Below are 56583 nucleotides of genomic sequence, written 5' to 3'. Positions count from 1 at the left end.
TCTCCATCACCAGATGCGCCTCGCGGAACGTCGCGCCGCCGGGAACCGTGGTGCCGACTGCCGGTGCGATTGAGGGGTCGAGAAAGTCGACGTCGAGACTGACATGCAGCAGCCCGCCTTCCGCTGAGACACGCGCCAGAAAGGCGCGCAGCAGCGGCGCGATGCCATGCTCGTCGATCGCACGCATGTCGTGCACAGTCACGCCCGCCTGGTTGAGCGCGCTGCGCTCGGCCGGGTCGACGCTGCGCAGGCCCATGGTGCAGATATGCTTGGGATCGACCGCTGCCGGCAGATCTGGAAAATAGCCGCTAAAACCCGGCTGGCCGCTGGCGTAAGCAAGCGGAACACCGTGCAGATTGCCGCTGGCGGTGGTGTCGAGCGTGTGGAAGTCCGGATGCGCGTCAAGCCACAGCACAAACAGCGGACGCCTGGTTTCGGCGGCGCGGCGGGCAAGGCCCGACACTGTCCCGGCCGAGATTGAATGGTCGCCACCGAGAAAGATCGGCATGGCGTCCTTGCTCGCTGCGTAAGCGGCTGCGGCAATAGCGGATGTCCAGGCCGATACCTCGGGCAAGGCCTTCAGCGCCAGGTTGCCGTGCACGACGCGCCTCGCCGGAATTGCCTGGACGGCGCCCATGTCCTCGACAGTGTGCCCAAGGCCTGACAGCACTTCAGCAAGTCCGGCGGTTCTCAGCGCACTCGGCCCCATTTCGCATCCCATTCTGCCAGCGCCGTCCTGCACCGGCGCCCCGACGATTCTGCAACGCATTGTTTTTCCCGCGGCCAAGTTCGAATGCCGCGAGGAGATCATGGCGAGCCGGCGATATGAACAGGCAGAATTGGCAATTCGAGAAGCATTGTTTATCGTAATGGCAGAGAAAATGATCAAAATGGTAACCTCGATGGATGCGCTGGACGAACGGCTCGTGACCTTGCTGCGACATGATGCGCGGCGGAGCGTGTCTGATCTCGCCGTCGATCTCGGCGTCTCGCGCGCCACGGTCAGGGCACGTATGGAGCGGCTGGAACGGTCCGGCGACATCATCGGCTACACGGTGGTGCTGCGCGCCGACGCCGTCGATCAGCGCATCCGCGGTATCATGCTCATTGAGATTGAGGGCCATGCCGCCGACCGGGTGGTCCGGGCACTGGGCGGCTTCCCGGAAGTCTCGACCATCCATACAACCAATGGCCGCTGGGATCTGGTGGTCGAGCTCGGGACGGCATCACTGACTGATTTCGATGCGGTGCTGCGCCGCATCCGACTCATTGCCGGCATAACGGGCAGCGAAACCAGCCTTCTCCTGGCCACGCCGCGTACGACCCGAGCACGACTAGCGTAGCTGCCGACAAACGACGCCCGTCGCTGACATGGACTGCCGACAGTTGGAGTCTCGAAAATCAGTTTGCAGGTGCCCCTCCCGCTTCAGGCGTCGAAGGGCTGCTCAGCGATCGGTGCGGTAATCGGCGGCAACGACGTGCGAATGGGATGGTGCGGGAACGTCTGCGTTTAGGGTAGCCGTGCAGCGAGCGTTTGCACGTCTTTCCCGGATTAGACTAGATGTTCTGGCGGCGGGCAGAACCTCGCACCGGACCGTCGGCGCCGTTCGGTCGCGTCGCGGTGAGGCTGGCTTCAATGGACCTGAGAAGCGCAAGCGCATCGTCGAGCTTGTTCGTATCGCCGCCGGCTGCGGCAGCGATGGCAGCGCCCCATTCCTTGCGCACCAGCGCGTAGTTTTCGGCCCCGCGCCGCGTGCGGTGGACGCTGACACCGCGGCGGTCTTCCGGATCGACATGCCGCTCGATCAGTCCCTTTCCTTCGAGGTCGCGCAGAACCGGAGAAACGTTGGTGCGCTGCAGCCCGGTCGCCGCCGCGATCTGGCTGGGTGTCGCCGAGACGTGTGCAACCAGGTGACGCATGACCATGCCTTCCGACTGCGTGAGGGATAGCGCCCGCTCATCCCGGTATCCCTGGAACTGGATCTCGCGGGCAATGATGAGGATCAGGTCGGCCAGATCCGCCCACCGCACCGCCGGGGGTGGAGTTTTGCGTGCGGACGATTCGCGATCGGTTTCCATAAGAGGAGTTTACAACGCCCAGCCAGGTATGTATATGCTCATAATGATTATGTATACATAACTATCTTCCAATAGTCACATGGAGGCTCGAATGACCCCCACCTATTCACCAAACTCCGCCTGGCACTCTCCTCGTTCCATGGCACGCGCCGGCGGGCTGCACGGGGTCGGCGTCTATGTATTGCTCGCCGGCGCCTTCCTGCCGGTCGCCGATTTCTTCATCGTCAACGTGGCGCTGCCGACGATCTCCAACTCGCTCAAGGCGACACCGGCCGCACTTGAATTGGTGGTTTCCGTCTATGGCGTGGCCTATGCCGCCATGCTCGTTTTGGGCGGCCGGCTTGGCGATCGTTTCGGTCGTCACACGCTGTTTCTGGTCGGGCTTGCGGGCTTCATCCTGGCGTCGCTGGCCTGCGGCCTGGCGCCGACCATCGATGCGCTGATCGCCGCCCGCCTGGTCCAGGGGGCAACAGCGGCCATGCTGGTGCCGCAGGTGCTGGCGACCTTCCAGGCCACCCTGCAGGGCGAACGCAAGACCCGGGCCATCGCGCTTTACGGCGCAACCTCGGGCATCGCCGCGGTCGTCGGTCAACTCGCCGGCGGCCTGCTGGTCAGCGCCAATCTGTTCGGCACCTCCTGGCGGCCGATCTTCCTGATCAACATCCCGCTCGGCATCATCGTGTTCTTCGCCTCGCGGCTTGTCGTGCCGGCCAGCCGCTCGCCGCACCCCACCGGCATCGACCTGCCAGGCACCGTGCTGTTTGCCGCCACGCTGACGGCGCTTTTACTGCCGTTGACCGAAGGCCACTCGCTCGGCTGGCCGGCATGGACATGGGGGACGCTGATCGCTGCCGCTGTGCTGGCCACCCTGACCGTGATCGTCGAACGCGCTGCCGAGGCGCGCGGCGAGGTGCCGTTGCTGCCGCCGTCGCTGCTCAGGCTGCCGTCGATGTCGCGCGGCCTGGCCATGATTACCCTGTTCAGCGTCGGCTTCGGCGCCTTCATGTTCGTCTTCGCACTCACCGTCCAGAACGGACTCGGCGCCAACCCGCTCGAAAGCGGCCTCGCCATCCTGCCGATGGCGGTGATGTTCTTCATCGGCTCCGTGGTCAGCCCGCGCATGATCAACCGCTTCGGCCGCGGCGCCCTGGCAGCGGGCGGCCTCTTGCAGGCGCTTGGACTGGCTTTGTTGATCGGCATCATCGTTTCCGGCTGGCCGAAGGTGAGCCTGATCGAACTGGCGCTGCCCCTGGTGCTGATCGGCGCCGGACAATCGATGCTGTTTTCAGGGTTGTTCCGCGCCGTGCTCGCCGATGTTCCCGCCCACCTCGCCGGCGTCGGCAGCGGCGTTCTCATCACGCTGCAGCAATCCGGCCTGGCGCTCGGCGTCGCAACGCTGGGCACGCTCTATCTGGCGCTGGAGCCAGCGGGCATAGCGCGAGCCTTCGGCGCCGTCATCGCCTGTCAGCTTGCGATCATCATGCTGCTGGTGCTGTGCACGGGGCTGCTGCCGCGCTTCACCAAGCACCAGCCCAGCGCCCATCCGGTGGAAATGTGATACGGCCGAACTCAGCGGGTTGATCGCCAAGAATAAGCGCAATTCCATGGCGCCACCCAAGTCGTACCAAATTTCAACCACCAGCCTACATACCGGTGTTGGGCCTGAATTGGCAGCGGCAAAACGGCCGTTATTCAACGGAATTATGATGCTGCCCTAAACTCTGAATTGGACGGGGTTAGCTGCCTCGGGAACGGTACGCACACAAGAGTCTCGGCCGAGCATGCAAAACTTCGGCAAACGAGGAGCGAGGCAGAAGGACTTACCTCCATCTGCGGTGCTCCGACAGAACGCAAATAGAGGTCCGAAATGGTCGCTCCCCGCAAAACGCTTGATCGCTTGTTCGACGACGCCGAAGGCACTGTCCAGTCCCGGTTGACCAGCGGCGGCGTCATCAATCCCACCCGTCGCAGCCTTTTGGCCGCTGGCTGTTTTTGCCTGGCCAGCTGTTTTGCGACGCCTCTGTTCGCGGATGCGCCCATGGTGAAAAGCCAGGCACCCGGGTTTTATCGCTTGGCGGTGGGCGATTTTGAGATAACGGCGCTATCCGATGGCAGCAATATGCTGCCTGCCACGAAGTTACTGCAGGGCGACCCGGCTCGAATCGAAGAAGCACTGAAACGCAACTATCTCGGCGACCTCATCGAGACCTCCCACAATTCCTTTCTCGTCAATACCGGAGCCAAGCTGGTCTTGATCGACGCTGGCGCAGGCTCACTGTTGGGGGCAACCACAGGTCATCTGTTAAGCAATCTGCGCGCGTCGGGGAGCAGATCGATGAACTTTACCTCACACATCTGCACACGGATCACGTTGGGGGTCTCATGGCCGAGAGCCAGAGAGCTTTTCCCAATGCAATTGTGCGTGTCGAAAAGCGGGACACCGATTACTGGCTAAGCGAGGCAAACATGCGCGCTGCTCCCGCTGAAGCGAAGCGATTCTTTGAGGCCGCCATAGCATCGATCACGCCATACATGCGAGCTGGCAAGCTCGCCGTGTTCGAAGGCAACACCGACCTCGTGCCTGGTGTGCGCGCGCAAACCGCTTATGGGCACACGCCCGGACACACCATGTACGTCGTCGAGAGCAGGGGCGAGAAGATAGTCCTGTGGGGCGATGTCGTGCATGTCGCCGTGGTGCAGTTCAAAGACCCTTCTGTCACAATCCGGTACGATGGGGACGCATCGGAGGCCCAACAGGTGCACGAACTTGCATTCGCAGATGCGGCACAGAATGGCTACATCGTGGGCGGCGCCCACATATCGTTTCCTGGATTGGGCCGCGTGCGACGCGACGCCGATAACGCCTACACCTATGTGCCCGTGGACTACAGTCAGGGATAGGCCTCCATAAGCCAGACTATGCTTGCGTGGCTGGGGCAGCGTCCTCAATCGACGAGCCGTCGCGGGGCGATCCGCAGACATCTCCCACCAGCGAACGAAACCATTGGTGGGCAGGGTGAGTGTGCAATCGTTCGTGCCAGATCAGCTTGTAGAGCAGCTTCTCTGTCTCGAACGGCAAGTCGCGCACCACCAGCTGACGCTCATCTGCAATGGCGCGCCACGGTCCGTTGAAGAAGCCAAGTGGGACGCAGGTAAGAAGGTCGCTCTGTGCGGCAATCCTCAGCGCATCGGCAAAATGATTGACGACGGCAACGATCGTTCTTGTTCGCCCCGTCAGGCTGAGCCAGCCGTCCACAAGCCCCAGTTCCAGACCGGATGGGGTTGCCAAAACGTGCGCCGCAGCGGTGAACTGATCGAGGCTCAGAGACTGCGCCAGTTCGTGCCCGCTGCGCATGACGCAGACATAGCGATCCGTCCGGAGACTTTGCACATGTACTTCTCTCGGCAGCGAGGCAAACATGCCTACCGCGCAGTCGAGTGCGCCACGGTCGATTCCCTCCAGCGAGTCCTCATGGGTATGAACTGCAAAAGAAACGCGGGCACGCGGGGATGCGGCCTGTAACTTCAGCGTGATTGCGCTGACACCTTCCATTGCAAGACTGTCTGTGACCGCAATTCGAAAACTGGTCGTATCCGATCCCGGATCGAAATCGTCGGGCGCGAACGAGGCGCGGATTGCCGTAAGCGAGCGATGAATTTCGGGCCACATCGCGACCATGCGAGACGTCGGTTGGACACCCGTCGCTGTCTTGAGGAAGAGCTGATCTTTCGTCAGCTTGCGAGCGCGACGCAACGCATTGCTCACTGCCGGCTGACTCATCGCCAGGCTCGCGGCCGCACGCGTGACATTCCTTTCCAGCATGATGGCCTCAAGGACTGCGATCAGGTTCAGATCGAGGCGCACGTTATTCACCCAGGAAATGATGCTTGTGTCTAATTCTAAATTGGACGCACTGAACGCGGCAGGCAATCCTGTTTCGAACGAGCAACCGAACACATGCGAGTGAATGCGCGCATCCCGCCATCGGTGATAAAAGCTCCGTACAAAAATAGAGGATACGCCATGAATGATCTCGCTTTCGCGGACGTGCTGCCGAAACTTACTGGCAAGATCAGCCCTGACCGCATTCGATTGATGCGAACACCGCGTCCGCCGAAGGGTCTGATCGACGGGTTCAAGCGGATCGGCGACGCCTCGAGCGTCATTTCGGATATTATGGATGAGCTCGGTATCACCGGGGCGATTGGCGCATCAACTCTGAAGCCGACCCTGCCATCAACGTCGATTGTCGGTCCCGCGCTTACGGTGCGCAACATCCTGCAGCGCGAGCATGTCTACGAAACGGCGCGCGACCACGTCAACCGGATGGCAGAGTTCGAAGCCCACAACCTGGCATTGCCGGGTGATGTGGTGGTCATCGATGGCGTCGCCGGCGTTTCGAACATGGGCGGAATTTCGGCCCAGACAGGAAAAAGACAGGGGGAGGCGGGCGCGATCGTCTCCGGAGGCATTCGCGACCTCGGACATTCGCGACGGGTCGGATATCCCCTGTGGGCCACCGAGATCACACCTGTCACCGGCAAATGGCGGATCGAAACCGTGGAGATCAATGGCGATATCCAGATCGCCGGTGTCAGGGTTGCCCCCGGCGACATTGTTGTCGCGGACGAAACCGGCGTCTGCTTCATCCCGATCGCCCGAGCCGCCGAAGTTCTCGCAAAGGCGCTGAAGAAGTCAGCCTTTGAAGAGGCGAAGTGCGAAGCGATCGAAGCCGGTACCTCGGTGGCGGATCTGCCGGGCAATGCATAGAGCGATAGGTCATCCAGTGAAGAAGCTCCGCGTCGCCATCATCAACGATTACCAGGACGTCGTCCGCACGCTGGACTGCTTTTCCAAACTGGAAGGCCATGACGTTACCATCTGGACCGATATCGTTGAGGACATCGACGTCCTGGCAAATCGTCTGTTCGAGGCAGATGTCCTTGTGCTGATGCGTGAGCGCACCAGGATCGATGAAAGCCTGCTCAGCCGCCTGCCCAACTTGAAGCTCATCAGCCAGAACGGTCACATCCCCCACATCGATCTGGCGGCTTGCGATAGGCATGGCGTCGTCGTTTCGTCCGCTCTCACATCGCGTCCGTCCTATTCGACGGTGGAATTTACCTGGGGGTTGATCCTTGCAGCGATGCGCAACATTCCGTTCGAGAGTGCATCGCTGCGGCAAGGCCATTGGCAGACGACCATCGGGCTGGGCTTGAGGGGGCGTGTTCTGGGTATCTATGGTTTCGGCCGGTTGGGCTCGATGGTCGCGCGGATCGGCATGGCCTTCGGCATGGCTGTGCTGGTGTGGGGCCGCGAGGGCTCACTGGCTCGTGCCAAAGCTGAAGGGTTCAACACTGCTCCGGACAAGGACTCGCTGTTCCGGCTGGCGGATGTCCTCAGTTTGCATCTGCGGCTGAATGCCGAGACCACCGGTGTGATTGGTCCTGATGATCTGGCCTTGATGAAGCCGACTGCTCTGCTTGTGAACACCAGCCGTGCCGAGTTGATTCAGCCAGGGGCTTTGGTGTCGGCGCTTAAGCGCGGCCGACCCGGAAAAGCGGCCGTCGATGTGTTCGAACGCGAGCCGCTCACCAATCCCGACGACGCCTTGCTCAGGCTTCCCAACGCACTGTGCACACCGCATCTCGGCTACGTCGAACGTGACAATTACGAGTTCGCCTACGGCAACGCATTCGATCAGATAGTGGCGTTCGCGACGGGAACCCCGATCAACGTCCACAATGCCCATGGCCCAAAACAGGATCACTGAGATGGATCTCGAACTCGACGGCAAAGTTGTCCTGATTACCGGGGGCAGCAAGGGAATAGGGCTGGCCTGCGCGCACGCCTTCGGCAGGGAAGGGGCCCGCGTGGCGATTGTATCGCGCAGTCAGGAGAACCTGGACAACGCGAAAGCAAGCATGGCTGCCGATGGTCTGTCGGTAGCGACCTTCGCCGCCGACCTGTCGGACGGGCTTGCGGCAAAGGAAATGGTCGCCGCGCTGGAGGATCAGGTGGGTCCGATCTCGTCCTTGATCAATTCGGCCGGCGGCGCAAGGAGAGTTCCTCCGGACGAGTTGACGCCAGACAAGTGGCGTACCGCGATGGACGCGAAATTCTTCACCTACATGAACGTCATGGACTACGTCCTGCCCCTGATGGTGGCACGGCGCGCGGGCACGATCGTCAACATAGTCGGCACCGGCGGTAAGATCGCATCCCCCATGCATTTGCCGGGAGGGGCCGCCAACGCGGCGCTGATGCTCGCCTCGGCGGGACTGGCGGCCGCCTGGGGCCCCGCCGGCATAAGGGTCAACGTCATCAATCCCGCCGCCACCATGACGGAGCGTCTGCAGATGTCGCTTGAAGTCGAATCCAAAATGACGGGCAAGGCGCCGGAGGAACTGCTGCGGCTGAACGAGCAACGCATTCCGCTGCGGCGCTATGCAAAGCCGGAAGAAGTGGCCGACGCCGCACTTTTCCTCGCCAGCGCCAGATCCTCTTACGTGACAGGGGCTTCGCTGACCATGGACGGAGGTCTCACCCCATTGGTCGTTTAGCCGGCCCCACAGCAAAGCAACTACGGGAGGAGAAAATGTTCACTTGGTACAAGCAGTTGACGGAGCGGGAGCGGAACACCTTCTGGGGTTGCTTCGCCGGCTGGGCAGTGGATGCGATGGACGCGCAGCTGTTCAGCTTCGTATTGCCAATTCTCATTGTGGCCTGGGGAATGACGACGGCGCAGGCCGGTTACCTGGCTACGGCGACGCTGCTCTCCGCGGCGGTCGGCGGATGGGCCTGTGGATACCTCGCTGACCGTTTCGGTCGTGCCCGCATCATGCAGTTCACAATCCTGTGGTTCTGCCTCTTCACCTTCCTCGCCGGTTTTGCACAGAACTTCCAGCAGCTGATGTTCTTGCGCATCCTGCAAGGGCTGGGCTTCGGCGGTGAGTGGGCGGCCGGCGCGGTTCTCATGGGCGAGATCATTCGCGCCGAACATCGCGGCAAGGCCGTGGGCACCGTCCAGAGCGGATTCGGCATCGGATGGAGCGCGGCCGCCATCCTGGCAGGCGTGGTTTTGGCGCACCTGCCCGAGGAGTATGGCTGGCGCGTGCTTTTGATGATCGGCGTTCTTCCCGGCCTTCTGGTTCTCTATTTGCGCCGCAAAATCGAGGAGCCTGAGGTTTTTGTCAAAACGCGCGAGCTTGTCGAGAGGAGCGGAACCCGTCCGGGATTGGGGGCGATATTTCAACCGGAAACGTTGCGAATAACGGTGCTCTCCTCGCTGCTTGCATTTGGCGTGATTGGCGTTGGTGGCGCAATCGTCAACTGGCTGCCAACGTTTATGAGGACCGTGCGCGGGCTGCCGCCGAGCACTTCGGGATACTACGTGTTCGTGGTGACCGGTGGCTCGTTTTTCGGATTTCTGGCCAGCGCATACCTGGCCGATTATCTGGGGCGGCGGCGGACATTCCAGCTCTTTCTGGTGTGTTCCTGGCTGGTTACCGTCGCTTACATGTTCTTGCCGCTATCCGGCTGGCTGCTGGTTGTCCTGGGTGCGCCGTTCGGCTTCTTCACAATCGGAAACTATGCGGCGTTGGGACCGTTCTTCACCGAGCTTTTCCCCTCTGCCATTCGCGCGAGCGGCCAGAGTTTTGCTTACAACTCCGGCAAGGCGGCAGGCGCGGCAGCCGTATCTAGTATCGGGATACTGGCGCAATATATCAACCTGGCGGAGGCGATCGGCCTGGTTGCGCTGTTGGGCTACGGCATCGCTTTTGCCGCGACCCTTATGCTGCCCGAGACGCGCGGAATTCAACTGACTTCCGGCTATGAGCCTCCTGCGCCGCGTCCTGATACGGGCGTTTCTTCGCCGCCCGCCCAAGCCTCGGTTTTGCGCGCGAGACGATAGCCGGTCCAGGTGCATTCGTGTGCAACCTGACTCCAACCGTTCGGCACCGGCAATTTACGAATTATCCCACGGATCAGATCTCGCGGAGGATCAACAGAACCATGCGCAAGAGCATTTCGGTGAAAGGACTGAGCCACAGGCATCCAGTTCCCAATGCCTGTCGGATTGGCAACATGGTGTTCTCGGGAGCGGTTCACGGTGTGAGTCCGACCACTCACGAGTTGTCGGTCGAGATGGCGGATCAGTCAGCCAATGTGTTTGCCAATATGCGTGCCATCATCGAGGCCACGGGCGGCAGGGTGGAGGACATTATCAAGGTGGAGATCTATCTCCGTGACAGCGGCGACAGGAATGCCGTGAATGAAGAATGGCTGCGGATGTTCCCGGATCCGGAGTCGCGCCCGGCTCGGCACGTTCGGCCATTGCCGCCGGATAGCCCATCTCTGGTGCAATGCGAATTCATTGCAGTTATCGAGGAATTGCTTGATCTCAGTACCTAGATCACCGTTTCTCCTCCATCGATAACCAGAATCTGGCCCGTCATGTATGAGGACCGGTCGGACACCAGAAACAGCACTGCCTCCGCGATTTCCTCGACGCTTGCCCAACGGCCAAGCGGCACCCTTTCGCGGATGTAGGCTTCGATGGCTTCCCGGCCCCCCATCTGGGCGATGAAAGGAGCATTGAAGGGCGTGTCCACCCAACCGGGGCAAAGCGCGTTGACGCGAATGCCGAAGCGGCCATAGTCGCCCGCCATCTGCCTCGTCATCGCGATCACCGCGTGCTTGGTCGTCGTATAGGCGATCATCTCACGGTCGTAGAGCACGCCGGAGCTCGACGACGTGTTGAGGATGACCCCGCGACCTGCCTCTTTCATAAACGGCATGACGATGCGGGCACCGAGGAAATGAGCCCGCACGTTGAGCGTCCAGGATGTGTCGAAGCCTTTGACACTCACACCGAGCACGTCACCCTCGACCTGTACGCCGGCATGATTGTGGAGGATGTCGATCCTGCCTTGAGTGTCGATGAAATCGTGAAAACTGGCTTCAAGAGCCTTGTCGTCTGTCAGGTCGAACACAAGCGCTTTCGCCCGGCCACCCGCCGCACAGATCTGTTCGACGGTCGCGTTCGCGCCGTCAGCACTGCGATCCGCGACGCCGACCATCGCACCCTCGCGCGCGATGATCAACGCTGCCGCCCTGCCGATGCCTGATCCTGCCCCGGTGACGATCGCCGTCCTGTCCTTCAGGATCATCTTTCACCACCCTTTCTCCGCGGCTCGTAATCCTGCATCATCCGGTGGGTGAGCCTCGCCAGCTTTGTTGCGCGCCGATCAACCTCTGAGGAAAAGACAGGCATGTACGACTTCGGCCCTTTCAAGTTCGAGTCGAAGCAGGATTTTTTCGACAAGGCAATCCGTTTCTGGAATCCCGACAAGACCAGGTTCTGGCAGAAAGCCGGGATCGATCTCGTGGTCGGCAGGCGGGAGGGCTATTTCCTCTACGACATGTCGGGACGCCGCCTGATCGACTTGCACCTGAATGGCGGCACCTACAATCTCGGTCACCGCAATCCGGAGCTGGTAGAGACGCTGAAGAGCGCGCTCGACTATTTCGACATCGGCAATCATTGGTTCCCGTCCGTCGCGCGAACGGCGCTGGCCGAATCCCTCGTCAATGTCTCGCCGGGAATGAAATATGCGATCTTTGCGCCGGGCGGCGCGGAGGCGGTGGACATCGCCATCAAGAGCGCTCGCTATGCCACCAAGCGGCGCAAGATCGTGTCGATCATCAAAGGTTATCACGGACATTCGGGGCTCGCGGTAGCGACCGGCGACGATCGCTTCACCAAGATCTTTCTCTCCGAGCAACCGGAGACGTTCATCCAGGTTCCCTTCAACGATATCGATGCCATGGAGAAGGCGCTCAAGGGCGAGGACGTCGCGGCGTTGATTATCGAGACGATCCCCGCCACATACGGCTTCCCGATGCCGAAAGACGGCTATCTCAACGCCTGCAAAGCGCTGTGCGAAAAGCAGGGCACGATGTACATCGCCGACGAGGTCCAGACCGGCCTGATGCGGACCGGCAGCATGTGGGGCTGGCAGGCCTATGGCGTCCAGCCGGACATCATGGTGACGGCAAAGGGCCTGTCCGGCGGACTCTATCCGATCAGCGCGGCGCTGGTGAACGACAAGGCCGGCGGCTGGCTCAACGAGGATGGGGCGGCCCACATCTCGACCACCGGCGGGGCCGAACTCGGCTGTGTCGTCGGCCACAAGGTCATCGAGATGCTGCAGCGGCCTGAATTGGTGGCCAATGTAGGCACCGTGACCGGGTTCATGGCAAAGGCTATGCGCGAGATGTCGGTTCGTCACGGCGATATCTTCACCGGGGTGCGCCAGAAAGGCGTGATCCTTGGCCTGGAATTCAGCAATCACCCGGAAGGCGCGGTCTTCGTGTCACGTGCACTCTACGAGCAGGGCGTTTGGGCGATTTTCTCGTCACTCGACAAGCGGGTGCTGCAGTGGAAGCCCGGCGTTCTTCTGGATCACGAAACCTGCCAGGACATCATGGATCGTTTCGATGCGGCAATGCCGCGTGCGCGAGAACTGCTGCATCAGGCAGGCAAGGCGAGTTGACATGTCCCGAACCTGGTTGAAACTGCCAGGCGTCCAGTTCGAGCCGGCGGCTGGACTTGCCGGGATCGCGCGGGTTCGGGCAGGGGACATGGGTGCAATGATTGGGCAGGACGGATAGTGACGGATTTCGACGCGCTCACCCACGACCAGCAACTCGGCATCCTGCAGGAGACGGCGGAGACAGCCACTGCCAGCTACGATCTGCCGGCGGACGTTTCCGTCGAGATGATCAACCTGTCGGAGAACGCGACCTACAAGATTGCGGCTCGCGACGGCCGGCGGTGGGCGCTTCGCATCCACCGCGACGGTTACCATTCAAGGACGGCTATCCAATCTGAACTGGCCTGGCTGACCGATCTGCGCCAGACCCGGATCGTCTCTACACCCGTGCCGGTCGCGGGCAAGGACGGCGAGCAAATCCAGCTTGTTGGCCATCCCAGATTGGCGCGACCCCGTCATGTCGTGTTGTCGCAATGGGAGACCGGTTCGGAGCCAGGCATAGGCGAGGCGCTCGCGGAACCATTTGAGGTGCTGGGCGAGGTGACGGCCCGCATGCACATCCACGCCCGGCAGTGGCGGCGCCCTTCCTGGTTCAGCCGCCACGTATGGGATTTCGAGACAAGCCTCGGCGAGGAAAGCCCCCATTGGGGGAGTTGGCGCGACGGCATGGGCGTCGACGCTGCGAAAGCCAAGCACTTTGGCCGGACCGTAGATCTGATCGGCCGCAGGCTCGCCGCCTTCGGCAAAGGCCATGACCGCTTCGGCCTCATTCATTGCGACCTGCGGCTCGCCAACCTGCTGATCGACGGCAAGACAGTGAAGGTCATAGACTTCGACGACTGCGGCTTCGGCTGGTATATGTATGACGCGGCGACGCCCATCTCCTTCTACGAGCACGAGCCGCAAGCAGCCGATCTTATCCAGTCGTGGACGACCGGCTATCGCCGTGTGCTTGACCTGCCCAAGGCGGACGAGGACGAGATCCCGACCTTCGTGATGCTGCGGCGCCTGCTCCTCGTTGCATGGATCGGCTCGCACGCGGAGACGGACCTCGCCAGGTCGATGGGCCTCCCTTACACCGAGGGAACGGTCGGGCTGTGCGAGTCGTATCTGAGCAAGTTTTCCTAGACTAGCTCTGCCCGGCCGCCATTCGACGCGAATGATTGGACGCCATCATCAGGCCAGTGCTTCCAGGCTCTCCGGCAGGATCTGGCCGCCGTCGACGATGATCGTCTGCCCCGTCACATAGCCTGCCTCCTTCGAAGCAAAGTAGATCGCGGCGTGGCCGATGTCCTCCACGGTTCCGAGCCGCTTGAGCGGGATCGAGGCTGCCATGGTCTTCTGGTAGTCCTCGCCCAGGCCGGCAAGGCCCTCGGTCACGATGTTGCCCGGCATGACGGCGTTGACGGTGATGCCGTATTTCGCCAGCTCGATGCAGGCCGTGCGCATAAAGCCGAGCTGTCCCGCCTTGGTGGCGCCGTAGTGCGACCACCCGGGAAAACCGGTGACCGGTCCAGTGATCGACGACGTCAGCACGATGCGACCCTGGTCGGATTTCTTGAGATAGGGAACCGCCGCCTTGACTGCGTGGAAGGTGCCCTTGAGGTTGGTGTCGACAACCTCGTCCCATTGTTCCGAGGTCATGTCCTCGAGCCGCGCCTGCGGGAAAATTCCGGCATTGGCGCACAACACGTCGATGCCAGCGTTTCTTGCGGCTGCCGCCGCAAGTGCGCCCTCAATGCTGGCGAGTGAAGTGACGTCGCCAACCACGCCGAAGGCTCCGTGGCCGATCTCGGCGGCCGCGGCTTCGGCCTGGTCGGCATGGCGCGCAACGATGGCGACCTTGGCACCCGAGAGCGCGAACACCCGCGCTATGCCCTTGCCGATGCCTTTCGATCCGCCTGTAACGACAACGGACCGACCCTTCAAAGACTGGGTCATGATTTGAAGCTCCGAAATGAGACGGGGACAGAGTGATACTCTGTCCCCGTTGCCGAAAGGATTCCAGGGCGATGGACGCCCTAGCCTTCGTTCACCATGTGACCGATGTTCTCGTATGCCTTGGGGTTGGCGGACTTCAACACGAAGCCCCAGATCAGGCCGACGACAAGGATCGCAAGCCCCACGTAGGGGATGCTCCTGGCGAAGCCATTGGTACCGCCCAGGGTCGCGAGATTGGCCACCAGCGTGTAGACGAGGACCAGCTGGACAACGAGCGAGATCAACGGCGCAATGACAGTCGTCAGCACGCCGCCGCCGCCGTTCTTCTTGAACCACATGTAGATCGCCAGCGAGACAACGGCCTGCAGCACCAGCAGCAGTCCGGTGCCAAGCACCGCAAACAGCGTATAGACACCAAGCCAGGCCTGTCCCGACGGATCGTCGAAGCCGTAGGCCAAACCGTAGAGCAGGACCCATATCGCCGCCAGCACCGACTGCAGGGCCGAGGCCTTGTGAGGGCTCTTGTGGTGATCATGCGTCTCCGCGATCGCCTGTGGCAGAACGCCTTCGCGCGCCAGCGAGTACAGGTAGCGGGAAGCGGTGTTGTGGAAGGCCATGCCGCAGGCGAAGGAACTGGTCAGGATGAGGAGCGACATCAGCTGGTAGCCCCAGCCGCCGACAAAACTCTGAACCGGTGTCAGGAAGAAGTTCACCCCGTCGGAGAATGCCTTGGCCACCATGTCGGCCTCGGTGGGATAGGCTGCCACCGCGCACCAGCTGACGAAGGTGTAGAACAGGCCAAGGCCGATGACCGAAATCAGCAGCGATTGCGGAATGATGCGCTTCGGATCGCGGGATTCCTCGGCATAGTTCGGCGCCATCTCGAAGCCGACCCACGACCAGAACGCCATGAAGATGCCGACGGCCGCCGCGCCCGCCGGTATTGCGACGGTTCCGACTGTCTGCTCGGCGACAGGCGTGAACACCTTGAACATATTCAACGAATCGCCGGAAAAGTTCGTCCCGCCATGGGCAAGAAGCACGCCCAGGGAGAAGATCACGAGCATGATCACTTCAAGAATGAGGGCTATCCCGAGCAGCCGTGCCGACACCTTCACGTCGCGATAGGCAAGTGCTGCGATGACCACGATCATGGCCAGGGCAAGGACGATCCACGGCACGTTGATGCCGAAGTGCTGGGAAATCCACAAATTGCCGAAAAACGCGAACAACCCGGTGAGGGAGGCCTCGAACAGCGAATAGCAGGCGAGCGAGCCTATGCCTGCGGACATGCCGACCTCACGGCCGAGCCCTTGGCTGATGAAGGAGTAAAAGCCGCCGACGGACGATACGCGCGATGCCATCGCGGCATAGCCGACCGAGAAGATGGTCAGCACGATCGTCGCCATCAGGAAGGCGGCCGGCGTATATTTGCCGATGCCGTAGCCTGCCGCGAACGGGACATTGCCCAGCATTGCCGACATTGGTGCAGCGCCGGTGACGGCCAGAAAGAGCACTCCCGCGAGCCCCACGGCCTTCGAGTGCAAAAGGTTGATGCTGTTACTCTTCGAAACGTCGATCGTTCCGCTTGCAGTTTCGATGGCCATGAAGCCCCTCCATTCGTGACAGCTGTATTTGTTCCCCGCACATGGCGGCCGATGTGTCCCAGCCTGCGAGTGCTGCAATGACACTACGGACGTAGCGTCACTTTGCCAAGGCCATGATTTTGCAAAGCTCGAAACTCGACATGACGTGGCAGTAGATCATATTGATGATTTCGAGCTCCTTGCGATGAAGCTCGTCGGTCGCCGCCGCGCGGCAATCCTCGATCACGATGACGGCATAGCTTTCATCCGCCAGGCTGCGCACCGTCGATGACACGCACTGGTCCGTGAAGATGCCGCAACAGATGACATTCCTGATGCCAAGATTGTGCAGGATCAGACGAAGATTTGTTCCCGTCAGCGCGGAGTCGGTGGTCTTGGTTACGACGATTTCGTCGCCGACCGGCTGAAGCTCGGCAACGAGCTGCGACGGCGCGTCGTTCTTGGGCAGAAGTAAATTGTTCCACCCCGGCATTTTCTGGGAGAGCGAACGGTCGCGCCCGTCCTTGGTGTGGCAAGCGATACGGGCAAAGAGGCATTCGATGCCATTTGCCCGTGCCAGCTCCAGCAATCTTGCCGTGTTCGGTATGACCGTGCCGTGCATGCGCTGGTGGAACGGCGTCCACAGATCGTAGCGGTGCTGCTCTTGCGGTGAAAGCGACGCGCGATCCGGCCGTTCCAGGTACGTATTTTGAACATCGATGACCAGGATGGCGGTTTGCGCCGGCACCAGCATCGGATCATCTGGCTCGGGTGCGCCAACGTAGTAGAGCGAACGGAATCCGGTTTTCCAGCTCATGCGGTCCTTCAGAAGCGGAATGTGAAAAGGCCTCGCGCCGCATAAGTCTCGGCGGCTTCTTCGATGAAACGGGCGATGCGTTCGGCCTGGTAGGTATCGCGCATCGTCGCAGCGGCCTCTAGCAATTCTTCCTTGGACTTGGCGCGGCCGGGGCGCAGCAATTCATATACCTGCATGATGAAATCCTGGGGCACCTCGACAAGCTCCGCCCCCCGCTCGAAGTTGAGGGCCAGTGTCGGCCGTCCGACATCGCGCGCCACATCGGCCTGAGCCTGCAGCGCTTGCGGTGTGATGCGAAGGTCTTCCATCGTCACGTCGCCGGCAAGCACCGAATCCAGCGTTATCTCAGGAAGCGACTTGCCGCGCTTGCCCGTCACGGCGCCGGGCTGTGTTTCGGCGAGCGGATAGTCGGCACGCGTGCGGGTCATGATTTCGCCCCCGTCAGCGTGACTTCAACCTCTTCGGGAGCCGCACCAGCCTCTGTCAGTCCGGTTTCGATCGCGTAGATGAGGGCGACACGGGCGTGGTAGCGCGAACCCATGGCCTCGCCCCGCTGCGGCACCACGATGGGCTCCGGCATTTCGCCCAGCGCATACGCGGCCGCATTGGCACCCAGCGCGCGATAGTGCTCGAGCCTGGTGATCGGCGCATTGGAAAACAGCTCCAGGTTGTTGTGCGGCTGGCGGTCACGCTGGTGAATGACGGCCGTGCCCTTGGCCTGGATGCCGATGCCGATGCCGCTACCGGCAAGCCGGGCGGCGGACAGACCGAGGAAGGACGTATCCGCTGTGTGACGGAATCGAACGACGCGCGCCTTCAGCCCGCGCGCTTGGATTGCATCGAGCATGGCGCCAAGGACTTCGGAAAGCCGATGTCCGGCCGTCGTTCGGTAAAGCTTCAGCCCGAAGGCCGGGCTGATGCCGATCACCACGTCATCGTTTGCCGATCCGTTGGCCGCCGGCCCAAGGTTGCGGTAGCGGATGTGCCTTGCTTCGTCCTTCTCGTGCAGGGCTTCGGAGCGCAGCACTTCCTTCTGATCCAGAACATCGCGGATATCGTTGAGCTGCAGGCGGCGTTCTTCGGAGACGCGATAGCCGGAGCCGGGACCGAGATAGTCGTTCGGATCGTTCACCGCGCTGACGATCCGCCCATTGCGGATCATGGCCGAGGTCTGGAGATAGTCGCCGGAAAGGCGCAGCTTCACCACGTTCAGGAGGTTCTCGGCCTCTTCGCGGAAACCGCGGTTGGCCAGCGCCTTGACCACGTCGATCACGGTGATGCCGCGCTCCTTGATGGCCTCGCTGATGAAGCTCACGTCGCGCGGCATCAGGCTGCGCGTATCGTCGGAGCCGGAGGCATAAACCACACTGGTCTTCATGTCCTCGGTCGGCGTCGAAAGGCCGAGTTCCTCGAACACGGCGGCGATCGCCTCCACCGCCCGCTCGCGCAACTCGATCGCGCGTGACTCGGGCAGCGGCGTCAAACCGCCATCGGCCTCGAAATCCCGCTGCAGCACGAGATAGTCTTCCAGTTCCTCGCCGTTGATCAGCGACGGGTTGAACGAGTTGTCGTATTTCAGGATCGATCCCATTCCGGAGCAAATCAGGTCGGAGCCGGCAATCAGGTAGGGAAGGATCTTGGCGCCGACGCGAATTTCCGATTCGGTGGAGCGCGCGTCATTGCCTGATGCGCATTCGAGATCGAGCCAGACGGCGATGAGGTTCTCGGCCATCAACTCGCGAACACCACCAGGAATGGTGGCGGTCAATGGGGCCCCGTCGATGCCACCATTTTGCGTGCCCTGCACCCCCATGCCGCGCTGCAGGCAGAGGCAGCGCGCCTCCAGGTAGAGCAGCGATTTTGCCTCATGGAAGCCCATCAGCAACTCAGAGCCGGCACCCGATGTGCAGCGCATCTTGACGCCGCGCGAGGCATAGGCGGCGGCGAGGAATGCCTTGGACCATGGCGTGTCGTCGCCATCGGTGAACGATTTTTCGGTGCCGTAGACGGAAACAGTTTCGGCGTAGGATGTGAAGCCGGCCATGGCGATGCGCAACTCCTCCGCTTCCTCGCTGGAGCATTGGAACAGCGTTCCCCAGCGGCCTACCGCGCCGCCTACCGCACACGCCACCGCGTTGGACCAGGCATTGCGCGACACGCGCATCGTTGTCTCGATCTCGTCGAAGCCAAAGGCGACGGCTGTTGCGGCATCCGCGGCGAGCTGGAGCGGGTCGTCCTTGGCGTTGGTTACATGCGCCTGATTGCCCGGCGTCTTGCGTGCCCTCATCTTCGAGTAGGCGAAGGCGATCTCCAGCGCATTGAGCTGCGATACGACCTCGGCGAGTTTCGCAGGTGTCATGCCATGGGCGAGCCGCACGAGCTTTTCGCGGGGCACGTTCATGTCGACAAGCCAGCGTGCGACGGTCGCTGAGTCCAGCGCCATCGCTTCAGGCGCCACTTCCGGATCGATGTGATGGCGGGCAATGAAGCGGTCGATCATGTCGTAGTCGTGTTCGAGTACGCCATCGAGGGACACGACGCGCCCGCCCTTGATGGCGATGCCTGGTTTGGGATCGGCCGGACTCGAGAAGGCGGAGAAGCCGTTGGCAGGGTCTTCGGCTGCAAACTTGTCCAGGCGCAAAGGCCGTTCGTCCCAGTCGGCGAAGCGCTTCCAGCGGTTCAGTTTCGGTATCATGCGTGCGTTTCCCGGCCTAACGGAAAGACTAGTGAATGCCTGCTCGTCATACAATGGCCTGGATCGGACGTAGCCGAAGGGCCTGCACGCCGGTACTTACTCCGAAACCCAACTCCAGATTCCATGGAGTGCAATGATATCGAAATCCGGCAGATCTGCTCGTGCCGCAAATTCCTGGAATGAAACTAAGCGCTTTGCACGAAAATCCTGCCGAGCCAGTCGATGAACACGCGTACGCGTGGCGAGAGTTGGCGGTTGCGCGGATAGAGGACCGAAACGGGCGTGCTGGACGGTGGGAACCCCGCAAGCACCTCGACCACTTCGCCAGCTCTTAGGGCGTGTTCGGCGTGGTAGCGTGGGATCTGGATCAGGCCCAGTCCTTGTTTCGCCGCCGCCAGATAACTCTCCGCCGCATTGACCGAGACGGTGGCGGGTAGAGTCACGTCGTGAACATCGCCGTCGACCGAGAACTCCAGCGGGAGCAAGCCCCCGGTTGCCGATGAGCGAAAGCCGATCATGTGATGCCCATCCAGCGAGTGCGGGTGTTTCGGCATCCCATAGGCGGCGATATAGGATGGTGACGCCAGCGTGACCTCATCGAGCAGCGCAACTTTCCGCGCTATCATATCGCTATCCTGCGGGGTGCCCACGCGCAGCACGCAATCAATGCCTTCACGGACGAGGTCAACCAGCCGGTCGCCCTCGCTCATGTAGAACTGGATCTCGGGATAAGTCGCGAGGAAATCCGGCAGGTTCGGCAGGACAAAATGCCGGGCCAACGTACCATGGACATCAACGCGCAGTAGCCCCTTCGGCTTTGCGCCGGCAAAAGCGCCCTCGGCATCTTCGATATCGGCGAGGATCGTCAGGCAACGCTGGTAATAGGCCTCGCCGTCGAGTGTAGGGCTGACTGTGCGCGTCGTGCGCTGGAGCAGGCGCACGCCGAGGCGCGCCTCGAGCCGCTTGACCGCGTCGGTCACGGTCGAGCGCGGCAGCCCCAGATCCTCGGCGGCCAGGGTGAAGCTGCGGCGCTCCACGATGCGGGTGAAGACGCGCATGGCGTCAAATCGATCCATGTCTATTATTCGCGATTGTCGGAAAGTGATGCCAGATATTGGATAATTATCCGCATGAAGGCCACATGTAAACCACCCTTATCCCGACGCACTGATGCGTCGTTTTTCAAAGGAGAAGGCAATGTCCGAACAAAATAACAAAGTCGCCATCGTCACCGGCGCCTCGCGCGGCATCGGCGCCGCGATCGCCGAGCGTCTCGGCAAGGATGGCTTCACCGTCATCGTCAACTATGCCGGCAGCGCGGCTGCGGCTGAAGAGGTGGTCCGCAAGATCGAGCAGGCTGGCGGCAAAGCTATTACCGCCCAGGCCGATGTGGCCGATGCCGATGCCGTGCGCCGCATGTTCGACAGCGCGGAGACCGCCTTTGGCGGCATCGACGTTCTGGTCAACAATGCCGGCATCATGATGTTGTCTGCGCTCGCCAGTGCCGACGATGTCAATTTCGACCGCCAGGTCAACGTCAACCTGAAGGGCACCTTCAACACCCTGCGCGAAGCAGCCAAGCGCCTGCGCAACGGTGGTCGTGTCATCAACTTCTCGACTACAGTCGTTGGCCTAAAGCTTGAAACCTACGGCGTCTATGCCGCCACCAAGGCTGCCGTCGAGACGCTGACGGCGATCATGGCCAAGGAGATGCGTGGCCGCAGCATCACCGTCAATGCGGTGGCGCCCGGACCAACTGGGACCGACCTCTTCCTCAACGGCAAGTCGGACGAACTGGTCGAGCGTATGGCCAAGATGAATCCGCTGGAACGTCTGGGCACGCCAGCCGACATCGCCGCCGTCGTCGCCTTCCTCGCAGGCCCGGATGGCGCCTGGATCAATGGCCAGACGCTGCGCGCGAACGGCGGCGTGATCTGATTTGAAGAAGCGGCGATGGCGAGAGCCATCGCCCTCAAACTTAAAACCCCAAAGAACAACTGAAAGGAACACAATGATGAGCAAGCACGTCATCGTCATCACCGGCGCCTCGAGCGGCTTCGGCGCGCTCACCGCCCGCGCTCTCGCCAAGGCCGGCCATACTGTCTATGCCGGCATCCGCGCCACACAGACCCGCAACGCCAAGGCCGTAGCCGACGCGGCTGTCTTCGCCAAGGACAACGGTGTCGACCTCCGTACCGTCGAGCTCGATGTCGCCAACGACGCCTCGGTTGAGGCAGGCATTGCCACGATCATCGCAGACACGGGCCGGCTTGATGTCGTGATCCACAACGCGGGACATATGTCCTTCGGTCCTGCCGAGGCCTTTACGCCGGAGCAGCTCGCCGAACTCTACGACATCAATGTGTTGTCGACCCAGCGTGTGAACCGCGCGGCGTTGCCACACATGCGTAAGGTCGGCACGGGCCTTGTTGTCTGGGTCTCCTCCTCGAGCACACGCGGCGGTACGCCGCCCTATCTGTCGCCCTATTTCGCTGCCAAGGCCGCCATGGATTCGCTTGCCGTCTCTTATGCGGCCGAGCTGACGCGCCGGGGGTATCGAGACTTCGATCATTGTGCCGGGCGCCTTCACCAAGGGAACCAACCACTTCGCCCATTCCGGCTCGCCAGCCGATACGGCGCGGGCAGCCGAATACAATGAAGGCCCCTACAAAGGCGTGCCTGAGCAAGCGTTGCAGGGGCTCGCCTCGCTCGAGCCTGCCGATGCCGATGCCGGCGAGGTTGCCGTCGCCATCATCGACGTCGTCGGCAGGCCCTTCGGCCGGCGGCCCTTCCGCGTCCACGTCGATCCGTCTCAGGACGGCGCCGAGATCGTCAACGGCGTTGCGGACCGCGTCCGCGCCGAGATGTTCCGTCGCATCGGCCTCGAAGATCTCCTGAAGCCCGCCGTTAGATTGTGATGGCGAATCCGCCGTTCGGCTTGATCGTCCCTATGCGCTGATTTCGATGACGGTCTTTCCGAAATGCTGACCGGCCGCCAGATGACTATAGGCGGCCGGTGCCTCATCGAACGGGAAGACACGGTCGATGGTGGGTCTGATGCCGGAAACCTCGACGAAGCGGACAGGCTGCTCCAACATGGCGCGGCTACCGGCAGTGATGCCGACCAACCGTTTGGCTCCGCCGATAAGTGTACCTGGCTCGATGGAAACCGGTCCGCTGCCAGTGACCCGGCCGCGGACGACGGTGGCTCCTCCCGGCGTCGGGCGAGGGCGTGATTTCACCAGCTAAGGGATGACAAGTTCAACAAGGAATGCCTTTCCAACGTGCCGCCTCAACACCGCAGCCTTTCGCCAGATCGATCCAGTGATCGAGCGCGCCCACTGGCAGGGGCGGGCTTAGTCTTCCTCCGTCAGCCCGCCATCCAGCCGCCGTCCACCATCAGGTTGATGCCGGTAACGTAGCTTGCCATGTCGCTGGCGAGGAACAGGGCGGCGCCCGCAACGTCGCTCGGGGCACCAAGCCGTGGCCACGGCGTGCGCCGGCGTGAATAGTCGAGCGCGTCAGGGTCGTTGGCCACGCCCGGCTTGCCGGTGATGATCTTGCCGGGCGCGATAGCGTTGCAGACGATCAGATCGTCGGCGTGGTCGACCGCGATCTGCCGTGTCATCTGCACGATGCCGCCCTTGCTCACCGAATAGGGAAAATCGCCGGGGCAGGCGACCATGCCATGCTGGGAGGAAATGTTGATGATGCGGCCGCGAACCTCGTTGACCGGCGCCTGGGTGAGCATCTGCAGGACGGCGCGTTTGCAGCAGTAGAAGAACCCTGTCAGGTTGACGCCGATCACACGGTTCCATTGCTCCGGCGAGGTCTGCACGAGATTGGTGCTGGTGTAGACGGCTGCGTTGTTGACCATCACATCCAGTCGGCTGAAGCGCGCCACGGTGGTGGCGACCAGCGCATCGACCGAATTCCAGTCCGAAATGTCGGTTGCGACATGCATGGCCGTTCCGCCGGCCTGCTGGATCAGGCTGGCGGTGCTCTCGCCACCCTCGATCGGCAGTTCGACCGTATCGGCGATGACGACGCTGGCGCCTTCCGCCGCGAAGTTGAGCGCGATAGCGCGGCCGATGCCGGAGCTTGCGCCGGTAACGATCGCGACCTTGTCCTTGAGCAGGGGCATCTTGTTTCTTCAGCTTTCTCGACGAACAGGCTTTCCTTGTGCGGGATCGATCAACACCTGATCGCGAACGATTTCTTTCCCGCGCAGAAAGACATTGGTCAGCCGCGCCTTGACGGTCCAGCCATCGAACGGCGTGTAACCCGCGCGCGATACCTGATCGCCGTTGGCGATGGCGCTGGATTTCCGCGGGTCGACGATCAAGATGTCCGCGTCGCAGCCAACAGCGATTCGTCCCTTGCGCTGGCCGAGCCCAAAGCGCTTCGCCGGATTGCGCGCGCACATACGCACCACATCAGCAAGCGTTATCAGTTCCTCGTCGACGAGTTTCAGCATCGCCTGAAGCAGCGTCTGCAGCCCCGGCATGCCGCCCGGGATGTCGGCGAAAGTCGCGTAGGACGCGGCCTTTTCGGCCGGTGCGTGCGGCGCGTGGTCGGTGGCGACGATGTCGATCAGCCCGGCCTTCAGCGCTGCGCGCAGGCAATCGACGTCTTGCCGCGATCGCAAGGGCGGCGAGCCTTTCAGCGCTGCGCCCTGCGTCTCGTAGTCGCCGGCGCTGAACAACAGGTTCTGCGGCGTGGTCTCGACGCTGGCATCGGCCAGATCGCGCAGTCGGCTCCAGATTTTTACGCCCAGTTCCGAGTTGATTTGGCGGACATGGATTCGGGTGTTGGTCGAGGCGGCGGCAAGAACGGCTCGCGCGATACCGCCGGCTTCCGCCAGCGGTGGCCGGCTGTCGAGAAAGGCCGCGATGGTCCCCGCCTTGTGGCGCGCATTGCTGTCGGTCAGCATCGACTGATCGCCCGGCGAAACGCCGATCAGCGTATCGGCATCGCCAAAATTCCTGAGGGCCTCGGTAACCGCGTCCAATGTCTGAAACAGGAAAGCCTCCGGCACATCGGCGGTGAACAGTTCGAACGACACCGGCGCCAACTCGAGCAGGCCAGGGACGAGCGACAGGTCGTGGCTGATCACGGCCTGGAAGCCGACATCGACATGGATACGCCCTTCGGCCATGGCCATCTTGTCGGAAAGTTCTCCGGCGCTGGCCGTCCACGGCTCGTCGGTCGGCATGTCAAGCACCGTCGTCACGCCGCCGAGTGCTGCGGCATGCGTGCCGGAGGAAAAGTCCTCCTTGTGCGTCAGACCCGGCTCGCGCAGATGCGCATGCGCGTCGACCAGGCCGGGCAACAGGAAGCTGCCCGAGGCGTCGACGACGATCCTGGCCGAAGCCGTCTCGCCGGGCGCGACGAGCGCCACGATCCGGCCGCCGGCGATACCCACGTCGCGCCGGTCGAGCCCTTCGGCGTTGACGATGGTGGCTCCCCGGATCAGCGTTTCGAACATGCCGTCAGCCGCGCCGCTCGAAGCCGGCATGGTTCTCCAGCCAGAACCGGGCGATGTCTTCGCGGCGCATGAAAGCGGCGGCCGGTTTCTTCTTCACGTGCTCGATCACTTCGCGCAGTCCGGACGCCCGGTTGGGCTGGCCCATCCAGCGCGCATGGATGCCGATCGTCAGCATGCGGCCCCCGGTCTCGTCCGCTTCGTCGAGCATGTAGTCGATCGCCGAGCGGCAATCCTCGGCGAAGTCGCGCGGATTGCTGTAGCCCGGCGCCACCAGATAGCGGCTGTCGTTGAGGGTCTTGGAATAGGGCACGACAAGCACCTCGGTGCCCTGGTGGTCGAGGAAATAGGGCAGGTCATCGTTACAGGGATCGGAGTGGTAGAGAAAACCGCCCTCGCGCACGAGCAGGTCGCGCGTGTTCACGCTTGGGAACGAGCGGCAGTTCCAGCCGGCCGGGCGCTTGCCCGTCAGCCTTTCGTAAAGGGCGACCGCCTCGTGCAGCTGGCGCTCTTCCTCGCTCCGCTCCATCGTCGCGTAGTCGACCCAGCGCAGGCCATGGCCGAGCAGGTCATGCCCGCGCGCATTCATCCATTCGACCACAGCCGGATTGCGTTCCAGCGCCACGGCGCAGGCCGAGATGGTGATCGGAATGCCGTAGCGGTCGAACAGTCGCGCCAGGCGCCACACACCGGCGCGGCTGCCATATTCGAAATGGGTCTCGGTGCCGAGGTCGCGCACCGGTGGGCTGCTAGCGAGATTGTACTCGCCCCAATTGTCGTTGCGGCCATCTTCCAGCCACGAGTACTCCGATCCTTCCTCATAGTTGAGCACGAGGTTGATGGCGAGCTTGATGCCGCCCGGCCAGGTCATTAAGGGCGGGCGCGGACCGTAACCGACGAAGTCGCGCGGCTGCGCATGCTGGTGATCGGTTGGCATGGTGTCCTCCTCAAACCTCGTTGGCGGCGATCCAGTCCATGTAGTCGTGGAAAGCCTCTCTGGCCGGCGTCGGCCGCCAGTTGGTGTCGCGCTCGATCCGGGCGAGGTCGTATTCGCCCCACATGCCGGTCTTCAGTGCAGCGTTCATGATGATGTTCGCCGTCTCGGGCGGGCTGATCTCGGCGTTCAGGCCGGGGAAGCGCTCGGCGGCCCAGCCGATGAAGTCGCCGACGGTCTGCGTGGCGCCGCTGCCGATGTTGTAGTGACGGTAGCGCAGGCGGTCCGCATCGAGCAGGGCGATGATGGCACGGGCAACATCGCTCGACAGCACGTAGTCGCCGAGCGGCTCCAGGCTGTTCGGCCGGATCGTCTCGCCGGCCAGCGCCATATGCGCGACGCGGTTTGGCAAATGACGGACGTTGCGGCTGCCGGTCACGCGGTCCATCGGGCCGTAGACCGACGATAGCCGCACCGAGATGGCGGAAAGACCGAACAGGTCGGCGTAGCGGTCGGTGACCATTTCGGCCGCGAATTTCGAGATGCCGTAAAGCGTCAGCGGCGCCACATGGCCGTCCTCGGGAAGCGGTTCGCCACTCCAATCCGGCCCATTATGGCGATAGACCGAACCGGAGCTGACATAGACGAAGCGTTTGATGCCGGGACGGTTGCGCGCCCATTCCAGCATGTGCACCGTGCCCATCAGATTGACGTCGACGATGGTGCTGGGGTTCTCGGCCTCGGGCGGTTGTTTCGGGTCGCTCGGGCGCGAATTCGGCGTGACCGTCGCGCCGTGGACAATGGCGCTGATGCCGTATTTATCGAGCGCGGCCGCCCATGCGGACGGCTCGAGTATGTCGGCGGTGAGGACCGTGAGCCGGTCGCGCACCGGCGCGAAGAATTTCTCCGCGATCGCATCGAGCCCCGAGCGGTCGAGAATGACGGCGCGGGCTTGCGGATCGCGGTCCAGCCATTCGCGTGCTACCACGCTCATGACAAAGCCGGTACCGCCGGTGACAAGCAGCGTCATGTGAACTCCTGTGAAAGTGGCCAAGGGATATCGAGGTCAGCGCGTTGCATAGCCGCCGTCCACGAGCATGTCGCTGCCGGTGACGAAGGACGCATCCGACGACAGCAGGAAAGCCGCTGCTGCGGCGATTTCTTCCGGTTCAGCGATCCGGCCAAGCAGATGCGCCGGTCCCAGACCCGCATTGGCCGCCTCGAAGTCTGGAAATCTGCGCAACAGGCGCGTGGTCGCCACCGCACCGGGCGACAGACTGTTGACGCGCACCTTGTCGGCTGCGTGGTCGACCGCCATCGCCTTGGCGAGGTGGATGAGCCCTGCCTTGGCGGCGCAATAGGCAACCGCCTTGGTGGTGGCGACGCGTCCAAATTGCGAGCCGATGAACACCACCGAACCGCCGCCGCTTGCCGCGATCAATGGCACCGCGAACTTGCTCATCAAAAACGCGCCGGTCAGGCTGACGTCGATCTCATGCCGCCAGGAGCTTTCGTCGAGATCGACGACGGTGGCGCCTGTCGATGGCGCGGCGGCGTTGTGCACGAGCCCATCCAATCGGCCGAAGTGCTCTCTCGCGATCTCTACGGCATTTCGGGCGGAGTTGATGTCGGTGACATCGCAACGGCAAGCCACTGCCGAGGAACCGAGCCCGTCGGCAAGTGTCTGCGCCGCCGCGGCATCATGGTCGGCGCAGACCACGCTGGCACCTTCGGCGACGCAGCGCCGGGCAATGGCCGCGCCAATGCCACTTGCTGCGCCCGCGATCAGGATGACGCTGCCTTTCAGGCGGTTCATTGCCGGATTGTCCGTCATCAAACCTGTTCCTCGACAGTTTGCGCGATCGGTGCTGAGGCCGGCCGGCGTAGAAGATTGTAGCAGGCCGCGAGCGTGACCAGCACCGCCCCGCCGCCGAGCAGCAGGAACATTGCCGGCGGCCCGAGATGCACCATCAGCCCTGCGGCAACGCCCGGCGTCGCCACATTGCCAATCGAGTAGAGCAAGAGAAGTGTGCCGGAGGCGGCGACCATGTGCCGGACGGGCAGCTGCGAGGCGGCGAATGCCATCGCCACCGGATAGATCGTCAGCGCGGTCGCGCCATAGAGAAAGAACAACACGAACAGCAGCGGCACGGAAAGAGTGCCGACCCATGCGATCGAGGCGCAGGCCGTCACCGCCAGGAGTCCTTGCACCAGCAGCATCACGCGTCGGTCGAACCGGTCCGACAGCCAGCCCACCGGCGTCTGCGCCAGCATGCCGGCAATGCTCACCGTTGTGACCAACCAGACCGCGGCTGATGCCGACAATCCGATCTGTGTCCCATAGATCGGCGTCAGCACGAAGATGTTCATGTTGGTGATGCCGGCCTGGAAAATGGCGACGACTGTCACCGGCGCCAGTTTGAAAAGCGCCAGTGGCCCGAGCCGTGCGGCCCTTGCTCCGATCGTTGGCGCCGGCTCGGCCGGAACGGAAGGCAGTGCCGGCCAGCGCAGGCCGGCGACTTTGGGCACGAACGCCAAAAGCACCATCACCGCGGCGACGGAAAACAGATGCGGCGACCTCGGACCGACCAGCGCAACCAGGATCTGTCCGAGCAGCACCGCGATGGCCGTCGTCAGCATGTAGATCGAGAACATCGCGCCGCGATTGTGCTGCTCGGCATAGAGATTGATCCAGCTTTCGCAGACAACAAACATCGAGGCCATCGACATGCCGCCGAGCAGCCGAAAGCAGAACCAACTCGGCACGAAGTCGGTGAAGACGAAGCCCGCGGCCGATAGCAACGCGGTTGCCAGGATCAACGCGAAGGTTCGCTCATGACCGTAGCGGGCGACCAGCGGCCGCGTCATCAGGCATCCGACCAGAAAGCCGACTGGATAGGCTGTCAGCACGGTCTGGACGACCTCCGGGGCGATGCCGGGTTTGCCGAGGTAGAATGAGACCGCGGTCGTCAACATGGCGCTGCCGATGCAGGCGAGGCAGATGCTGGCCATGATCGGCAGCAAGGCGCGGGAGCGCTCTGCATTCCGCCAGAAGCGCATTGCGGTTTGAGCGATTGGCCCCATGAATGCCGCCGTCAGCCAGCTAGAGGCATCGGGAATCGCAAACGGGGCCGATAACCGACGCGGGACTTTCATGCATTGCGGCGGCTCCCCTTGGCAGTGCCGCTGATCAGCGGCTGCTGCTCTCCCAGACGAAAGCTACACCTCGCCAATCGTGTCACAAGCGAAGATTGACACGGCTATGGCGTCAATTTTTTTGGCCATCCGAAATGCAGAAAGCAGCATCTTGCCGCTTCCCAGGCTTTACAGTCGTTTTGTCCGCTCCGTACCATAGTCAATCTGCCAGGATCGAAAGCCGCCAAGGAGGAAACTGCATGACGATTGAACGTCTTGAAAACGGCCAACGCTTCTGTCGAGTGCTCCGCTACAACGGCACCGTCTATCTGGCCGGCCTGACCGCTGACGACCTTTCCGGCGACACCACCGCGCAGACGCGCGAGATCCTTGCCAAGATCGATGCTTGTCTGGCCAAGGCCGGCAGCGACAAGACCAGGCTGCTGAGTGCCCAGATCTGGCTGCGCGACATTGCTGATTTCGACATGATGAATTCGGCATGGGATGCCTGGATCGACCGCAGTGCGATGCCGGTACGAGCGACGGTGGAAGCGCGCCTTGCCGGGGACCAGTACCGCGTCGAGATCATGGTGACGGCGGCTGTCGCCTAGGGCGGAATTTTAGGCGGGCAAAACGAGATGCATGAGCTGGCAATCAAAGGCGGACGGGTTGCGATCGACGACGGCTGGGTCGAATGCGACGTCGGCATCGATGACGGCCGCATAGCAGCCATCGGCAACGGCCTGTCCGGCAGGGCGCTGCTGGACGCCAGCGGCCGCTGGGTCATGCCCGGAGGTATCGACGCCCACTGCCATCTCGACCAGCCGGTCTGGGGCGGGGCAGGCAATGCCGACGACTTCGAGTCCGGCACCATTTCGGCGGCATTCGGCGGCACGACCTGCATCATCCCGTTCGGCATGCCGGGTCCTGATATGTCGACGATCGGTGCCGTGGATCGTGCGCTCGACCGCGCCGCGGGACGCGCGGTGATCGACTACGGACTGCACGCCGTGGTGACTATGGGCACCGGCGCCGATGTCGAGGCGCAGCTCTCTCAACTGGCGGGGCGCGGCATCGCCTCGGTCAAGCTGTTCATGACCTATGAGGGCTTCGCCGTCGACGACGATCTCTTCTTCCGGATACTCGATGCCGCACATGGCCTTGGCTGGATCGTCATGGTCCATGCCGAGAATGACGCTGCCATCCGGCGAACGCGCCAGCGCCTGATCGATCTCGGCCGCACCGACATTCGCTACCACGTCGTTGCCCATAGCGAGACCATGGAGCGCGAGGCCACGCATCGCGCTTTGGCCTTCGCCGAAATGACCGGCACGCGCATGACCATCGTCCACGTCTCCTCCTGGCAATCGGCCGAAGAAGTGGCGCGGGCGCGCATGCGAGGGGTGGATGCGATCGCCGAGACCTGCCCGCAATATCTGTTTGTCGGCTCGGCCGATCTCGACCGCCCGGCCATGGACGCGGCGCGTTTCGTCTTCTCGCCGCCGCCGCGCTCGCCGCGTAGCCATGAGCATCTGTGGCAGGCACTGATCGATGGCGGCATCGATCTCTGGTCCTCGGACCATTCGCCATACTGGTTCGCGGACAAGATCGGCAGATCGCAAACGCCTGCCTTCAACACCACGCTGAGCGGCATTCCGGGCATCGAGACGCGTTTGCCGCTGCTGTTTTCGGAAGGGCTGCTGACAGGTCGTCTGACGCTTGGCCGCTATCTCGATCTCACCTCGCGCAATGCCGCATCGATCTATGGACTTGCGCACGCCAAGGGCAGGATCGCCGTTGGGCTCGATGCCGATCTGGCGCTGTGGGACCCGACGGCCCGCTGGACGCTCGGCCATGCCGCCTTGCATTCGCGTGTCGACTTCACCCCTTACGAGGGCCGGACAGTGACCGGTAAACCGACCGACGTTCTGGTGCGCGGGGTGCCGGTAGTCGCTGACGGCGCGCTGCAGGTGCAGCCGGGTTTCGGACGCTTCCTGGCGCGCACCGCCGCCGATCCAGCTCTTTCTGGAAAACCTGTCGAGGAGAAGACGCCATGGTTAGATTCCTGACCATCGCGGTCTGCCAGACCGGGCCTATCCAGCGCAGCGCCTCGCGTGCCGAGACTGTCGATCGCCTCGTCCAGTTGCTGGAGCAGGCGGCTGCTGCCGGGGCCGAGATTGCGGTGTTCCCCGAAATGGCGCTGACCACCTTCTTTCCGCGCTGGCGCATCGATGATACCGTCGAGATCGAGTCTTTCTTCGAAAGCGCGATGCCGGGGCCGAAAACACAGCGCCTCTACGACGCGGCCGCCCGCCTCAAGATCGGCTTCGCGCTCGGCTACTGCGAACTCGCGCACGAAGACGGCCGGATACGCCGCTTCAACACCATGGACCTGATCGGACCGGACGGCGATTTCATCGGCCGCTACCGCAAGATGCATGTGCCGGGGTCGAGCGAGCCGGAAGAGGGCACGACCACCCATCTGGAACGGCGCTATTTCGAACCGGGCAATCTCGGCTTCCCCGTCTTCGACTATCGCGGCGTCCGCGTCGGTCTGGCAATCTGCAACGACCGCCGCTGGCCGGAAACCTACCGGATGCTCTGCCTGAACGGCGCGGAGGTGGTGCTGATCGGCTACAACACGCCGCTGCTGCTCGACGAGGCGCCGGCGCTGGCGCATCTGCGCATGTTCCACAACCATTTGCCGATGCAGGCCGGCGCCTATCAGAACACGCTGTGGGTCGCGGCCGCCGCCAAGGCCGGGCGCGAAGACGGCCAGGCGCTGATCGGCGGTTCCTGCATCATCGCCCCGACCGGCGAGATATCAGCGCAGGCGCTTTCGCTTGACGACGAGGTCATCGTCCATCGTGCCGACCTCGACCTCATCGCCACCTGCCGGAGGGTGAATTTCGACTTCGCGCTCTATCGCCGGCCCGATCAGTACCGTCTCATCAGCGAACCCGTGGCGGCATCGGGTGTCTGAGATGAGCCGCAATCAAGCTCAGGGCTGTGCGGCATGACGGTTCCGCCGGCCGCTCCGCTGTCTCTGAACGACATCGTCGAGAACGGGCTTTGCATCGGTTGTGGGCTCTGCCGTTCGCTCACCGGTCCGAGTGAGATCGAGATGATCATGACGCCGGAAGGACGCGTCCGGCCGGTCGCCCGCAAGGCGCTGGGTCATTCGACCCTGACACAGATCAACGCGGTTTGCCCGGGAACGCGGATTGCAGGCCCGGATCAGGCGCAAGCAAGCGATGCCGCGTTGACGGACCCTGTCTGGGGCCCCGCCGAACGCCTGGCGCTCGGCCATGCCGAGGATCCTGAAGTGCGGTTCCGCGGATCAAGCGGCGGGGTGCTGACGGCGCTTGGCCAGTTCATGCTGAGCTCCGGGCGCGTCAAGTTCATCCTGCACGTATCTGCATTACGATCGGCTCCGATGCGCAGTGAGCAGCGCCTGAGCTTCGATGCCGCATCGGTTCTCGAAGGCGCGGGGTCGCGCTACGGCCCGGTCGCGCCGCTGGCGGATTTCAGCGAAATCCTCGATCGCGGCGAGGCCTTCGCGCTGATTGCCAAGCCTTGCGACATCACCGCCGTGCGCAATCTGGCGCGGCTCGATCCGCGCGTCGATGATCACATGCGCTATACGCTGGCCTTCGTCTGCGGCGGCGCCTCGGACCTGTCGAAGTCGGAACAGGTGCTACAGCGTCTTGGGTTGCGCGAGGATGAGCTCGCTCTGTTCCGTTACCGGGGGCACGGCAACCCCGGCCTCAATCGAATCGAAACCAGGGATGGCCGCGCCTTCGAACTCACCTACCGGCAACTGTGGGAAGACGAGGACAAGTGGATGATCCAGCCGCGTTGCAAGATCTGTCCCGACGCGATCGGCCAGGTGGCCGACATCGTCGCCTCAGATGCCTGGCTGAATGGCGGTCCGGCGGTTGACGATGAAGCGCTCAACGGCATCATCGTGCGCACAAGGCGAGGCCTGGAGCTGTTCGATGCAGCCGTTGCCGCCGGCGCACTGGCGATCAAGCGCGAGACCAGCTTCGCCGAACTCAGCGAATTGCAATCGCATCAGCAGCGCAAACGCCGCGCGGTCTGGGCGCGGCTGAAAGGCATGGAGATTGCAGGCAAGCCGGTGCCGGTGGTGACCGACCTGGCTTTGGAGGATTGTGCCCGTCAGAATTCGCTGGCCGACAATCTCGCCGAGGGTCGCGGCGCCCGCGATCGCGCCCGGCGCGGACGGCTCGGCGAGCCGCGTCCTGTGCCGCGCGGCGGGAGCAAAGCTGCGCAGCCATGTTGAGGGATGGGCTTACATGAGTGCCACCGACGAAACCGAGGTGATCATCATTGGCGGCGGCATAGCCGGCGCCGGCGCTGCCTTCGAGATCTCCCGTTCCGCCAAAGTGGTGCTGCTCGAGCGGGAAAGCCATTGCGGCTACCACACCACCGGTCGCTCGGCGGCGAGTTTCACCGAAAACTACGGCAACGGCGTCATCCGTCGGATCGTGCTGGCGAGCCGTGCATTCCTGACCGAGCCGCCCACCGGCTTCTCGGACTATCCGCTGCTGGCCAAGCGCGGCATGATCACGGTGGCGCGGAGCGACCAGCTCGACCTGTTGCACCAGGAGCTAGAGGCAGCGCGGGCGCTGGTTCCTTCGATCGTTGCAATGACGCCTGCCGAGGCAATTGCGCGCGTGCCGGTGCTGCGCGCTGACTATCTGGCGGGCGCTTACATCGAACCGCATTCGATGGATATCGACGTCAACGGCCTGCACCAGGGCTATCTGCGCGGTGCCCGCTCTCGCGGGGCCAAGATCGTCACCGATGCCGGCGTCGAGGCGATCGACCGGCAAGGCGGCCAATGGAGGGTCGAAACGCCAGCAGGAACGCTCCTTGCACCGAGGCTCGTCAATGCAGCCGGCGCCTGGGGTGACGAGATCGCCGTCATGGCCGGCGTGCGCCCGATCGGACTGCTGCCGAAGCGCCGCACCGCCTTCAACATCCCTGCACCCACCGGGGTCGACATCACCGAGTGGCCGCTGGTCAACGATGTCGGCGCCGAATTCTATTTCAAGCCGGATGCAGGCCAGTTGCTGGTCTCGCCGGCCGATGCGACGCCCTCAGTGCCGATGGACGCCTATCCCGAGGATATCGATGTCGCCATCGGCGCCGAGCGCTTGGGCCAGGCGACCACGATCGAAGTGCAGCGCGTGTCGCGCTCATGGGCCGGCCTCAGAACCTTCGTCGCGGACGGCTCGCCGGTTGTCGGGCCCGATGACGAGGTTCCCGAGTTTATCTGGCTGGTCGGGCAGGGCGGCTATGGTATCAAGACCTCGCCCGCGCTGTCGCGCGTCTGCGCCAGCCTGATCGGCGGCGGCGGCCTTCCGGACGATGTCGCCAGGCAAGGCGTTGCGCTGTCGGATCTCACCCCGCAACGGCTGCGGGGTGCTGGCCTCCATAAGGCTTCCGCGTCATGACAACCGCCAGCCTGACGGCAGGCGGCAGGCTTGCCGGGCGCGTGATGGAAAGACTAGCGGAAGCCACGACCGATGCACCTGGGATAACCAGGGTCGCCTACGGTCCCGGCGAGCGTTTTGCCCACGACCTCGTCCGCAAGGAAGCGGAAAAGCTCGGCGCCACGGCGCGCGTCGATGCGGCCGGCAATCTCTATTTGACGCTGAAAGGCCGCAACCCTGACCTGCCGGCGATCGTCATCGGCTCGCATCTCGACAGCGTACCGCATGGCGGCAATTTCGACGGCGCTGCCGGTGTCGTCGCGGGCCTTGCGGTGATGGCCGAACTGGTCGGCCAGAAGATACAGCCCGCGCGCGATCTGATCCTGATGGTGACGCGGGCCGAGGAGGCGGTTTGGTTTCCTCTGTCCTATCCCGGCAGCCAGGCCGCACTCGGCCTGCTGGAGCCGCAAGCACTCGAGGCAAGGCGATCCGACAGCGGCCGGACCTTGGCCGAACACATGCTGGAGGAAGGCTTCGATCCCGACGCTGTCAGGCGCGGCGTGTCGGGGATCGACACCAGCCGTATCGCGGCTTTCATCGAAGTCCATATCGAGCAGGGCCCGCGGCTGGTCGCCGCCGGCGTGCCGGTCGGCATCGTCACCGGCATCGCCGGCGGCTTTCGCTATGTCGACGCAACCTGCCTCGGCGCCTATGGCCATTCCGGCGCCGAGCCGCGCTTCGCCAGGCATGACAGCGTGCTTGGCTTTGCCGATCTGGTCGCCGGCCTCGAAGCGGAATGGGACGCGCTCGAGCGCGAAGGCCACGAGGCCACCATCACCTTCGGCCGGGTACAATCCGATCCGAGCCAGCATGGCGGCAGCCGCGTGCTTGGCGAACTTCGCTTCACGCTAGATGTACGCAGCGCGGAGGCTGCGGTGCTGGAACGGATCGAGGCGCGGCTTCAAGCGCTCTTCGCCGAAGTCGGTGCCAAACGTGGAGTGGTGTTCGAAGCCGGGCCACGGTTCACCTGGGAGCCCGCGACCATGGCGCCCGCGCTGATCGTCGGGCTCGATCGCGCCGCCCAGGACATGCAGATGCGCGTGCCCCATGTGCCGAGCGGCGCCGGGCATGATGCGGCCACCTTTGCCGGCGCCAGCGTTCCCAGCGCCATGCTGTTCGTGCGCAATGAGAACGGCAGCCACAATCCGCATGAAAGCATGGAAATCGCCGATCTCGATCAGGCGATCCGTCTGCTTTTCCGCTTCGTCACCGACTTCGACCGAGGGCATCCATGAATCTCGCCAAATCAGCTCTGCTCGCCATCGACCTGCAGAACGAATACCGCCCTGGTGCCGCCTGGCCGGTCGTCGGTTACGACGCGGTCCTCGACAATGCTGCCCGCCTGATCGCCGCTACGCGTGCGGCGGGCCTGCCCATCATCCATGCTCAGGCCTGGGTCAAACCGGAAGAGCGCAAGGGCTACGCAAGGCAGGAGGAGATCCTGACCGAGGAATTCCGCTCCGCAGTGGCGGGCAGCGCCGGCGCCGGCATCTGCGCCGAGGTGGCGCCGCTGCCCGGCGACATCGTCATCCACAAGCACTGGCCGAGCGTTTTCCGCAGGACCGATCTTTCGCAGCGCCTCGAAGCACTTGGGATCGAGAACCTGATGGTCGCTGGCGTGCTGACCGACAGCTGTGTGACCGAGAGCGTGTTCGACGCGGTCTATCAGGGGTTTCGGGTCTGGCTGGTCAAGGATGCCTGCGGCAGCATGAGTGAGGCCATGCACCGCACCGGCATGCTCGACATTGCCAACCGTCTCTTTGGCGGCGGCATATTGCGCATGCCCGAGGCGCTGAAGGCGCTGGCCGGCCAGCCCTTTGACGGCTGGCGCTGCACGCGGCCGGTGGAGTTCACCTATACGCTGGAAACCGTCGACCGGCTTTATGAAGCCTTGTGATGGGCGCCACATCCGCCTCCGATGGTTGCTGCTGACGATGGACGCAGCACCGTGCCCGGTAGCGCGCCGGTCGCCTTGCCGTAGCGCCAAACGGATATGCCGTTGACGAAGACATGCTCGATGCCGGCGGCAGGCTGGCGCGGCGCCTCGAAGGTCGCGGTGTCGATCACCGTCTCCGGGTCGAAGATCGTAAGATCGGCGAAATTGCCAACCGCCAGCGTGCCCCGCTGCTGGATGCCGAATTCGCTCGCGGGCAGGCCAGTCATGCGATGCACGGCCTCTTCCAGACTGAACAGGCCGACATCGCGGGCATAGTGGCCGAGCACGCGCGGGAACGTACCCCACAGGCGTGGATGCGGGTGGATGTCATGCGGCAGGCCGTCTGACCCGACCATGCTGCGCGGATGGGCGAGGATGGTGCGCACATCGTTCTCGTCGAGCTGGAAATAGACGGCGCCCGCCGGCAACAGCCGCCGGCCCGCCTCGCGTTCGCTGCAATTCCATTCGCGGGCGATGTCGGCAATTTCGCGATTGGCCATCTCGGGATGCGGCGTGGACCAGGTGATGAGGACCTTCAGTCCGGTGTCGCAGCGCTCCAGCCGCAAAACAGTGGAGCTTGCGGCATAGGGGTAGACATCCATGCCGATGTCCATGGTTTTCCGCGCGCGGTCGATCCGCTTCAGGGAAGGTCCGCTCTTGCCGAAATTGGCGCGGCCGGTGCATTGGTGGTGGGAGATGAACAGCTTGCCGCCGGCATGGCCGGCGATGTCGATGGCCTCTTCGATCGCCTCATCCATCGTCTCGAAGTAATTGCGCGTATGGGTAACATAGGGCCCGCCGAGGCTTGCCGCCGTCGCCGCCAGCGCCTTGACCTCGGCGGTCGAGGACTTGACGGCCGGCGGATAGTCGAGGCCGGTGCTGAGGCCGAACGCGCCCTCGGCCATCGCCTGCGCCACCGCTTGCTGCATTTGCGCCGTTTCCGCTTCATTGGCGGCACGGTCGGTGACCGGCATGACCCGCTGGCGCAAGGTGGTGTGGCCGACAAGCAAGGCCGCGTTGGTGGCGATGCCGTGTTGCCGGAGCTCGGCGACGTAATCGGCGAAGCGATCGAAGCGGAAATTCTCCTGTCCGCCAACCAAGGTGAAAGGCGGCGGCGGTGCGCTGTCCAGTAGCAAGGGAGCCAAGCTTATCCCGCAATTGCCGGCGATCACCGTCGTCACCCCCTGGCTGATCTTCGGGTCCATGCCATGCGGCGCCAGCAGCGCGCCATCGTCATGGGTATGCACGTCGATGAAGCCCGGCGCGACGATCTTGCCCGCGGCGTCGATCTCTTGCGCGCCGCGCGCATCGCCTAACTCGCCGATGGCGGCGATCCTGTCGCCGGCGACGGCGAGATCGGCCTCGAAACGCCTCGAACCGTCGCCTGAAATCAGCGTCGCATGTCGTATGACGAGGTCATAGAGCATCGGGACATTTCCTCTTCTGACTTCGGAAGTGCGGCCACTAACCTTCCGGATTGGCGGCGATCTCTTCGCGACGGCGCGCAACATAGGCGTCGAGCTCTTCGCGGACCGAGGCGTCCATGACCGGCTCTTCGTAGTCATGCAGCGCCTGCTGCCAGAGTTCGGTGGCCCGTTCGAGTGCATCCTTGCCACCAGCCTCCTCCCAGGCGCCATGGTTCTGCCAGTTGGACAGCATCGGTTGGTAGAAGGCGGTCGTGTACCGCGACATGGTGTGCTCGGCGCCGAAGAAATGACCGCCCGCCGGCACCGACTTGATCGCTTCAAAGCCGAGATCGTCCTCCTCGAACGGCAACGGGCGCAAAAACTCCATCATGTTCTGCAGGATCTCGACATCGAGGACGAGCTTTTCATAGGAAGCTGTCAGCCCGCCCTCCAGCCAGCCGGCCGCATGGTAGATCAGGTTGGCGCCGCCGAGCACCGCGCCCCACGTCGCCATTTCCGTCTCATAGGCCGCCTGCAGGTCGACCACGTTCGACGCATTCGCGTTGGAGGTGCGGTAGGGGAGGTTGTAGCGCCGCGCCAACTGGCCGGCGATGATGTTGGCCTTGGCGTTCTCCGGCGTGCCGAAGGCCGGCGCGCCCGACTTCATGTCGACGTTGGAGGTGAAGGCGCCGTACATCACCGGCGTGCCCGGATTGACGAGCTGCGTCAGCGTCACGCCGAACAGCGCTTCGGCGTTCTGCTGGCAGAGTGCCGCCGCGAGCGTCACCGGCGTCATCGCCCCCATCAGCGTGAAGGGGGTGACGGTCACCGGCTGGCCGTGCTCGGCCATCGCGATCAGGCCTTCGGCCATGGCGTCGTCGAACAGGCGCGGCGAGTTGATCGATATGATCGTCGTCACCCCCGGCGAGGCGCGCATCTCCTCGACGCTGATGCCGCGCGCGATCGCCATCATGTTGATCCCGTCCATCGCCCTGGCGCGGCCGATCGCCGTGCAGTGGAAGCTGAGATCGCTCAGCGTCAGGTTGGCATAGTAGGTGTCGAGATGGCGCGAATTGGCCGGCAGCTCCATCGGCGCCACCACCTGGTTGCCGATGACGTGAATGGCGTTGAAATGGTGCGCCAGCCGGATGAAGTTCTGGTAGTCGGGAAGGTTGCCCTGGCGGCGGCCATTGATCCGGTCATGGACATTGGGCGGGCCGGCGACCAGGCCGAACACCAGCGAATTGCCGCCAAGATGGATCTGCTTTGCCGAATTGCGGCTGGTCAACGTGAAGGACGACGGCACAGCGCGCAACGCTTCGCGCACCAGGCTTTCGTCGATCCTGATGGTCTTGTTCTCACGGTCGACGATGGCGCCTGCGGCGGCGAACAGGTCCATCACCCGGTCGCTCATGACGCGGATGCCAAGTTCGGAAAGGATGCGCATCGACGTGTCATGCAGCCGCTCCATCCGCTCCTCATCCAGAAGCTGCATGGGCGGATAGGGGTTCTCCACATGTTGCCAGGGCAGTTGCGCGATGCCGCCGCCGCCACGTTCCAGTCTCGATCTGCGGCCACCGCCGCGCCTGTCCTGGGTCATATGACTGCCTTCCCTCCCGGCCTTAGTAGCCGCGCTCCGGATTCACCACGTTCTCGAGCGGCTCACCGCTGCGATAGCGCGTCAGATTGTCGGCAAACATGCGCACCGACTTGACGTCCCAGCCCTCGTAGACCGCTGCGCAATGCGGCGTGATGGCGACATTGTCGTAGCCCCACAAAGCATGATCGGCCGGCAGCGGCTCAGTCGCAAAGACATCCAGCGCGGCACCCTTGATACGCTTGCCGTCAAGGGCTTCGAGCAGTGCGGCCTCGTCGACCACGCCGCCGCGCGAGATGTCGATGAGCACGGCGGAAAGCTTCATCGCGGCGAAGGCCGCTTTGCCGAGCAGGCCGCGCGTGCTGGGCAGCAGCGGTACGCAGCAGACGATGAAATCGGCGCGCCCAAGCAGCGTCAGCAGCGCATCCGGTCCATGCACCTCGTCGAGGCAAGGCATTGATCTTGGCCGTGCGCGTATGCCAAGCGCGCGCATGCCCATGGCCTGTGCGCGGCTTGCGACGGCCGTGCCCGTCTTGCCGAGGCCGATGATAAGAACCGTCTTGCCCTCGATCGGCTCGACACGACCTCCGCCCCAAAGACGTGCCTGCTGGCGACGCTCAAAGCCGCGCAGGTCGAGCGAGAAGGACAGCATCGCGCCGAGCGCATATTCCGCCAGCATGCCAGCGGCAACGCCAGCAGCGTTCGTCACCACAAGCCGCTCCGGGTCCCAACGCCCGAGATGATCCGTGCCGGAGCCGCCGATCGATACCCATTTCACGGTCGGGCTTTCGACGAGGGCCTGCCGCGGATATCGCGGCGTGCCGTCGAAGCGGACGGAATAAACCACTTCCGCCGCCACGCGCCCGATCAGTTCGGGAAGAGCGGCGTAGCTGTCGCAGGCGTGGACCACGAGATCCGGATGCGTCTCCTTGAGCACCGCCAGCGCTGTGGCCGGCCGATCGGTATGCAGGATGACGGACGGGCGAGGGGACATGATGCCGGTCTCAGCTCCGGCGGCCAATGTGATCGGCCGAAGGACCGAGCGCGGCAAGCAGCCTCTCGCCGTTTTCGAGCGTTGCATTCTCATGCGGCGCACGCAGGTTCAGCCAACGCCTGTCGCCGGAACGCACCGCCAGCACGGCCTTCATCGCGGGGATCAGTCCGGCATCCTGGATGATCTTGCGGAACGCCTTGATCGCCGCATCCGCGTCGGCAACGTCCTTTCCTGCGATCGTTGCGTCGTAGAGGGCCCGGATGGCGGCCGCATTGAGGTTGACGGTGGCCGAGATGCAGCCCGCCGCGCCGCTGGCAAGGCCCCTGGTCAGCTGCGCTTCCGAGCTCGGGAAGACCGCAACCTTGGGCGCTGCGGTAATCACTGCAGCCGTGTTGTTCCAGTCGCCGGCGCTGTCCTTGTAGGCGACCACGATTTCGGGAAACGCCTCATTCAGCTTGGCGGTCAGCGCCGGGCTCACGGGCACGCCCGAATTCTGCGGGATGTGGTAGAGGATCATGCGCATTGCAGGGCTCGCCACCCGTTCGATCAGCTCGCTGTAGTAGCGGGCCTGGCCGTTGTCGCCGGCAGCCGTGTAGAAGAAGGATGGCAGCACCATCACGCCGGCACAGCCGAGCCCGACCGCATGGGTCGACAGCTCGACGGTCTCGGGCAGGGCGGTGACGCCGGTTCCGGGCATCAGTTGGCTTGGCGAAATGCCTGCCTCGATCAACCATTCCAGGGCCTGCACGCGTTCGCGCACAGAAAGCGACAACGCCTCGCCCGTGGTGCCGAACGGCGACAGGAAATGCGCTCCCTGATCCAGCACCCATTTGGCATGCGATATCCAGAGATCACGTGCGATGCGGCCGTCGTTTTCGAACGGCGTCAGGATCGGTGCGATAGTTCCTTGCGGGCGGGTCATGAGTGTCCTGTGTTGATGATGCGGTTCCGTGCAGTGCTTGGCCGCCGCCGACAATGACGACGCCATAGTCCAGCGGCCTGAGTGGCATCTAGCCTACCACGCTGGCCGCTGGAGGATCGTACTGATCACTGGAGGGTCGTAGAGCAATACCGAGAGATCGCGGAAGCGGCTGTCCGGGTCGGTGAGCGACAGGACTGCGTCGCGGATCGCGCTGGCCCGGCCCTGTCCCAGCACCGGCGCCGCGAATTCCATATATTTGGCCTCGATTTCCTGCAGCGTCAGCGGCGCCTCCGGTCCGCCGCGCGCGTGGATGTCGCCCGACGTCAGAACCCTCCCGTCGGTTGTCGTGACGACGACATCGGCCCAGCGACCTGCCGGGAAGCGGACGCTGTGGCGCTCCGATTCCGAGACGGTGATCCGGCCCAGCATCTCGGCGACGGCAGCATCCTCGAGCCCGTTGCCGGAAATATGTTCCAGTCCGATGCGGCCATGGATAATGAAGGTCGCGACGGCGAAGCGCAGGCTGTACTGCGCCTTCGAGGTCGTATCCGGCATGCCGTCGAACAGCGTTGCGGCGTAGTGGAAACTGTTGACCTGAACGTGGTGGATGTCGGCCGGCGTCAGATGATGCGCGCGGCAGAGCCCGCGCGTCGCGTCGATTGCCGCATGTGCCCAGCGGCAGATCGGGTAGGGCTTCACATACTGGTGCAGCACCTGCCAGAAGACGCCGAGATCCTGCCAATGCGGGGCGACGTCGAGTGCCTCGACCGTGATCGCCGGGGCGCCGGTAAAGCCGCGCTCGGCAAGCACAGCGGCGGACAGGCCGATCAGCGCGCCAATACCCGAGCCATCATGCAGCATCGTCGGAGTGGCGATCTCGCGCATCATCTGGCTGCGCGGGCCGTGGTATTCGGCAATGCCAAGCGCCTGGCGGAGTTGTTCATCGCTGAGCCGCCGCAACCTCGCCGCCACCGCGGCCACGCCCAGCGCGTTCCAGGCGCCCGACGTATGGTAGTCCGACACGGTTGCGTGCAGCGCGATGCCCGCCCGGCCGGCAACTTCGTAGCCGACGACAAGGGATGCCAGCGCCTCCGGCCCGCTAAGGTCGGGGCATGCTTCTGCAAGCGCTGCCAGCGCAGGCACGACGGCGACGCCGATATGACCCTTGGTCGGGCTGTATCCGTCGTGGCCGTCGAGATTGTCGATTTGCGTTGCCGCCGCATAAGCGGCCCCGGCGATGCTGGCGCGGCGGCCGTCGAAGAGCATGCGCGCCGAATGCAACGGGTCGGTCGAGCCGTAGAGAAGGGCGGCAGTGTCGCGGGCGATCCTGCCTGCTTCCATGGGTCCAGCCGCAATGGCAATTCCGATCGTGTCCAGCAGGAGATAACGCGCATGGTCGAGGACTGGTGTGGGGAATACGGCCGCCGGTCGCCGCAACACGAAATCGGCCAAGCGGGTGGCAACGTCGGTACGCGCGTCAGGCCCTTCACGCCGATGCGACGGCACAGCCACTTGCATTACTCCCCTCTGCGTCACGACATCATTAATTTGGGTTCATCGCGCTTTCACGCAATTAGTTCGGCGGCTTTGCCCAAAAAAATTCATGTCTTGCCGCGCAGCATGATTGAACGTCGGCTCTTCTATGGGATAGCTATCTCGTGCATGTTGCAGGAGTTAGCGATGAAGCCGCCACCCCCTTTGAACTATATCAGGTCGTTTGAGAGTTCGGCCCGGCATCTCTCCTTCACCACGGCCGCCAAGGAACTCGGATACACGCAGGCCGCGGTCAGCACACATGTCCGCGCGCTCGAACACTACATCGGCCGCCGATTGTTCATTCGCTATCCGCGCAGCCTCAAGCTCACCGAAATGGGGGAGGCATTCCTGCCGACCTTGCGTCAGGCACTCGATCAGATCGACCAGGCAACGGAGGCGATCGTGACCTCGTCGCGCAACCGCACCGTGGTTATCTCCTGCCCAATGAGCCTGGCGGAGAACTGGCTGGCCGGCTGCATGGCCGCGTTTCGAAAGAAACACCCCGAGATCGAGATCGTGCTGCACGGCACGATCTGGGAGGATCTCGCCGAGCAGATCGCCGACATCACCATTTCCACACGGCGTTTCGACGACCGGCCGCCCGCCGGCGTCCCGCTGTGGAACGACGAACTGGTTCTGTTGTGCGCACCGGCCTTGCTGGATGGCGAGAATGCCGTGAAGGCGCCCGAAGATATTCTCAAGGTGGACTGGATCTTCGTGCATGGCCGCCAGGAATACTGGCAGGTCGTCACGTCGGCGCTTGGCGTCGACATGGCTGATTACGACAAGGGCCTGACGACCAACGCCTCCAACATCGCACTTGAACTGGCCGCGATGGGCGCTGGCCTGGTCGCGACGCAGCGGTCGCTGGCCCTTGCCTATCTGCGGCGAGGACTGCTCGTCGAACCCTTCCCGATCCGGCCTGCGAGCCCCTGGAATTACTACCTGACCGAGAACCAGCTTTCGAAGGGAAACATCGCCCGCATTGTGCGGGAATGGATTCTTTTGCGGGCGCAGGAGGACGGCGCCTAGAGCTGTTTCAGCAGTTGGGGATACTCTCAAACTCAAAAATTTGACACGCCAATGGCGTCGTTTTTTTAGGTCTCAACAGCCGGGTTTCGGCGGTTTCTTCGGGTTCGAGCCCTTCCGGGATTTTTGCATCGCTCCTAACATGCGCAGTCGCAAGGGGAATGTAACGGGCAAAAAGCCCAAACCGGAGAATCAACGATGTCGATTTTCAAGAGCAACGGTGACCGCGTGCCGGCAGTCATTGAAAGCTACGCAGACGAAGTCAGGAGCGGCAAGCTGGACCGCCGCGAGTTCCTCGCCATGGCGAGTGCGATGGGCGCCTCGACGGCGTTTGCCTATTCGATGATCGGCCTCGCGCCGGCCAGAGCCGCGGCCCCGGAACCGGGCAAGAAGGGCGGTATCCTGAAGATGCAAATGATCATCAAGGACATGAAGGACCCACGCATGTGGGACTGGTCGGAAATGGCCAACGTGCTGCGCCAGTGCAACGACTACATGATCCGCTATACAACCGACTTCACCTTCGAGGGCCATCTGGTCGAGAGCTGGGAGGTCAGCGACGACGCCACCGAATATACGCTGCATGTGCGCAAGGGCGTGAGGTGGTCAAACGGTGACGAGCTCAACGCCGACGACATCGTCGTCAACATCGAGCGCTGGTGCGACAAGGCGGCCGAAGGCAATTCCATGGCCGGCCGCATGGCCACGCTGATCGACCCGGCCACCAAGAAGGCCGCCGCCGGCGCCATCACCAAGATCGACGACCACACCGTTAGGCTAAAGTGCGGCCAGTCCGATGTCACCATCATTCCAGGCTTCGCGGATTATCCGGCAATCATCGTCCACCGCAACTTCGACAAGGACGGTGCCGACATGACGAAGACGCCCGGCACCGGCCCCTACGAACTGATCTCATACAAGGTTGGCGAGTCGGCTTCGGTGAGACGCCGCAAGGACTTCACCTGGTTCGGCGGCGAGACCTATCTCGACGGTGTCGACTGGACCGATTACGGGACGGACGCTTCGAGCCCGGCCATCGCCAGCGCCTTCGAGGCTGGAGAGATCGACTGCAACTATCAGACTGTCGGCGGCACCGTGGACCTCTATGATGGCATGGGCCTGGTCAAGGAATCCGTCGTCACCGCGGGAACGATCGTGCTGCGCACCAATGTGACCAACAGACCCTATGACGACAAACGGGTGCGCAACGCCATCCAGCTCGCGGTCGACAACGAGACGGTGCTGAAACTCGGCTACAGTGGCCTTGGCCAAGTTGCCGAAAACCACCATGTCTGCCCGATCCATCCGGAATATTATGAGCTGCCGAAAGTGCCTCGCGATCTGGCCAAGGCCAAGGCGTTGATGACCGAGGCCGGCCAGATGGATCATGAGTTCGAGCTCATTTCCTACGATTCGGACTATGTCAAAGACCCTGCCGATGTCGTCGCCGCGCAGATGCGCGAGGCCGGATTCAAGGTGAAGCGCACGATCATTCCAGGGACTTCATTCTGGAACGACTGGACGAAGTATGCATGGTCGACCACCGAATGGGGCATGCGGCCGCTCGGCGTGCAGGTGCTGGCGCTGGCCTATCGCAGTGGCGAGGCCTGGAATGAAACGGGCTACGCCAACCCGGATTTCGACAAGAAGCTCAATGCTGCACTTGCCGTCGCCGATCCTGCCCAGCGCAAGGAGCTGATGAAGGATGTCGAGTGGACGTTGCAGGATTCAGGCGTGCTGGTTCAGTCGTTCTGGCGTTCGCTCTACCGCCACCATGCCGCCTATGTGAAGAACCTCAAGATGCATCAGACATTCGAACTGCAACTGGAGAAGGTCTGGCTCGACAAGGCATAGATTGGGTTGATCACAGCAACGACTTCAGAGGCGCAAGATGCGCCCCTGAAGTCGCCAGGCGACTGCGATTGATCAGCCAGCCTAACAACCTGCAAGGCGCTTTTCGAAAGCGCAGAACAAAAAAATCGCCGCACCAAGGGAAGAAATCTGGATATGCGTACTCATGCACAAGCCGTTGTCATCGGCGGCGGCCTGATCGGTTGCTCGATCCTCTATCACCTGGCCAAATTCGGCTGGTCCGACGTGGTTCTTCTCGAGCGCAACGAGCTGACGTCCGGCTCGACCTGGCATGCGGCGGCCAACATCCACGGCCTGCACGATTCCACCAACATCAGCCGCCTGCAGCACTACACCATGGCGCTCTACAAGGAACTGGAAAGCGAGACCGGGCAGGGTTGTGGCATCTTCCAGCCGGGCTCGCTCTATCTCGCCCAGACCGAAGCGCGCGAGCATCAGCTGAGGCTGCAGGAGGCCAAGGCGCGACGCTACAAGATGAACTTTTATGAGGTCGCGCGCGATGAGGCGGAGCGGCTGCACCCGCTGGTCGATTTCGACGGCATACGCTGCATCATGTACGAGCCGGAAGGCGGCAATGTCGACCCGTCCGGCGTCACCGCCGCCTATGCCGCCGGCGCCCGCCAGCGCGGGGCGGAGATCCATCGCTTCACGCCGGTCACTGCCACCGAGGCGCAGTCGGACGGCAGCTGGATCGTGCGCACGCCGAAGGGCGACATCCACACGCAATGGGTGGTCAACGCCGCCGGCCTGTGGGGCCGCGAGGTCGCCGCGATGGCTGGCCTGCAACTGCCGCTGATCCCCACCGAGCATCAGTATTTCGTCACCGAGACCATTCCCGAGATCGCCGCGATGGGACGCCGCCTGCCTTCTGTCGCCGATCGCGATGGCGAATATTATCTGCGCCAGGAAGGGCTTGGGCTGCTCATCGGGGCCTATGAACGCAACATGAAGTTCTGGGCAGAGGATGGGACCCCGCTGGACTTTGGCCACGAACTCTTTCCCGACGATCTCGATCGCATCGAGGACAACATGATGCGCGCCATTGCACGTGTTCCCGCGGTTGGCACCGCGGGCGTCAAAAAGGTGATCAACGGGCCGATGATCTGGTCGCCGGACAGCGCCGTGCTGTTTGGCCCGGTGCCGGAGTTGCAGAACTACTTCTGCTGCAACGGCATCATTCCCGGGTTCTCGCAGTCGGGCGGAATGGGCAAGCTGGCGGCCGAGTGGATGATCGAGGGCGAGCCTTCGCTCGACATGTTCGCCTGGGACATGGCGCGCTTTGGCCACTGGGCCGGCAAGGCTTTCACCAAGGCCCGCGTGCAGGACCAATACAGCCACCGCTTCAAGATCCATTTCCCCAATGAGGAACGCGCCGCCGGACGGCCGGTCCGGACCCGGCCTGCCTATGACATGCAAAAGGGAATGAACGCCGTCTTCGGCCTCAATTTCGGCTGGGAGCACCCACTATGGTTCGCCGCCGAGGGCGAGCCGCGCGAGGAGACGATCGGCTTCACGCGCCAGAACTGGTGGGGACCGGTGGGACGCGAGGCGCGCATGCTGCGCGAGCATGCGGGCATCATCGACGTTTCGAATTTTGCCAAATACGAGGTCAAGGGACCCGGCGCGGAAGCCTGGCTCAACGCGCTGTTCGCCAACCGCATGCCGACGGAAATCGGGCGCTCCTGTCTCACGCCGCTGATCGGCAAGCGCGGCGGCATTGCCGGCGACTTTACCGTGACAAAGCTGTCCGACGACGAGTTCATGGTGTTCGGTTCCGGCATGGCCGAGCGCTTCCACCAAAGGTTCTTCAAGGCTGTCCCTTTGCCTGAAGGCACCACGTTCCGTTCGCGCACCGAGGAACTGGCCGGCTTCAACGTCGCCGGCCCGAAATCACGTGAATTGCTGCAGCGCTTGACCAATGCCGATCTGTCGACGGAGGCGTTTGCCTTCATGCGCTCGCGCCAGATCACGGTGGCTGGTGTCGACGTGGTGGCGCTGCGTGTTTCGTTCACCGGCGACCTGGGCTGGGAACTCTATTGCGCGGCCGCCAACCAGATCGAGCTCTACAGTGCCTTGCTGAAGGCCGGCAGCGAAGTCGGTGCCGGGCCGGTTGGTTCGCGCGCGCTGATGTCGCTGCGGGTCGAAAAGGGATATGGCAGCTGGAGCCGGGAATATTCCCCCGAATACTGGCCGCAGGAGGTCAAGTTCGATCGGCTTGTCAAAATGGACAAGGGCGAATTCCTCAACCGCGATGCCTACGCCGCCGTCGCCGACAGGCCGGCGCGCGATGAGCTGATCATGCTGTCGATCGACGCTAGGGACGCCGACGCGACCGGCGGCGAGCCGATATTCCTGCCGGACGGCACGCCGATCGGCCAGGTGTCCTCAGGCGCCTATGGTTATTTCGTCGAGCAGTCGCTGGCGCTTGGCTATGTCAAGGCCGGCTCGGCCAAGGCAGGCGATGTCGTCACGGTCGCCATCCTGGGAAGACCTCATGACGCGGTACTGTTGAAGCAGCCGCCCTTCGACCCCGAGGGCAAGCGGCTGCGCGCGTAGGTCTGGACCGTCTGGCGATCGGCGGGCCAACTGACAGAACAATCGAAGCTGGCGGGTTACGCCAGCGAACCTGACACAGGGAAGACTTCAACCGCCTGAAAACAAAGGGGAATCGCATGATCAAACGACATCTGCTGGGCACCATGTTTGCCCTGGCCCTCACATCATCCGCGCACGCGGCGGATGTGAAGGTCATCAATGACGACGCCTGGTTCGCCGAAGGCCCAATCTGGTACCAGGACAAGCTCTACTACGTCGAATATGGCCGCGGTACGGTCAGCGTATGGGATGGCAAGAAGAACGAGATCTTCTGGAAGATGGACGGTTGCGGCCCGTCGGCCGTGCTGCCGACCACGGCCGGCGAGTTCCTCGTCACCTGCTACGACAACAACACGATCGGCCGCATCTCGGCCGACGGCAAGACGCTGCCGGCCTATGACAAGGACACGGATGGCAAGCCATTCAGCGGCCCGAATGACTTCGCACCCGACAAGGATGGCGGCACCTATTTCACCGGTTCCGGCAAGGGCGGTCCGCTGATCGACGCCTCGGCCTACTACATCGGCAAGGACGGCAGCGTGAAGAAGGTTGCCGGTGACCTGCACAATGCCAACGGCCTCGTCATGTCGAACGACGGCAAGATCCTGTATCTGGTCGAGACGGAGGACAATCGGATCATCGAGTTCGATGTCCAGCCCGACCACAGCTTGAGCAACCGTCGTGTCTTCCTGCGCCTCGACGACCTGTTCCCGAACCAGCCGCACATCTGGCCTGACGGGATCAAGATGGACAGGGCCGGCGAGATGTATATCGGCCAGAGCCCGCGCTCGCTTGATGCGCTTGGCAAGATCATCGTCGTCGACAAGGATGCGAAGCTGCTGCGCACGCTTTCGGTGCCATCGCCATCCATGCCGAACTTCGCTTTTGGACCAGACGAGAAGGTGCTCTACGTGATGGCGCTCGACCAGATCGACGCCGCGCCTTGGCACGGCAAGGTCTACGAGGTTTCGAACAAGTAGGATATTCGCCGGCGGTGCCAATGCCGCCGGATCGCGCCTCAGCCGCCGAACCGATCCAGCCAATGTTGGGCAAGGTCTGAGCGGCGGCAGATCCAGATATCGGGATTGGCCCTGATCTTGTCGAGGAAATGGGCCAGCCCGACCATGCGGCCCGGCCGCGCCGCCAGTCGGCAGTGCAGCGATACCGTCATCATGCGCGGTGTCGTTTCGCCTTCCGCCAGAAGCCAGTCCACCGCATCGCCGACATATTCGAAGAACTGGCTGCCGGTCTCCAGGCCGGAGCCACGCGAGAACCGGCTGTCATTGTTGTCGAAGCTGTGCGGGACGACCAGATGACGCTTTGGACCGACTTCGACGAAATAGGGCAGGTCGTCATTGTAGTCGTCGCAATCGAACAGGAAGCCGCCGTGCTCCACCACCAGCCGGCGCGTGTTGAGGCTGGGCCGACCGGTGTACCAGCCGAGTGGACGGATGCCGGTGATCCGTTGCACGGTGTCGACGGTCATCGCGATATGGTCGCGTTCCTCGTCTTCGGTCAACGCCGCGTAGTCGATCCAGCGCCAGCCATGGCAGACGATATCGCTGCCAAGTGCCGCGATCGCTTTGCCGGCGGCCGGATTGAGCTCCAGCGCGCGTCCCACGACGTAGAAGGTCGGAATGATCTGCTTGTCCTGGAACAGCGACAACAGCCGCCAGACGCCGACGCGTGAGCCGTATTCGTAGAGCGATTCCATATTGCGGTTGCGCAGGCCCGGCACCGCTGGCGACACGGCAAGGTCCGACAGGATCGCCTCGGAGACGTTGTCGCCCTCGCCGATGCTGTATTCGGCGCCTTCCTCATAGTTGACGACGATGTTGAGCGCCAGTTTGGCGCCGCCGGGCCATGCGGCCGAAGGTGGCTTGTCGCCATAGCCGATGAAGTCACGGACGGGCAGGTATGGCATCTCTCAACTCTCCCTCGAATGCGGTCGCCAAAACTATCCGCCGTGCATGTCGATCAGTATGCGCAGTGCCTGATCCATTATCTCTTGCGGGCCGACCGTCGCGCGCAAACAGTCCGTGAGGCCGTAACCGCCCAGGCCGCGCACAATGATATCGGCGCCGCGCAAGGCTCTCTCGGCGGCCTCCGCGGCGGCTGCGTCGGAGAAGCGGATCAGCACGAAATTCGTCCGGCTCTCCGGTACATCATATCCGTTAGCCCCCAGATCATGCGCGAACCGGTCGCGAATCCGGGCCGTGCGGGCCACGGTTTCGCGCATGTAAGTCTCGTCCTGCACTGCCGCGACCGCCATTGCGAGGCTTGCGGTGGTGACCTGGTTCGAGTTCTGCATCTTGCGCACTTGCGCCGCGACCGAAGGCGGAAACAACCCCCAGCCGACGCGCGCGCCAGCCAGGCCATAGGCTTTGGAAAGCGTGCGCAGCACGACGGTATCGCCACGTGCGACAAGCGCAAAGACAGGCCTTGGATCCTGGTCGTCAAACTCGCCATAGGCCTGGTCGATCGCCAGCAGCACATCCCCGCGCAAGGCGGCGCGCAAGCGCAGCAATTCGGCATTGCGGATGCGGGTGCCGGTCGGATTGCCGGGATTGCAGACGAAGACGACCCGCGTTGCCGGCGTGACAGTGGCGAGAATGCTGTCGACCGAAACGGCGAAATCCCGTTCCGCGGCCTTGACATAGACCGCATCGGCGCGCGCCGCGGCGGAGGCCACGAAATTATAGGCATAGGAGGTGCCCAGTACCTCGTCGCCCAGTCCCGCAAAGGCCGCGATGGTACAGCTGATCAGGTCCATCGAACCGGCGCCGCACAAGATCAGATCGGGCTCGACACCATAGGCTTGCGCAATCGCCTCGCGCAGCGCCGTCCAGTCCGGGTCAGGATAGAGATGGCTGCGAGCAATCGCGTCCTGGCCGGCAGCGATCGCCCTGGGGCTGGGCGGAAAAGCGCTCTCGTTCTGGGCAAGGGTTGTCCGGTCGTAGCCGCCGAAATTTGCCAAGGCAAAGGCGGACATGGCCTCGACGTGAGCGGCAGCTTTCAGAGGCATGGTTGGTCCATGGGAATTTTGCTATCGGCCATCTCGCGAACTACCCCTGCCGGACTGGCTCATGGGCAAGCTACAATCCGCCGGCGCGTTCACAAGCAAAAACTAGCCGCGCAATGGCTTCGAAATTCTGGCCCTTGTGGGGACAAGGCGTGGTTCGCATGAAAATAGAAAAGGGACGATGGCATCTTGGACTGAGTGTTATTGCTGCGTGGTTGTCCCGACCGCCACGGGGCCGTCACGGGTCGCGAGACCGTGCGGAACAATGCGGGAATATTGATGATTCTGGCCCACGAAAAAGCCAATTGAATCGACACTCATGGCAACGCTTCACGCGAATAGAGAGTTCGGCTTGGTCGATGTCGTCATGGCCGAGGACGTCCGGTGGGTGCCTCCGCTTCGGCGAGGTAGAGGAGGGAATCGTTTTTCACGCCCGGCGGGGCGCAAATGACTGACATCACTTTGAAAGTGTTTGCAAATGCCGACGATGTACATCTCGTCATGGTCCCATGAGAACGACATCCCCAGGATGTCTGGGATTTGCCATCCAAAGATAGATTCCTTCCTGCGGCTTCCGGCTCTTGTCGAAGCATCACCGCGCGATAATTTCTTCAAAGGCGTGGGCGCGCTTCGCCCTCTCTTTCGACAGGAGCCTGCCATGAAACATCAGACAATCGATCAACTGCATGCGGTCGCCAAGATCGAAACTTCGGCGGCGTATTCGGCAATGACACGCAACCAGCGCCTCGAACGCTGGGCTGAACTTCTGGAGCAACATCCCGAGCGATGCCTTGCCGCGTTTACAGGTACCGAATATTTGCACCTGGAGGAACGTGCCAGCCTGCGTGGGGACGGATCAGCACTTGCCGTTGCCTTCGACGACCCGGTGTTGCGCGCATCGGGCCTGAAAGATGACACGTATGGCGAGGCCAGGCGTTTCTTCAAACTGAGCGACTGGCAACTGCACGAAATCGTCTGCGATTGTCATGTCGGCGCCACCATGAAAGCGCATTGGGCCGCCGCGCGAGTTCGCAAGACACTTGGAGGAAATGGATTCCTTACATGGTTGAAGCAAAGAATCATGTACTGAGTTAGCCGGCTTGAGGTGAGGATCGTCGCGTGTCCAGGACCGCGATACGATCCCACCTGACCGCGGTTTGGATCAAGCTGAAGACGGCATGATAAAAAAGATCATGCAGAAGTTCGCGCGGCTGTCGATTTATGCGCTGCTCTACCCTGTGGATAGACCCCAAATACGCCCATCATTCCAAACATCCGCTTGCAAGAAGCCCTAGACTGGGAATCTAGGGGAATCGGGTGGATGTCGAGCAAGCCGAGTGGTCGCGTCGTGTTGTGCACGCTGCTGGCGATTGCCGGCTGCACCTCCGCGCCGGGCAAGGACTTCTTCACCGAAACCATCGACAGCCTGCACGCCAGGAACTCGCCCTTGCGGGCGGGATACACCGGGTCTGGCGCCGTCACGTCGGCCGCCGGCCAGGCGCAGCGCTTTAACGGCGCGCAATACCAGGGCTCGGGTCAGTTCGTCTCCTCCGGCGCCCCCGTCACCAAGGTGACGACAGATGGCTCGGGCCAGTTCGAGCTCAATCTGGTCAACGCGCCGATTGCCGAGGCGGCCAAGGCCGTGCTTGGCGATGCGCTTCACCTCAACTACATCGTCGACCCGCGCGTGCAAGGCACGGTGACGCTGCAGACCTCGCAACCGGTGTCGAAGGATGCGCTGGTCGACATCCTGCAATCGGCGCTTGCGGTGAATGGTGCCGGCATCACCAACCGAGCCGGTACCTACCAGGTCGTGCCGCTTTCCGAAATCATGTCCAGCACACCGCCGGTCAGCGTGCCGTCGACGTCACCGTCCGGCCCCGGCGTCAAGGTGCAGGTGCTGCAACTGCAATTCATCGCCGCCGACGAGATGAAGACCATTCTCGAACCGATCACCCGCCAGGGCTCGGTGCTGCGGGTCGATTCCACCCGCAACCTGATCACCGTCGCCGGCAATGACAGCGACCTCAATGCCATTCGCGAAGCGGTTTCGGTGTTCGACGTCGACTGGATGCGCGGCATGTCGGTGGCGCTGCATCCGCTGAAGACCTCCAAACCGGAAGCGGTTGCCGCCGAACTCGATTCGATCTTCGGCACCAAGGATGGGCCGGGCGCCAAACTTATCCAGTTCATCCCCAACGACAGGCTGAATTCGGTGCTGGTGATCACTTCGCGCCCGGCCTATCTCGCCCGTGCGGCGACCTGGATCAACAAGCTCGACAGACTGGCCGAGACCAATGAAAGCCAGCTTTTCGTCTACCAGATCCAGAACCGCCCGGCCAAGGAACTGGCCGCGGTGCTGAGTTCCGTTCTCGGCACCTCGGTCAAGACCGAAGGCGACTCGGGCGGCTCGAACGTGTCGCCCGACCAGACCCCGATCGCCATGCAATCGGATGGCGTCACGCCGGTGCCATTGACCGGGCCGTCGCCTTCGCTGCCCCCGCAGGACGGACAGCCGCCCGCCCACGCCACGGTCGTCGCCGATATCGAAAACAATGCGTTGCTGATCCAGACCACGGCGCGCGACTACGAACGCATCGAACAGATCCTGGCCAAGGTCGACGTTCTGCCTACGCAAGTCATGCTGGAAGCCGTCATCGCCGAAGTCACGCTCAACGACGAGCTGAAATACGGCCTGCGCTGGTTCTTCGAGAATGGCGGCATGAAGATCTCGCTGTCCGACGTGGCAAAGGGAGCCGCCGCGGCAGCACTGCCCGGCTTCAACTGGAGCTACGCAACCGACAACATCCAGGTGACGCTGAACGCCTTGTCCAGCATCACCGACGTCAATGTCATCTCGGCGCCAACCATCATGGCCCTGAACAACCAGAAGGCGATATTGCAGGTCGGCGACCAGGTGCCGATCGCCACAAGGCAAGTGGTGGACCAGACCCTCGGCAGCTCGCCGGTCGTCTCGGTCGAGATGAAGGACACCGGCGTCATCCTGACGGTGACGCCACGCATCAACAATGCCGGCAGGGTCATGCTCGACATCGAGCAGGAGGTCAGCAATGTGACCAAGACGACCAGCTCCGGCATCGATTCACCGACCATCCAGCAGCGCAAGATCCAGACACGCGTTCTGGTCAATGACGGCGAGAGCCTGGCGCTGGGCGGCCTCATCCAGTCGCGCAACAATGTCGACCGCACTCAAGTGCCTATCCTCGGCGATATCCCGATTATCGGCAACGCGTTCAAGCAGAAGACGGACAGTATCGGACGCACCGAACTGATCATCTTCATCCGGCCGCATGTTGTCCGTGACATCAACGAAGCCCGCGAAGTGACCGACGAATTCCGCGGCAAGATCAGCCTGCAGACGCCGATCCAAAAGCGGCGCGGCGGCACCAAGCTGCAACAGGATCTGAAGAGGCTGGCGTATTGACGATGGCTACGCACCCGTCTCTCGTGCTGGCTGCCACGGTCGCCCTGGCGGCGGTTCTTGCCGCGATCTCGATCGCCGATTTCCGCAGGCAGATCATCCCGGACAGGCTCAACCTGGCTCTGGCCGTCCTCGGCCTTGGCTATCAGATGGCGACTGAGGCAGACGGCGTCCCGCTGCGGCTCCTGTTTGCTGTCGCGACTTTTGCTGCTGCCTGGCTGATCCGGCGCGGTCATTTCCTGATGACCGGCAGGATTGGTCTCGGCCTCGGCGACGTCAAGATGCTGGCCGCCGCGGCATGCTGGATCAGCCCGCTGCTGCTGCCGGTGCTGCTGTTCATCGCCAGCGCCAGCGCTCTGCTGTTCGTCGGCGGGCAAGTGCTTGCGACAGGGCCGGCAGCAGTGCGGGCCCGTGTTGCCTTCGGCCCGTTTATCGCCATCGGCCTCGGCTGCAGCTGGGCGCTGGAGCAATTTGCAGGTTTGAACATGGGACTGCTCTGATGATCACTCTGCGCTTTATCAAACCTTCCGAAAAATCCGGGCGCGCCAGAAGATCTGTCGGCGAAAGCGACGATCGCGAAAGCGGCTTCACCCTGGTCGAGCTTCTGGTCGTGCTCGCCATCATCGCGTTGATCGCGACGCTGGCCGCGCCGCAGGTCCTGCGCTATCTCGGTTCGGCCAGGACCAATGCCGCCAAGGCGCAAATTCGCAACATCGAAAGCGCGCTCGAACTCTACTATGTCGACAACGCGAAGTATCCGACGGTGGAAGAGGGGCTCTCGGCCTTGGTCACGGCACCCGCCGGCGAGACGCGTTGGAACGGACCCTACCTCAAGGGAACAACCGGCCTGAAGGATCCGTGGGGGAAGCCTTATTCCTACGAAGTGAAGGCCGATGCGAGCGGCGTGATCATCCGCACCTTCGGAAAAGACGGCAAGCCGGACGGAACCGGCGAAGACCAGGACGTCTCCAACTGACGGGAACCAGGACTTCATTCCGACAGGAACGAGGTCTTCATTTCGTGCGCGGCACCTGGGCATTTGCCAGGTCGAGGCGTGCAAAACCTGTCGCCGAATAGGCAGCACCATCCCGCAGAACGGAGAGGGTGAACCGCACGGCGGCGGGCAGGCGCCGCGGCGCCTTCCAGCTTGGTGACCACGATGAGGGTGCCGCCGCACTGTCGAGATATTCGAATTTCATGGTGCTTACACCGCCGATCAGCCGCACCGGTTCGCTCGGCGTCGACGCGCCGGGTTCGCTGCCGCGCCGTGTTCTCTGGACAATGGCCAGCGCGCCTCCGGCCTGGCCACCATCGCCAAGCGAAACAGCAATTTCGCGCAGTGCGGAGGATTTGAAGCCGATCGCCTGAACGGCGTTGAATTCAATCCGGGCACTGTCGCCGTTGAGATAAAGCACCATGTCCGGCGACGATCTGGACAAGGGCAACGGCTCGGCGTGGCTGATTGCCGTTTCCAGAAACCG

The 56583-nt window shown here is 62.9% G+C and carries 52 protein-coding genes and 1 pseudogene (2 of these 53 cut by a window edge); 28 read left to right on the top strand and 25 right to left on the bottom strand.

What is annotated here, in order from left to right:
- Positions 1-769, bottom strand: the 5' portion of a protein-coding gene (gene rocF, locus ACFFNA_RS14055; RefSeq protein ID WP_378919073.1) for an arginase. The gene continues 164 nt to the left of window position 1, outside the view; the window shows 769 of its 933 coding nt (coding positions 1-769); its start codon is at positions 767-769; the stop codon falls past the left edge of the window.
- A gap of 133 nt (positions 770-902) precedes the next feature.
- On the opposite strand from rocF, the gene ACFFNA_RS14050 reads away from it, so the two are divergent.
- Positions 903-1343, top strand: a complete 441-nt coding sequence (locus ACFFNA_RS14050) for an Lrp/AsnC family transcriptional regulator (protein ID WP_111543746.1) — start codon at positions 903-905, stop codon at positions 1341-1343.
- A 214-nt stretch (positions 1344-1557) separates the two neighbouring features.
- On the opposite strand, the gene ACFFNA_RS14045 is transcribed toward ACFFNA_RS14050, so the two are convergent.
- Positions 1558-2079, bottom strand: a complete 522-nt coding sequence (locus tag ACFFNA_RS14045) for a MarR family winged helix-turn-helix transcriptional regulator (protein ID WP_111543104.1) — start codon at positions 2077-2079, stop codon at positions 1558-1560.
- A 91-nt stretch (positions 2080-2170) separates the two neighbouring features.
- Between ACFFNA_RS14045 and ACFFNA_RS14040 the strand changes: the two genes are divergently transcribed.
- From ACFFNA_RS14040 to ACFFNA_RS14030, 3 genes are all read left to right on the top strand, one after another.
- The gene (locus tag ACFFNA_RS14040; protein WP_245445697.1) at positions 2171-3637 is read left to right on the top strand and encodes an MFS transporter; all 1467 of its coding nucleotides are present in this window, start codon (positions 2171-2173) and stop codon (positions 3635-3637) included.
- Between the two features lie 309 nt (positions 3638-3946).
- Positions 3947-4534 carry an MBL fold metallo-hydrolase gene (locus ACFFNA_RS14035; protein ID WP_378919070.1) on the top strand — a complete coding sequence of 196 codons (588 nt, stop codon included), beginning with the start codon at positions 3947-3949 and terminating at the stop codon, positions 4532-4534.
- Positions 4462-4980, top strand: coding sequence for an MBL fold metallo-hydrolase (locus ACFFNA_RS14030; protein ID WP_378919068.1), 519 nt, complete (start codon positions 4462-4464; stop codon positions 4978-4980). Before ACFFNA_RS14035 ends, ACFFNA_RS14030 begins: the two co-directional genes overlap by 73 nt.
- Before the next feature lie 16 nt (positions 4981-4996).
- Here the strand turns inward: ACFFNA_RS14030 and ACFFNA_RS14025 are convergent, their stop codons facing one another.
- Positions 4997-5944, bottom strand: coding sequence for a LysR family transcriptional regulator (locus ACFFNA_RS14025; protein WP_245445699.1), 948 nt, complete (start codon positions 5942-5944; stop codon positions 4997-4999).
- 159 nt (positions 5945-6103) lie between these two features.
- Here ACFFNA_RS14025 and ACFFNA_RS14020 point away from each other — a divergent pair, with 159 nt between their 5' ends.
- The 5 genes from ACFFNA_RS14020 to ACFFNA_RS14000 all read left to right on the top strand — a co-directional run bounded on the left by ACFFNA_RS14020 (position 6104) and on the right by ACFFNA_RS14000 (position 10495).
- A complete protein-coding gene (locus ACFFNA_RS14020) occupies positions 6104-6850 on the top strand; it encodes an RraA family protein (protein ID WP_111543107.1) in 747 nt (248 codons plus the stop codon).
- 16 nt (positions 6851-6866) lie between these two features.
- Complete coding sequence (locus ACFFNA_RS14015; protein ID WP_378919066.1) at positions 6867-7853, top strand: D-2-hydroxyacid dehydrogenase family protein; 987 nt, start codon at positions 6867-6869, stop codon at positions 7851-7853.
- A 1-nt stretch (position 7854) separates the two neighbouring features.
- Positions 7855-8643 carry an SDR family oxidoreductase gene (locus ACFFNA_RS14010; protein ID WP_111543109.1) on the top strand — a complete coding sequence of 263 codons (789 nt, stop codon included), beginning with the start codon at positions 7855-7857 and terminating at the stop codon, positions 8641-8643.
- Positions 8580-9995 carry an MFS transporter gene (locus ACFFNA_RS14005; RefSeq protein ID WP_378919179.1) on the top strand — a complete coding sequence of 472 codons (1416 nt, stop codon included), beginning with the start codon at positions 8580-8582 and terminating at the stop codon, positions 9993-9995. Before ACFFNA_RS14010 ends, ACFFNA_RS14005 begins: the two co-directional genes overlap by 64 nt.
- A gap of 101 nt (positions 9996-10096) precedes the next feature.
- The gene (locus ACFFNA_RS14000; RefSeq protein WP_378919063.1) at positions 10097-10495 is read left to right on the top strand and encodes a RidA family protein; all 399 of its coding nucleotides are present in this window, start codon (positions 10097-10099) and stop codon (positions 10493-10495) included.
- Here the strand turns inward: ACFFNA_RS14000 and ACFFNA_RS13995 are convergent.
- Positions 10492-11253: an SDR family NAD(P)-dependent oxidoreductase gene (locus ACFFNA_RS13995; RefSeq protein WP_378919060.1), complete on the bottom strand. Its 762-nt coding sequence runs from the start codon at positions 11251-11253 to the stop codon at positions 10492-10494. The genes ACFFNA_RS14000 and ACFFNA_RS13995 overlap by 4 nt on opposite strands.
- Positions 11254-11355: 102 nt before the next feature.
- Between ACFFNA_RS13995 and ACFFNA_RS13990 the strand changes: the two genes are divergently transcribed.
- Both ACFFNA_RS13990 and ACFFNA_RS13985 read left to right on the top strand, forming a co-directional pair.
- Positions 11356-12639, top strand: a complete 1284-nt coding sequence (locus ACFFNA_RS13990) for a class-III pyridoxal-phosphate-dependent aminotransferase (protein ID WP_378919058.1) — start codon at positions 11356-11358, stop codon at positions 12637-12639.
- 117 nt (positions 12640-12756) lie between these two features.
- On the top strand, positions 12757-13767 hold the full coding sequence (locus ACFFNA_RS13985) for a phosphotransferase enzyme family protein (protein ID WP_378919056.1): 1011 nt from the start codon (positions 12757-12759) through the stop codon (positions 13765-13767).
- Positions 13768-13815: 48 nt separating this feature from the next.
- On the opposite strand, the gene fabG is transcribed toward ACFFNA_RS13985, so the two are convergent.
- The 6 genes from fabG to ACFFNA_RS13955 all read right to left on the bottom strand — a co-directional run bounded on the left by fabG (position 13816) and on the right by ACFFNA_RS13955 (position 20754).
- Positions 13816-14580: a 3-oxoacyl-ACP reductase FabG gene (fabG, locus tag ACFFNA_RS13980; protein WP_378919054.1), complete on the bottom strand. Its 765-nt coding sequence runs from the start codon at positions 14578-14580 to the stop codon at positions 13816-13818.
- 80 nt (positions 14581-14660) lie between these two features.
- A complete protein-coding gene (locus ACFFNA_RS13975; protein ID WP_378919052.1) occupies positions 14661-16187 on the bottom strand; it encodes an APC family permease in 1527 nt (508 codons plus the stop codon).
- A gap of 97 nt (positions 16188-16284) precedes the next feature.
- On the bottom strand, positions 16285-16983 hold the full coding sequence (locus ACFFNA_RS13970) for a cysteine hydrolase family protein (protein WP_378919050.1): 699 nt from the start codon (positions 16981-16983) through the stop codon (positions 16285-16287).
- A gap of 8 nt (positions 16984-16991) precedes the next feature.
- Positions 16992-17411: a diol dehydratase small subunit gene (locus ACFFNA_RS13965; protein ID WP_378919048.1), complete on the bottom strand. Its 420-nt coding sequence runs from the start codon at positions 17409-17411 to the stop codon at positions 16992-16994.
- Complete coding sequence (locus ACFFNA_RS13960; RefSeq protein WP_378919047.1) at positions 17408-19678, bottom strand: propanediol/glycerol family dehydratase large subunit; 2271 nt, start codon at positions 19676-19678, stop codon at positions 17408-17410. Before ACFFNA_RS13960 ends, ACFFNA_RS13965 begins: the two co-directional genes overlap by 4 nt.
- A 185-nt stretch (positions 19679-19863) precedes the next feature.
- Positions 19864-20754 (bottom strand): LysR family transcriptional regulator, encoded by an 891-nt coding sequence (locus ACFFNA_RS13955; RefSeq protein ID WP_378919045.1) that lies wholly within the window; start codon positions 20752-20754, stop codon positions 19864-19866.
- Between the two features lie 121 nt (positions 20755-20875).
- Here ACFFNA_RS13955 and ACFFNA_RS13950 point away from each other — a divergent pair, with 121 nt between their 5' ends.
- Both ACFFNA_RS13950 and ACFFNA_RS13945 read left to right on the top strand, forming a co-directional pair.
- Positions 20876-21616, top strand: coding sequence for an SDR family oxidoreductase (locus ACFFNA_RS13950; protein ID WP_378919043.1), 741 nt, complete (start codon positions 20876-20878; stop codon positions 21614-21616).
- Positions 21617-21692: 76 nt separating this feature from the next.
- A pseudogene (locus tag ACFFNA_RS13945) lies at positions 21693-22596 on the top strand (SDR family oxidoreductase).
- 30 nt (positions 22597-22626) lie between these two features.
- Here ACFFNA_RS13945 and ACFFNA_RS41385 read toward each other — a convergent pair.
- The 7 genes from ACFFNA_RS41385 to ACFFNA_RS13910 form a co-directional block, all read right to left on the bottom strand.
- Positions 22627-22806 carry a zinc-binding dehydrogenase gene (locus tag ACFFNA_RS41385; RefSeq protein ID WP_465264490.1) on the bottom strand — a complete coding sequence of 60 codons (180 nt, stop codon included), beginning with the start codon at positions 22804-22806 and terminating at the stop codon, positions 22627-22629.
- Between the two features lie 242 nt (positions 22807-23048).
- Positions 23049-23822, bottom strand: a complete 774-nt coding sequence (locus ACFFNA_RS13935) for an SDR family NAD(P)-dependent oxidoreductase (RefSeq protein ID WP_378919039.1) — start codon at positions 23820-23822, stop codon at positions 23049-23051.
- A gap of 9 nt (positions 23823-23831) precedes the next feature.
- Positions 23832-25196, bottom strand: coding sequence for a dihydroorotase (locus tag ACFFNA_RS13930; protein WP_378919037.1), 1365 nt, complete (start codon positions 25194-25196; stop codon positions 23832-23834).
- A complete protein-coding gene (locus tag ACFFNA_RS13925; RefSeq protein ID WP_111543123.1) occupies positions 25171-26100 on the bottom strand; it encodes an allantoinase PuuE in 930 nt (309 codons plus the stop codon). The genes ACFFNA_RS13930 and ACFFNA_RS13925 overlap by 26 nt, the downstream gene beginning before the upstream one ends.
- Before the next feature lie 10 nt (positions 26101-26110).
- Complete coding sequence (locus tag ACFFNA_RS13920; protein ID WP_378919035.1) at positions 26111-27127, bottom strand: NAD-dependent epimerase/dehydratase family protein; 1017 nt, start codon at positions 27125-27127, stop codon at positions 26111-26113.
- Between the two features lie 36 nt (positions 27128-27163).
- Complete coding sequence (locus ACFFNA_RS13915; protein ID WP_111543125.1) at positions 27164-27931, bottom strand: SDR family NAD(P)-dependent oxidoreductase; 768 nt, start codon at positions 27929-27931, stop codon at positions 27164-27166.
- On the bottom strand, positions 27931-29109 hold the full coding sequence (locus ACFFNA_RS13910; protein ID WP_378919032.1) for an MFS transporter: 1179 nt from the start codon (positions 29107-29109) through the stop codon (positions 27931-27933). The genes ACFFNA_RS13915 and ACFFNA_RS13910 overlap by 1 nt, the downstream gene beginning before the upstream one ends.
- Positions 29110-29492: 383 nt before the next feature.
- Here ACFFNA_RS13910 and ACFFNA_RS13905 point away from each other — a divergent pair, with 383 nt between their 5' ends.
- From ACFFNA_RS13905 to ACFFNA_RS13875, 7 genes are read left to right on the top strand one after another with little or no spacing between them, the layout of a single operon-like run.
- Complete coding sequence (locus ACFFNA_RS13905) at positions 29493-29843, top strand: RidA family protein (RefSeq protein WP_111543127.1); 351 nt, start codon at positions 29493-29495, stop codon at positions 29841-29843.
- A 27-nt stretch (positions 29844-29870) separates the two neighbouring features.
- Positions 29871-31301, top strand: a complete 1431-nt coding sequence (gene hydA / locus ACFFNA_RS13900; protein WP_378919030.1) for a dihydropyrimidinase — start codon at positions 29871-29873, stop codon at positions 31299-31301.
- Positions 31286-32215: a nitrilase-related carbon-nitrogen hydrolase gene (locus ACFFNA_RS13895; protein ID WP_378919028.1), complete on the top strand. Its 930-nt coding sequence runs from the start codon at positions 31286-31288 to the stop codon at positions 32213-32215. The genes hydA and ACFFNA_RS13895 overlap by 16 nt, the downstream gene beginning before the upstream one ends.
- 33 nt (positions 32216-32248) lie before the next feature.
- A complete protein-coding gene (locus ACFFNA_RS13890; protein WP_378919026.1) occupies positions 32249-33535 on the top strand; it encodes a Coenzyme F420 hydrogenase/dehydrogenase, beta subunit C-terminal domain in 1287 nt (428 codons plus the stop codon).
- A gap of 13 nt (positions 33536-33548) precedes the next feature.
- Positions 33549-34712 (top strand): NAD(P)/FAD-dependent oxidoreductase, encoded by a 1164-nt coding sequence (locus tag ACFFNA_RS13885; protein WP_378919024.1) that lies wholly within the window; start codon positions 33549-33551, stop codon positions 34710-34712.
- Complete coding sequence (locus tag ACFFNA_RS13880; RefSeq protein ID WP_378919022.1) at positions 34709-35986, top strand: Zn-dependent hydrolase; 1278 nt, start codon at positions 34709-34711, stop codon at positions 35984-35986. Before ACFFNA_RS13885 ends, ACFFNA_RS13880 begins: the two co-directional genes overlap by 4 nt.
- Positions 35983-36648, top strand: coding sequence for a cysteine hydrolase family protein (locus ACFFNA_RS13875; protein WP_378919020.1), 666 nt, complete (start codon positions 35983-35985; stop codon positions 36646-36648). The genes ACFFNA_RS13880 and ACFFNA_RS13875 overlap by 4 nt, the downstream gene beginning before the upstream one ends.
- On the opposite strand, the gene ACFFNA_RS13870 is transcribed toward ACFFNA_RS13875, so the two are convergent.
- The 5 genes from ACFFNA_RS13870 to ACFFNA_RS13850 all read right to left on the bottom strand — a co-directional run bounded on the left by ACFFNA_RS13870 (position 36633) and on the right by ACFFNA_RS13850 (position 43124).
- Complete coding sequence (locus ACFFNA_RS13870; RefSeq protein WP_378919018.1) at positions 36633-38114, bottom strand: N-acyl-D-amino-acid deacylase family protein; 1482 nt, start codon at positions 38112-38114, stop codon at positions 36633-36635. The two genes, ACFFNA_RS13875 and ACFFNA_RS13870, sit on opposite strands and share 16 nt — an antisense overlap.
- Positions 38115-38151: 37 nt before the next feature.
- Positions 38152-39693 carry a trimethylamine methyltransferase family protein gene (locus ACFFNA_RS13865; RefSeq protein WP_378919016.1) on the bottom strand — a complete coding sequence of 514 codons (1542 nt, stop codon included), beginning with the start codon at positions 39691-39693 and terminating at the stop codon, positions 38152-38154.
- A 22-nt stretch (positions 39694-39715) separates the two neighbouring features.
- Positions 39716-40684 carry a D-2-hydroxyacid dehydrogenase gene (locus ACFFNA_RS13860; RefSeq protein WP_378919014.1) on the bottom strand — a complete coding sequence of 323 codons (969 nt, stop codon included), beginning with the start codon at positions 40682-40684 and terminating at the stop codon, positions 39716-39718.
- Between the two features lie 10 nt (positions 40685-40694).
- The gene (locus ACFFNA_RS13855) at positions 40695-41606 is read right to left on the bottom strand and encodes a dihydrodipicolinate synthase family protein (protein WP_378919012.1); all 912 of its coding nucleotides are present in this window, start codon (positions 41604-41606) and stop codon (positions 40695-40697) included.
- Between the two features lie 93 nt (positions 41607-41699).
- Complete coding sequence (locus tag ACFFNA_RS13850; protein ID WP_378919010.1) at positions 41700-43124, bottom strand: MmgE/PrpD family protein; 1425 nt, start codon at positions 43122-43124, stop codon at positions 41700-41702.
- A 162-nt stretch (positions 43125-43286) separates the two neighbouring features.
- Between ACFFNA_RS13850 and ACFFNA_RS13845 the strand changes: the two genes are divergently transcribed.
- The 4 genes from ACFFNA_RS13845 (at position 43287) to ACFFNA_RS13830 (ending at position 49618) form a co-directional block, all read left to right on the top strand.
- Complete coding sequence (locus ACFFNA_RS13845) at positions 43287-44174, top strand: LysR substrate-binding domain-containing protein (protein WP_378919008.1); 888 nt, start codon at positions 43287-43289, stop codon at positions 44172-44174.
- Positions 44175-44369: 195 nt separating this feature from the next.
- Entirely contained in the window at positions 44370-46025 is a 1656-nt protein-coding gene (locus tag ACFFNA_RS13840) for an ABC transporter substrate-binding protein (protein ID WP_378919006.1), read from the top strand.
- 153 nt (positions 46026-46178) lie between these two features.
- On the top strand, positions 46179-48599 hold the full coding sequence (locus ACFFNA_RS13835; RefSeq protein WP_378919004.1) for a GcvT family protein: 2421 nt from the start codon (positions 46179-46181) through the stop codon (positions 48597-48599).
- A gap of 116 nt (positions 48600-48715) precedes the next feature.
- Positions 48716-49618, top strand: coding sequence for an SMP-30/gluconolactonase/LRE family protein (locus tag ACFFNA_RS13830; RefSeq protein ID WP_378919002.1), 903 nt, complete (start codon positions 48716-48718; stop codon positions 49616-49618).
- 38 nt (positions 49619-49656) lie between these two features.
- Here the strand turns inward: ACFFNA_RS13830 and ACFFNA_RS13825 are convergent, their stop codons facing one another.
- Together ACFFNA_RS13825 and ACFFNA_RS13820 are read right to left on the bottom strand one after the other, a co-directional pair.
- Complete coding sequence (locus ACFFNA_RS13825; RefSeq protein ID WP_378919000.1) at positions 49657-50562, bottom strand: allantoinase PuuE; 906 nt, start codon at positions 50560-50562, stop codon at positions 49657-49659.
- Positions 50563-50595: 33 nt separating this feature from the next.
- Entirely contained in the window at positions 50596-51663 is a 1068-nt protein-coding gene (locus ACFFNA_RS13820) for a pyridoxal phosphate-dependent aminotransferase (RefSeq protein WP_378918998.1), read from the bottom strand.
- 655 nt (positions 51664-52318) lie between these two features.
- Between ACFFNA_RS13820 and ACFFNA_RS13815 the strand changes: the two genes are divergently transcribed.
- The 4 genes from ACFFNA_RS13815 (at position 52319) to gspG (ending at position 56078) form a co-directional block, all read left to right on the top strand.
- Positions 52319-52750: a hypothetical protein gene (locus ACFFNA_RS13815; RefSeq protein WP_111543141.1), complete on the top strand. Its 432-nt coding sequence runs from the start codon at positions 52319-52321 to the stop codon at positions 52748-52750.
- Between the two features lie 231 nt (positions 52751-52981).
- Positions 52982-55105, top strand: a complete 2124-nt coding sequence (gene gspD, locus ACFFNA_RS13810) for a type II secretion system secretin GspD (protein WP_378918996.1) — start codon at positions 52982-52984, stop codon at positions 55103-55105.
- 2 nt (positions 55106-55107) lie between these two features.
- Entirely contained in the window at positions 55108-55602 is a 495-nt protein-coding gene (locus ACFFNA_RS13805; RefSeq protein WP_378918994.1) for a prepilin peptidase, read from the top strand.
- Positions 55602-56078, top strand: coding sequence for a type II secretion system major pseudopilin GspG (gene gspG, locus ACFFNA_RS13800; protein WP_378918992.1), 477 nt, complete (start codon positions 55602-55604; stop codon positions 56076-56078). Before ACFFNA_RS13805 ends, gspG begins: the two co-directional genes overlap by 1 nt.
- Before the next feature lie 37 nt (positions 56079-56115).
- On the opposite strand, the gene ACFFNA_RS13795 is transcribed toward gspG, so the two are convergent.
- A protein-coding gene (locus ACFFNA_RS13795; protein WP_378918990.1) for a type II secretion system protein GspJ crosses the window boundary here: on the bottom strand, positions 56116-56583 show its 3' portion. Its footprint extends 264 nt past the window's final position; 468 of the gene's 732 nt are visible here — the last part of the coding sequence; the start codon falls outside the window, past its right edge; it ends in the stop codon at positions 56116-56118.

This window comes from Mesorhizobium kowhaii, from assembly GCF_042431665.1.
Classification (GTDB): Bacteria; Pseudomonadota; Alphaproteobacteria; order Rhizobiales; family Rhizobiaceae; genus Mesorhizobium; species Mesorhizobium kowhaii.
This window is presented reverse-complemented; position numbering and strand designations above follow the sequence as displayed.

Excerpts from the sequence above, each read along its gene's own strand:
- ACFFNA_RS13870 (WP_378919018.1), bottom strand. The coding sequence starts at position 38,114 with ATGCTCTATGACCTCGTCATACGACATGCGACGCTGATTTCAGGCGAC.
- ACFFNA_RS13865 (WP_378919016.1), bottom strand. The coding sequence starts at position 39,693 with ATGACCCAGGACAGGCGCGGCGGTGGCCGCAGATCGAGACTGGAACGT.
- ACFFNA_RS13805 (WP_378918994.1), top strand. The coding sequence starts at position 55,108 with ATGGCTACGCACCCGTCTCTCGTGCTGGCTGCCACGGTCGCCCTGGCG.
- ACFFNA_RS13850 (WP_378919010.1), bottom strand. The coding sequence starts at position 43,124 with ATGCAAGTGGCTGTGCCGTCGCATCGGCGTGAAGGGCCTGACGCGCGT.
- ACFFNA_RS13820 (WP_378918998.1), bottom strand. The coding sequence starts at position 51,663 with ATGCCTCTGAAAGCTGCCGCTCACGTCGAGGCCATGTCCGCCTTTGCC.
- ACFFNA_RS14035 (WP_378919070.1), top strand. The coding sequence starts at position 3,947 with ATGGTCGCTCCCCGCAAAACGCTTGATCGCTTGTTCGACGACGCCGAA.
- ACFFNA_RS14000 (WP_378919063.1), top strand. The coding sequence starts at position 10,097 with ATGCGCAAGAGCATTTCGGTGAAAGGACTGAGCCACAGGCATCCAGTT.
- ACFFNA_RS13875 (WP_378919020.1), top strand. The coding sequence starts at position 35,983 with ATGAATCTCGCCAAATCAGCTCTGCTCGCCATCGACCTGCAGAACGAA.
- ACFFNA_RS13930 (WP_378919037.1), bottom strand. The coding sequence starts at position 25,196 with ATGCCGGCTTCGAGCGGCGCGGCTGACGGCATGTTCGAAACGCTGATC.
- hydA (WP_378919030.1), top strand. The coding sequence starts at position 29,871 with ATGCATGAGCTGGCAATCAAAGGCGGACGGGTTGCGATCGACGACGGC.
- gspD (WP_378918996.1), top strand. The coding sequence starts at position 52,982 with ATGTCGAGCAAGCCGAGTGGTCGCGTCGTGTTGTGCACGCTGCTGGCG.
- ACFFNA_RS14050 (WP_111543746.1), top strand. The coding sequence starts at position 903 with ATGGATGCGCTGGACGAACGGCTCGTGACCTTGCTGCGACATGATGCG.
- ACFFNA_RS13840 (WP_378919006.1), top strand. The coding sequence starts at position 44,370 with ATGTCGATTTTCAAGAGCAACGGTGACCGCGTGCCGGCAGTCATTGAA.
- ACFFNA_RS13950 (WP_378919043.1), top strand. The coding sequence starts at position 20,876 with ATGTCCGAACAAAATAACAAAGTCGCCATCGTCACCGGCGCCTCGCGC.
- ACFFNA_RS13885 (WP_378919024.1), top strand. The coding sequence starts at position 33,549 with ATGAGTGCCACCGACGAAACCGAGGTGATCATCATTGGCGGCGGCATA.
- ACFFNA_RS13925 (WP_111543123.1), bottom strand. The coding sequence starts at position 26,100 with ATGCCAACCGATCACCAGCATGCGCAGCCGCGCGACTTCGTCGGTTAC.
- ACFFNA_RS13855 (WP_378919012.1), bottom strand. The coding sequence starts at position 41,606 with ATGACCCGCCCGCAAGGAACTATCGCACCGATCCTGACGCCGTTCGAA.
- ACFFNA_RS13935 (WP_378919039.1), bottom strand. The coding sequence starts at position 23,822 with ATGCCCCTGCTCAAGGACAAGGTCGCGATCGTTACCGGCGCAAGCTCC.
- ACFFNA_RS13815 (WP_111543141.1), top strand. The coding sequence starts at position 52,319 with ATGAAACATCAGACAATCGATCAACTGCATGCGGTCGCCAAGATCGAA.
- ACFFNA_RS13845 (WP_378919008.1), top strand. The coding sequence starts at position 43,287 with ATGAAGCCGCCACCCCCTTTGAACTATATCAGGTCGTTTGAGAGTTCG.
- ACFFNA_RS13880 (WP_378919022.1), top strand. The coding sequence starts at position 34,709 with ATGACAACCGCCAGCCTGACGGCAGGCGGCAGGCTTGCCGGGCGCGTG.
- ACFFNA_RS13970 (WP_378919050.1), bottom strand. The coding sequence starts at position 16,983 with ATGAGCTGGAAAACCGGATTCCGTTCGCTCTACTACGTTGGCGCACCC.
- ACFFNA_RS14040 (WP_245445697.1), top strand. The coding sequence starts at position 2,171 with ATGACCCCCACCTATTCACCAAACTCCGCCTGGCACTCTCCTCGTTCC.
- ACFFNA_RS13835 (WP_378919004.1), top strand. The coding sequence starts at position 46,179 with ATGCGTACTCATGCACAAGCCGTTGTCATCGGCGGCGGCCTGATCGGT.
- ACFFNA_RS13825 (WP_378919000.1), bottom strand. The coding sequence starts at position 50,562 with ATGCCATACCTGCCCGTCCGTGACTTCATCGGCTATGGCGACAAGCCA.
- ACFFNA_RS13890 (WP_378919026.1), top strand. The coding sequence starts at position 32,249 with ATGACGGTTCCGCCGGCCGCTCCGCTGTCTCTGAACGACATCGTCGAG.
- ACFFNA_RS14045 (WP_111543104.1), bottom strand. The coding sequence starts at position 2,079 with ATGGAAACCGATCGCGAATCGTCCGCACGCAAAACTCCACCCCCGGCG.
- ACFFNA_RS13975 (WP_378919052.1), bottom strand. The coding sequence starts at position 16,187 with ATGGCCATCGAAACTGCAAGCGGAACGATCGACGTTTCGAAGAGTAAC.
- ACFFNA_RS13895 (WP_378919028.1), top strand. The coding sequence starts at position 31,286 with ATGGTTAGATTCCTGACCATCGCGGTCTGCCAGACCGGGCCTATCCAG.
- ACFFNA_RS13905 (WP_111543127.1), top strand. The coding sequence starts at position 29,493 with ATGACGATTGAACGTCTTGAAAACGGCCAACGCTTCTGTCGAGTGCTC.
- ACFFNA_RS14010 (WP_111543109.1), top strand. The coding sequence starts at position 7,855 with ATGGATCTCGAACTCGACGGCAAAGTTGTCCTGATTACCGGGGGCAGC.
- ACFFNA_RS13915 (WP_111543125.1), bottom strand. The coding sequence starts at position 27,931 with ATGACGGACAATCCGGCAATGAACCGCCTGAAAGGCAGCGTCATCCTG.
- ACFFNA_RS13990 (WP_378919058.1), top strand. The coding sequence starts at position 11,356 with ATGTACGACTTCGGCCCTTTCAAGTTCGAGTCGAAGCAGGATTTTTTC.
- ACFFNA_RS13995 (WP_378919060.1), bottom strand. The coding sequence starts at position 11,253 with ATGATCCTGAAGGACAGGACGGCGATCGTCACCGGGGCAGGATCAGGC.
- ACFFNA_RS14020 (WP_111543107.1), top strand. The coding sequence starts at position 6,104 with ATGAATGATCTCGCTTTCGCGGACGTGCTGCCGAAACTTACTGGCAAG.
- ACFFNA_RS13920 (WP_378919035.1), bottom strand. The coding sequence starts at position 27,127 with ATGACGCTGCTTGTCACCGGCGGTACCGGCTTTGTCATGAGCGTGGTA.
- ACFFNA_RS13960 (WP_378919047.1), bottom strand. The coding sequence starts at position 19,678 with ATGATACCGAAACTGAACCGCTGGAAGCGCTTCGCCGACTGGGACGAA.
- ACFFNA_RS13910 (WP_378919032.1), bottom strand. The coding sequence starts at position 29,109 with ATGGCCAGCATCTGCCTCGCCTGCATCGGCAGCGCCATGTTGACGACC.
- ACFFNA_RS13830 (WP_378919002.1), top strand. The coding sequence starts at position 48,716 with ATGATCAAACGACATCTGCTGGGCACCATGTTTGCCCTGGCCCTCACA.
- ACFFNA_RS13860 (WP_378919014.1), bottom strand. The coding sequence starts at position 40,684 with ATGTCCCCTCGCCCGTCCGTCATCCTGCATACCGATCGGCCGGCCACA.
- ACFFNA_RS14030 (WP_378919068.1), top strand. The coding sequence starts at position 4,462 with ATGGCCGAGAGCCAGAGAGCTTTTCCCAATGCAATTGTGCGTGTCGAA.
- ACFFNA_RS13965 (WP_378919048.1), bottom strand. The coding sequence starts at position 17,411 with ATGACCCGCACGCGTGCCGACTATCCGCTCGCCGAAACACAGCCCGGC.
- gspG (WP_378918992.1), top strand. The coding sequence starts at position 55,602 with ATGATCACTCTGCGCTTTATCAAACCTTCCGAAAAATCCGGGCGCGCC.
- fabG (WP_378919054.1), bottom strand. The coding sequence starts at position 14,580 with ATGACCCAGTCTTTGAAGGGTCGGTCCGTTGTCGTTACAGGCGGATCG.
- ACFFNA_RS13955 (WP_378919045.1), bottom strand. The coding sequence starts at position 20,754 with ATGGATCGATTTGACGCCATGCGCGTCTTCACCCGCATCGTGGAGCGC.